The organism is Micrococcales bacterium, assembly GCA_016703125.1.
Lineage (GTDB): Bacteria > Actinomycetota > Actinomycetes > S36-B12 > UBA10799 > JADKAV01.
Window position 1 is genome coordinate 1 of record JADJCR010000007.1, and the last position, 57413, is coordinate 57413.

Sequence of the window (57413 nt, forward strand, 5' to 3'; positions counted from 1 at the left end):
CCCCGAAGACCACCCGCAGGATCACCGGATCGACGTTCCAGTAGCGGCCCAGGCCCCCGCACACCCCGCCGAAGATGCGGTCGGAGGAACTGCGCCGCAACAGGTGGGGAGCCACCGGCGGCGGTGTCATATACATCGTTGTTTCACTCATGGCTCCACTGTGTGCCGACCCCCGACCCTCCCACATCCGGTGACGACCCTGATCTTCTCCTCAGGGTTTCACCCCGATCCCAACGCCGGCCGACTGCGGGACAATGGGACGGTGAGCACCCAGACGGCCGCGCCGCGCGCCTACCGGGAGACCCGCGGCCGGTGGATCGGCAGGGGTGGCGGCCGGGCTGTCCAGATCACCTGGGGTGGCCGGTGGGGGCGGTGCGGGCGGCGTTCGTGGTGCTGAGCTTCGTCGGTGGTATCGGGGTGATCGCGTACGCCGCGTACTGGGCGGTCCTGCCTGCGCGGCACGAGGACGACTCCGACACCGCGCGCCTGCTCGCGTTCGCCGCGGTGGTGGTGGGTGGCTTCCTGATCCTGCCCACGACCAGTACCTGGATGCAGGTGGGCTTGCCGTTGGCTGTGATCGTGCTGGGCGCCACGCTGGTGTGGAGCAGGGTCGTGCCGGGACGCAGGTTGCGCCGCGATGGCCTGCAATGGACCGCGCTGGGCCTCGGGGGTGCTGCTGGTGGGCCTCGGCATCGTCGGGTGGCGGCCACCGGGCTGGCCCTGCGGTCGTTCCTGAACCTGGCCGCGGTCGCGGTCCTGCTGGTCGCCGGGGTCGGCCTGATCGCCATGCCGTGGATCGCCGGGCTCTACCGGGAACTGACCGCCGAGCGCCAGGAGCGGGTCCGCTCGCAGACCCGCGCCGAACTGGCCACCCAGGTCCACGACTCGGTGCTGCAGACCCTGACCCTGATCCGCCAGCACGCCGACGACCCGGACCAGGTCGCCCGGCTGGCGCGGTCCGAGGAACGGCACCTGCGGTCCTGGTTGTACGAACCGGCCGGAGACCCGGAGCACACACTCGCAGCAGCACTCGCTGCGGCCGCGGCGAAGGTCGAGCAGCAGTACGCCACGGCGGTGGAGGTCGTTTGTGTGGGGGACCGGGCCCTCGACGACGGCGGCCGGGCGGTGGTGGCGGCCGCGAGTGAGGCGGTGCTGAATGCGGCCAAGCATGCCGGCGGGTCGATCAGTGTCTACGCTGAGGCCGATGCCGCCCACATCGCGGTGTTCGTGCGCGACCGGGGCCGCGGCTTCGACCTGGCGGCCATCCCGGAGGACCGCAAGGGGGTCTCGGAGTCCATGATCGGTCGTATGGAACGTGCTGGTGGCTCCTGCCGGATCCGCTCCGACCAGCGGGGGACCGAAGTGGCCCTGAGCCTGGGGCCGGCATGATCCGGCTGGTCATCGTCGACGACCACGAGATGGTGCGGGCCGGCATCCGGGGTGGCATGCCCGAGGACATCGACGTGGTCGGGGAGGCCGCCGACGTCGAGCAGGCCGTGAAGGTGATCACGGCCACCTCTCCCGATGTGGTGCTGCTGGACGTGCACCTGCCCGGCGGGAACGCGCAGGCGGTGCTGCAGCAGTGTGTGGGCAGTTCCCGGTTCCTCGCACTGTCCGTGTCGGATGCCTCCGAGGACGTGGTGGGTGTGGTGCGGTTCGGAGCCCGTGGCTACGTCACGAAGGACATCACCGCGCCTGCTCTGGCCGCGGCCATCCGCCAGGTCGCCGGCGGGGATGCGGTGTTCAGCCCCCGACTCGCCGGGTTCGTGCTCGATGCGTTCACCGGTGCCGCGGCCCAGAGCGATGACGAACTCGACCGGCTCACGGCCCGGGAGCGCGACGTCATGCGCCTGATCGCGCGCGGCTACACCTACCGGGAGGTCGCCGAGGAGTTGTTCGTCAGCATCAAGACCGTCGAGACCCACATGTCGGCGGTCTTGCGCAAACTGCAGCTGAGCAATCGCCGCGAGCTCGCGCGCTGGGCACAGGTCCGTCACCTCTGAACACGGATCCCGGCGTTTCGCCCCCGCAGCCCCCCGCCCTCGCTAGTCTCGCGGCATGGCGCCGCTCCCGTCCGGGCTACGAAGAGGGTACGCACTCGGCGGCATCGCCACCGGCACCTACGGGACGGTCCCTGGCCTGCTGCTGATGCCCTACCTCACCGAGGTGATCGGGATCAAGGCCGCCCTCGCCGGGCTCGTGGTCTTCCTGCCCAAGGCCTGGGACTTCGTGCTCAACCCCGTGGCCGGCCGGATCAGCGACCGTTCGACGAACCCGCGCGGGCGGCGCCGGCCGATCATCAGGCGGGCGGGCATGCTGATGGCCCTGGGGTTCCTGCTGATCTTCATCGGTCCCACCGCTCCGGCCGGGCTTGCTACGGCGTGGGTGGTCGCCGCGTTCCTGGGCGCCGCGACGGCCTATGCGTTCTTCCAGGTGCCTTACCTGGCGATGTCGGCGGAGATCACTGAGGACTACGGAGAACGCACGCGGCTGATGATGTGGCGGGTCATCGTCATCACCGGGGGGATCATGGTGGCCGGTGCCAGTGCGCCGCTGCTGGTCGAAGCGTTCGGCGGGGCGCAGGGGTACCGCGTGATGGCGCTGGTGATGGCGGTACTGATCGTGGCGGGCACCTGGGGCCTCTGGTTCGGTACCCGCAAGGCCACCCTGACGCGTCACGAGACCACGAGCGGGACGCTGCGGGAGCAACTGCTGCTGGTGGTGCGCAGCCCGCACGTGCGCACGTTGCTGTTGGCCTTCGTGCTGCAAGCGGTGGCGATGACGATGGTGCTGGCGGGGATCAACTACACCGCCCGGCACGTGATGGGCGATCCGGCCGTCGCGACCTACGCCTTCGTCGCCTTCGTCGGGCCGGCGATCGTGGTCAGCCCGTTGTGGGAGAGGTTCGGCTTGCGCTGGGGCAAGAAGGCCGGGTTCGCCGCCACCTCGGTGGTGCTCGTGGTCGGCCTGCTGGCCCTGACCGCGGCCGGTGGTGGCGATCTGGGCGTCCTGCTCGCAGCGTCGGCGGTGGTCGGCGTCGGTTACGCCGGCAGCCAGCTGTTCCCGCTGGCGATGCTGCCCGACCTGGCCGCGCACGACGCCGTGGAGTCGGGCCAGAACCGGATCGGACTGCTCACCGGCACGTGGTCGGCCTTCGAGCTCCTGGGCTTCGCATTGGGTCCCGCGGTCTACGGGTTCGTGCTGTCGCTGGGCGGCTACGTCTCGGGGGCCGAGTCGCAGAGTGACGGGGCCCAGTGGGCCATCCTTGCCGGCATCTCGATCGTGCCAGCGGTGCTCGTGGTGCTGAGCCTGGTCGCGTTGAGCCGCTACCGGCTGGATCGCGTGTTGCGCGAGGAAGGGGTGGACAGTGCAGTCCACTGACCTGCTGGCCACGATCGACGACCTGGTGGCGATGGCGCCGCGCGCCACCGGAACCCCGGGTGGGGAGGCCGCGGCCGAGTACGTGGCCGCGCGCTTCCGCGCAGCCGGCCTGCACGACGTCCACTTCCTGGAGGTCCCGTCCTACGCCTGGCGCGCGACCACCTGCAGCCTGCGCGTGGCGGGCCGCGACCTGCAGTGCGGTCCCGTCCTGCACAGCGCGCTGCCGGACCACGAGGCGACCGGCGCCCTGGGGGGCACGGTCAGCGCGCCCGTTGTCGACATCGGCGACGGGAAGGTCGCAGACCACGACGTGCGGGGCCGGATCGTGTTGTTCGACCTGACTTTCGACATGTCCCTGTACTCCCTGCTGATGATCAGCGAGTACGTGCACGACCCTGGGCGCAGGATGCTGCGCCGCGACGTCATGGGTTCGCGCAACCCGTACGTCACCTCGCTGACCTCAGTGATGACCTCGGCGGCCGAGGCGGGGGCGGTCGCGGTGATCGGCGTGCTGCGCGACTACCCGGAGTCGGTGCGCTACCACAACGAGTACTACCGCCGCACCCTGCTCGAGTTGCCGGGTGTGTGGGTCACCAGGGCCACGGGGCAGGCGATACGCGACCTGCTGGGCGCCGGCGTTGAGGCCGAGATCGTGCTGGAGGTGCAGCGCGACCGGGTCACGTCCAGGACCGTGCTCGGGGTACTGCCCGGGCGCAGCCGCGAGACCGTCATGGTGCAATCGCACCACGACTCGGTCGGACCCGGCGCGGTCGAGGACGCCTCGGGCAGCGCGGAGGTGATCGCGCTGGCCGAGCACTACGGGCGCCTCGCACATGACGGCGCGGTGCGCGACAAGACGCTGCTCTTCGTGACGTTCGACAGTCACTTCACCGGCTATCAGGCCCACCGGGAGTTCGCCCGGCGCTATGCCCTCGACCCGGAAAGCCCGTACGACCTGGTGATGAACGCGACGATCGAGCACGTCGGCCTGCGGGCCGTCCGCGGCCCGGACGGCGGCTTCGCGCATACCGGCCAGACCGAACCACGTGGTGTCTTCGAGAACCTCAACCCGCGGCTCAAGTGGGAACTGGGACGGGCGATCCGCCGGCACGGCCTGCACAGCACGTGCCTGCTCAACGCCTCGCTGCTGGAGTACACGCGCAGCGGCATCCCCACCGACGCCTCGTTCACGTTGCTGTGCGGGGTGCCGACGGTGAGCCTGGTGTCCGGCCCCCTGTACCTGTACGACGACGCCGACACCCCCGAGTGGGTGGACGCCGACCAACTGGTGCCGGTGGCGCAGTTCTTCGTCGACGTGATCGACACTGCCGACGGGGCCAGTAGCGACCGGATCGGTCTGGTCCCCCGCCCGCTGCGCCGGCGACTGCCGCGCGGCCGCTGGTGATGCGGCACGGTGCGACCCAGCGGGTGACCTACCCCTCCACCTCGGTGTCCGGCGCGCCGGTGGAACTCACCGGCCTGGTGCACCTGCCGCACACGCCACCGCCGGCGGACGGCTGGCCGCTGATCAGCTACGGGCACATGACGACCGGCGGCGCGGCGAGCGGGGCGCCGAGCACAGCGGCGCCCGGCCACCCCGAGTGGCGGCGGATCTCGCAGGGCGACGCGCTGTGCGACAGGCTGCTGGCCCGGGGGGTGGCGGTGCTGCGTCCGGACTACGAGGGCCTGGGCAGCCCTGGCGTGCACCCGTACCTCATAGGGGAGCCGCTGGCTCGCTCGGTGCTCGACATGGTGGCGGCACGGACCACGTTCGACGCCCGGATCGGGGACCGCTGGGTGAGCGCCGGGCATTCCGAGGGATCGATGGCCGCGCTGTTCACCGCCCGTGCGGATGTTGCCCGCCCGCTGCCGCTGCTCGGGGTCGCGGCGTTCACCCCGGTCACCCGCATGGACGTCACCATCGGTGCGGCGCGGCGGCTGCCTGTCGTCCTGCCCGGGTGCGCGATCTTCTCACCGCTGATCGCACTGATGATCCGCGGCGCGGCGACTGTCTCGCCCCGGATGGCGGAACTTGTCGCCGGGGACGGCCTGAGTCCCGCCGCCCGCGGCTTGTGGCCGCACCTGGACCAACGTTGTGCCGAGGATCTCGCCCGGCCCGATTCGTGGGGTGGTTTACCGCCGGCGCGGATCGGCGGGGTGCGCGGGGAGGAACTGTTCGCAGAACTCTGGGCCGTGATGCGGGACAACGAGGTGCGCGGCCTGGAGTTGGCCGAGGTGCCGGTGCGCATCGATGCCGGCCTGTTCGACGAGGTCGCCCCCGCCCCACTGACCCGCCGACTGCTGGCCGCCTACCGCGCCCGCGGGGTCGACCTCACGACCCGCTGGTGGCCCAGCCACCACTCCGGCACGATGCGTGCCCAGTACGCCCCGAGCGAGGCCGCCGATTGGATCGTGCGACGCCTCGCCACCTGATGCCGCAGTGGCCCGCAACTACGTCCCGGCAAGCTCCCCGGGTTGTGCATCCAGTGCGCTGCGGGCGATCTGGCGCATGCGCTGAGCGGATCGGTCCATGTGCGCGGGTTCGGTGGCGGAAAGGAACTCCAGCAGGACCCGGGAGAACCGGGCGGGCTCGTCCCTGTGGGGGAAGTGCCTCGACTGCTCGAAGATCTCCAGTTGACTGCCCGCGATGATCTGGTGTGCGGCGTAGGCGTGCGCCACGGGAATGACCGTGTCGAGAGCGCCCCAGATGATCAGCGTGGGCAGTCCTTCGGTGAGGTACAGCCGGTCGTTGGCGCTGACCCGCTGACCGCCCGGTTCCACGACGCTGCGCAGGGTGTAGATGAAGGCCGCCCGGGTTGTGGTCTCCGCCAGCGATGCGTACCCGCGGGCGAACTCGGCGACCGACGGGCGCGGGCGCACCGGCAGGATGCTCAGGAACCGGCCGATGGTCGCCCCGCTTCCCGCACGCGTTCGTTGGCGATGACGGGAAGGATGAACTCGGCCCCCGGCAGGGTGGCGGCGCGCAGCACCAGGCTCACCTCGCGGCCCAGTCCGCCGCTGTCGACGAGCACAATGCGTTCGCAGTACTGGGAGTACTGGTAGGAGAACTGCATGGCCACCCCGCCGCCGAGGGAGTGGCCGACGACGGTCACGGTTTCGATCTCCAAGTGATCCAACAGGTCGCGCAGGATGCTCGCCATCGCCCCGAGGGAGTAGTCGGTACGGGGCTTGTCCGACTCGCCGTGACCCATCAGATCCGGGGCGATCACATATGCGTGCGCGGCCAGCGCCGGGATGACCGGCTCCCACGTAGCACTGCTGCTGGTGACCCCGTGAATGAGCAGGATGACCGGGAGGCCGGGGTCTCCTGCCGACAGGTAGTTGATGCGGTGGCCGTGCAAGGTCACCTGATTGTTCTGCATACCCGGCTCCTCACCCCTGTGATTCCAGCACACCACGATCGGCGGAGGTGTCCGGACGTGGGGTCGCTTGGGCCGCGTGAGCGCGACTGCCGCAGGTACGCTGCGGACAATCGAAGGAGCCCCATGCGCTACCGGCGAATGCCGATCGAAGTCGAATCCCCCGAGCAGGTGGGTTACGCCACCATCACCAACAACCTTTCGGAGAGTTCGGTCGCCGATCGGCGACTGGGTGACCTTGGCCTGGATCTCGACCTCGACGACCTGGTGCTGTGCTACGGGGATCATCTGGGTGATCCCGTGCTGCGACAGGCCGTTGCCGGACTCGGGCAAGGCATCGACGCGGACGACGTGCTTGTCACCCCCGGCGCGGCAGCTGCTCTGTTCTGCACGGCGACCGCCATGCTCGATACCGGCGACCACATGGTCGTGGTGCGGACCAACTATGCGACCAACTTGGAGACCCCGCGGGCCATCGGGGCGGACGTCGACATCGTGGACCTTCGCTATGACGACCGGTGGGCCCTCGACCTCGACCGCTTGGAGTCGCGTGTGCGGCCGGGTCAGACGCGGTTGATCAGCGTGACCTGCCCGCACAATCCCACGGGCACGATGCTGCGCGAGGCGGATCTGCATCGGCTGGTGGGAATCGCCGAGAACTCCGGTGCCGTGCTGATGGTCGACGAGACCTATCGTGACCTCACACAGGGTCCGCGACTGCCGATGGCCGCAAGCCTGTCGCCGTGTGCGGTTAGTGTCGGATCGATGTCCAAGGCGTACGGCCTTCCGGGTATCCGCATCGGGTGGGCGGTGACCACCGGCCCGGACGTGCAGCAGTCGCTGCTGGCGGCGAAGGAGCAGATCGTGATCTGCGGTTCCACGATCGATGAGCACATCGCCGGCCGGGTGCTCACCGATCGGGAGCGGATCCTGCCGGCGATCCTTGCGGACGTGCGTGAAAGGGCAGCTGTGGTCGGGTCGTGGATGCAGGGTCAGGACACCTTCGAGTGGGTGCCGCCGACAGGCGGTGTGGTGGGGCTGGTCCGCTTCAGAGAGGATCTCGTGGTGGACGAAGAGGCCTTCTACCGCCATCTGCTCGCGGATCACGGAACCTACGTCGGTCCGGGTCACTGGTTCGAGGTCGACGATCGCCATTTCCGGCTCGGCTTCGGCTGGCCCACCTTTGAACAACTGCACGCCGGGCTTGCCGGACTGACGGCGGCCGCCTCGGATGCGATGCGCTAGGTGTTGTGGTCTCAGGTGCGCCGACCTTCCTGCGGGGGTGGGCGCCTCATGCGCTGGGCTCTTCCAGCAGGCAGTCGGGCACTCGGATGGCTTGGGTCCTCTGAGCGTCTTGCCTACAGCGGCAGTCCGATCCCACACCCAGGTGTCGTCGTGAGCCAACCCCTGGGGGTCCCACAGGTGATCGACCACGTGCTCTGCCCGGGTTCTCCAGATGAGCAGGGGCCAGGAGCAGCTCGTTCTTGGTCGGACTCTCTTCGTCGCAACCCATGGAGGTGCGTGATCCAAAGACCACCTCCCTGAGACCGGGCGAATCGAAACTCGATCACCTCCCCCAGCAATGGCCCATAGACGATCGGGGTTTGCAGAGCTTCGGGCCCGTGACGGTCGCAAGGCCGCCGGCGACTGCGGCTCGAACAGTGAGATCGGCGTGTCTGTGGATGCCGTTTGGCACGTGTCCACAGATGGGTTTCGGTGTCTGTTTCGTGTCGTACCTCTGTTCTAACGTGGGTGCTGTGTGAGGAGGTGGGGGTCGGGTGACAGCAGTGGTGGAGGAGCCGGTTGGTGAGTTGCTCGCGGGGCTTGCACAGCTGCCTTCAGGGCATCCGTCGACGTGGGATCTGGAGGAGTTGCGCACCGGGATCCCGACGCTGTTCGCTCTCAGCAACCAGCTCGCCTCGCTGCAGTACGAGGCGCTCGCGTCCTACGACACCCGCGGTGGGGCGCAGATCGATGGGCACCGCACGACCGGGGACTGGCTGCAGAAGCGGACGCGGATCTCCGATGGTGGCGCGCGGGTGCACACGGCCCGCGACCTGCGCGATCATTTGCCGGCGACCGCGCAGGCGCTGCACGCCGGGACGATCACGAACGAGCATGTGCGGGTGATCCGGCGGGCCTTCCGGATGTTCGGGGAGAAGTTCTCGCTCATTGAGGAGCGGGTGGTGGACTTCGCGCTCACTCACACGGTCAAGCAGTTGCGGGCCTACGTGGACCTGATCATCCAGCAGTACCAGCCGCAGGACCACGACGATGAGGCGGAGATGAGGCGGGACGACCGCAAGGTGTTCCTCTCGCAGTCGCTCGACGGTTGGTGGGTGCTGGACGGGATGTTGGATCCGGCGACCGGTGAGATCGTGAAGGCGGCCCTCGACCGCTATGCGCAGCCGACGGACCAGAACGACCGGCGCAGCGCACCGATGCGCAACGCCGACGCCCTCGCGGAGATCGCCGATCGGGCGATGGACGGCGCCGATCGTGCCACCGGCTACGGGCACCTCGCCGTGATGATGACGGTGGACCAGCTGGAGACCGGGCTGGGGGTGACGTGGCCGAGCGGTCTGCTGATGTCTCGCACGGATCTGCGCACCTTGTCGTGCAGCGCCTCGGTGTCGTACGTAGTGGGGGTGCCCACCGACGATCCCGTACGGTGGCAGCCGCTGGCCGTCGGGTTCGCCGCCCGGTACGCCACGAAGGCCCAGCGTGCGGCGTTGGCGGTACGGGACGGCGACGGCTGTGTGCATCCGGGGTGCACGGTTCCGGCCTGGCGGTGCGTGGCCCACCACATCCGGCCCTGGGATCAGGGTGGGAGCACCGACCTGCAGAATCTCGTCCTGGTGTGCAGATACCACCATCGGCGCATCCACCTCGGGCGCCTGCGCATCATCTGGGTCGACCGACACGCCACCACCGCCGAGGCTGATCGCGCGCCACCCTGAGATACCGGTGGTAAGGACTCGGGACCGTTCCGGACATTTCCGCTAGGTTCGCCCCATGGATGCGTGGGTGCTGGCGCTGGCGGCGATCGCCGGTGCCATCGTGCTCGCCGTCCTCATCGCCCGCTGGGTGCGCGGGCGCAGCCAGATGGGCACGGAGAGCCAAATGGCCACATACCGCACGCTGCACATCGCCAGCCTTGCGGCGCCGGCGCTGCGGGGTGGGCTGACCGAGGCCGCTGCGACCCGGTCGGTGAAGTACCTGCGGGGGCTGCTGGGCGTGGAGGCGCTGGCGGTCACCGACCGGTTCAGCACGCTGGCCTTCGACGGCACCGGCGACAAGCAGCGCGAACTCGCGGTGGAGCACGCGGAACCCGCGCTGGACTCGGGCACCGCGGTGGTCATCGGGAGCGACCAGGCACGCGCGGTCTCGGAGATGTTCCGCTCCGGCATCGCCGCCCCGCTGACCTCCGACGAGGTGGTCATCGGGGCGCTCGTGGCGTACTCGGCCACCCCCGCCGGCCCGGCGATGATGCGCGCGGTGGAGGAGGTGGCGACGTTCACCTCCGGCCAGCTCGACCTCGCCGAACTCGACCGCACGCGGGCGCGCACCGCCGAGGCCGAGGTGCGAGTCCTGCGCGCGCAGATCTCCCCGCACTTCATCTTCAACTCGCTGACCGCCATCGCGTCCTTCGTGCGCACCGACCCCGACCGCGCCCGCGACCTGCTGCTCGACTTCGCGGCGTTCACCCGGTACAGCTTCCGGGCGCACGGCCGCTTCACGACCCTGGCCGAGGAACTGCGATCCGTCGAGCAGTACCTGCTGCTGGAACAGGCCCGGTTCGGCGACCGCCTGCAGGTGAAACTGCGTGTCGATCCGGAGGTCCTGGGGGTGCGCATCCCCTTCCTGTGCATACAGCCGCTGGTCGAGAACGCGGTGCGCCACGGCCTTGAGGACCGCGACACCCCCGGGCTGGTGAGCATCACCGCGCTGGAGCGGGGCCCGGACTGCTGGATCAGCGTGGAGGACGACGGGGTGGGCAACGACCCGGCCGTCATCCGGCGCAGCCTCTCCGGCGAACCCGGGGACCACGTCGGCCTGGCCAATGTCGACGAGCGGCTGCGGCAGGCCTTCGGCGACGACCGGGGGCTGGTCGTGGAGACCGCTCCGATGGCTGGCACGAAGGTCACGATGCGCATCCCGAAATACGCCGAGGCGGTGGCCCATGACTGACACCGAGGGGCTGGTGGTGGTGGCGGTGGACGACGAGCAACCGGCGCTGGCTGAACTCACCTACCTGCTCGGCCGGACCGCGGGTGTCGCGCAGGTCAGGCCCGCCAGCACCGCGACGGACGCGTTGGAACTGCTGCAGGCCGACGACGTGGACGCCGTCTTCCTCGACATCCGCATGCCGGGGATGGACGGTCTGGCGCTGGCGCGGGTGATCGGCCGGTTCGCCGCGCCGCCGCCGGTGGTGTTCGTCACGGCCTACGACTCCCACGCCGTGGACGCCTTCGACATCGCCGCGGTGGACTACCTGCTCAAGCCCATCCGCGCCGAACGCCTGGCGCAGGCGGTAGGCCGGGTGCAGCGCCACCTCGAGAGCGAACTCGGTCCCGGGACGGCCGCGCCCGATGCAGCGGCACCCGACGAGACGATCGCCGTCGAGCTCGGCGGCGTCACGCGTTACGTCAAGCGCTCGGACATCGTCTACGTGGAGGCCCAGCGCGACTACGTGCGCCTGCACACCCGCGAGGGCGGGCACCTCGTGCGCGTGCCGCTGGCCACCCTCGAGGAGCGCTGGGAGGCCGCGGGTTTCCTGCGCGTCCACCGCCGGTACCTGGTCAACGCGGCCTGCGTGGTCGGCCTGCGCAACGCCGCGGGGCGGCTCACCGTCGACCTCGGACAGGGCCAGGCCGTCCCGGTCAGCCGCCGGCACGCGGCCGCGGTCAAGGAGGCGCTGGTGGCCGGCCACCGTCTGGAGCGGGACTCGTGAGCTGCGAGTGCCGGGTTGCTGCGCGAGCCGGACGTCGGGCGCAGTGAAGCCGGAGCAGCGGCCCAAGCGCCAGGTCATTACCGGGCCCCGCCGCGATGTGCGGCGCCGGGTGCCGCGGTCGGTGACCGCGGAGATCGACGATGCGACCGAGGTAGGTCAGGTGTACGTGCGGGCGTTGATCCGCACGCAGTTGCTGCTCGGGCTGTCCACGGTGGCGTTGGTGGTGGTTCCCCTGATCGCGATGCCTCTGTTGTTCGGCTTCGTCCCGCAGGTGCGCGAACTGCAAGTGGGTCCGATGCCGTTGTGGTGGGTGCTGCTGGGGGTCCTGGTGTACCCCGCGATCCTCGGGGTCGGCTGGTGGTACGTGCGCCAGGCCGACCGCAACGAAGCGCAGTTCACCGACCTGGTGGAGGGCCGATGAACCCCACGCTGGCCGCGGCCGGCATGGCGCTCACGGTGCTCATCACCATCGGGCTGGCCGCGTACAGTTCGCGACTGGCGCGCACGACTGGTGACTTCTACGTGGCCTCGCGTTCGGTGCCCGCGTGGTGGAACGCCTCGGCGATCTCGGGGGAGTACCTCTCGGCGGCGTCGTTCCTCGGCGTGGCGGGCCTGATCATGGCCGGCGGCGCGGATGCGGTCTGGTTCCCGGTCGGGTACGCGGTGGGCTACGTGCTGGTGCTGGCACTCGTAGCGGCACCCCTGCGCCGGTCCGGGGCCTACACGCTGCCCGACTTCTGCGAGGCACGACTTCGATCGTCGAAGGTCCGGCTGATCGCGAGCGCGCTCGTGGTGCTCATCGGCTGGCTCTACGTCCTGCCGCAGTTGCAGGGCGCTGGGCTCGCGCTGCAGATCCTGCTCGACACCCCGACGTGGGTCGGTGGTCTGCTCGTGTCGATCACTGTGCTCGTCGTCATCGTCGGGGGTGGGATGCGCAGCGTCACCCTCGTGCAGGGTTTCCAGTATTGGCTCAAGGTCGTGGCGATCATGGTGCCGGTGCTTTTCCTGCTCGCCGCGTGGCGCGCCGACGCCGCCCCGAGCGCGCTGACCGAAGCGCCACCGGTGTTCGACGAGCAGACGACGGTGCGCATCGAGAACCCGATCACCGTCAATGTCGCCGCGCCGATCGCGATCCAGGCGGAGGGCACGATCGATGACATCGCCGTCGACGGCCCCCTCACGTGGCAAGTGGGCGAGCACACCGTGGCCGCCGGGAGCGCGCTGGTGTTCCCGCAGGGCGCACACGTTCCGCACCTGAGCGGCGTGCCGCAACTGACCGGAGTCGCGTGGGGGCAGCCACTGCAGAGCGGGCAGGAACACCCGCTGTACCGCACGTTCGCGCTGATGTTCGCGCTGTTCCTGGGGACGATGGGGCTGCCCCACGTGCTGGTCCGCTTCTACACCAATCCCGACGGCCGCGCCGCGCGCCGGACCGCGCTGGTGGTGATCGGGCTGGTCGGCCTGTTCTACCTCGCGCCCTCGGTCTACGGGATGCTCGGTCGTCTCTATGCCCCGGAGTTACTGCTCACCGGGCGCACCGACGCGGTAGTGCTTCTGTTGCCGCAGGCTGCAGTCGGTGGGGTGACCGGGCAGTGGCTCACCGCCCTCGTCGCGGCCGGCGCTGCAGCCGCGTTCCTGGCCACCGCCACGGGATTAACCGTCACGGTCGCCGGCGTCCTGTCGCAGGACGTCGTGGGCAAGAGGGTGCGCAACCCCATCATGTCCTTCCGGATCGCTGCGGCCGCGGCGGTGCTGGTCCCGCTGCTGCTGGGGCTTGTGGCCGAGTCGCTGCCGCTGGCCCGAGCGGTATCGCTGGCATTCGCCGTGGCGGCCGCCACCTTCTCGCCGCTGTTGCTGCTGGGGATCTGGTGGCCACGGCTCACCGATGCCGGTGCGGCGGCCGGGCTTCTTCTCGGCGGCGTGATGGCGACCGCGGCGATCGCTGTGTCCACCCTTGTTCCCGAGTTGGCCGGGTGGCCGGGGGCGTTGCTCTCGCAGCCCGCAGCGTGGGCCATGCCGGCGGCCCTGTTCACCATGGTGGCGGTGTCCCTGCGCACGGCCCATAGGATCACACCGGGGGTGGATCGGATCATGATCCGCCTGCACACACCGGAGACCGTCGGGGTGCAGCGGACCTGGACGGCGAGAGGAGCGCGATGAGCGGCCAGGTCGTGCCGGCCTCGGCGTTGGTCGACGTCGCCCTCACGATTGACTGGTCCGCGCCCTCGAGTACCGTGATGTCGGATGCCGCCGATGCCCGCACGCGTCTTCTGATCGACGGGTTCGTCCACCAGGCCGGACCGCCGCCGGCTCGTTTCGCCTGGGTGGTGCTCGGCTCGCACGCCCGCCGGGAGTTGCACTGTGCCAGCGACCAGGACAACGCCTTGTTCTGGTCGACCGAACAGGCGGCGCGGACGAGCTACGCCGAGGACCTGGCGGCCACCGTGATCACGGGTCTGGCCGAGTTCGGCCTGCGTCGGTGTGATGGCGGATACATGGCCGACAGGTGGTCGCACTCGGTGGACGAAGGGCAGCAGATCCTGCGGGAGCGGGTGGAGGCGCCGACCCCGGAGGCTGTGCTGGACGCCGACGTCTTCCTCGATCTGCGTCCCCTCGCCGGGGGTCTGGACGTCAGCGCGGCGCGAGCGGAACTGCAGCGCGGCGCCGACTCGCCGCGTCTCATGCACGGATTGGCCACGGCGGCCAATTCGTTCCCCCCACCGTTGCACGCGTTCGGCCGGCTTCCCCGGGGGGCAGTGGACCTGAAGAAGACCGGCCTCGCGCCGATCGTCCTGCTGGCCCGGCTGTACGGACTCAAAGCCCACTCCTCGGCGGTGGGCACCGACGAGCGGCTGGCCGACGCGACCAAGGACGGCGTGCTCAGCGACGAGCTCACGGGCCGGCTGCGCGAGGCCTACGAGCTGCTCACGCGGCTGCGCCTGCAGAACCAGTTGCGGCAGATCGAAGCCCGCGAGTACGTGACCGACTCCATCCTGATGGAGGACCTCGACGACGACGATCACGACCATCTACGTGACGCGTTCAAAGCCATCAAGAGCGCCCAGTCCGTCACGTCGATCACGTTCCGGACCGACCTATGACCAAGTGGCGGGTGTTGGCCCTGATCGCCGTGGCGACCTTGGTCCCAGCGTTGACCGTCGCGGTGGTCCTCGCGGATCTGCCGGAGGCTTCCCGGACCTCTGTGTTGGAGTCGCTGGGCGGGGAGGCGGTGGTCCTTGGTCTGGGGCTCGTGGTGCTCGTCGGGCTCATCGGGTGGATCGCCTGGAGCACGTGGCGCGCCGAGCAGCGCGAGGATGAGCGGACCGCGTCGGCGGTGCAGATGATCGCCGACGTGAACCCCGACCACCGCCTCGCGGGTGACTCGGCAACCGCCCGCGCGATCAATGCATTGGCGCAGCGCCACGCCGGCGCGGAGGCACGGCTGCAGGCGCAACTGGCTGCCGCGCACGACGAACTGCGACTCGAGCGTGACGGGCTGCTCGCGGTGCTCTCCGGGCTCGACGTCCCGGTGGGCGTGGTCGATGATCGTGGCCGGGTGCTGCTGGTCAACCCCGCGGCCCGTCAGGCGCTGAGCGGCAGGACCCCTGTCGCCGCGGGACGCAGCATCTTCGGGGTCTTCGACGCGGAGGACTTCCTGCCGCTGCTCACCCGCGCGCTGGCCGGTGAGCGGCCGCGGGCGGTGGTGGGGGAGACCGCCATCCGGCTGGTGCGGCTGACCGGCCCCGACGAACCGGCGATGGTGCTGGTGGTCGGCAACCCGGCCGCCGAACATGCCGAAGGTCCGGTGGTGGGGCTGAGTGTGGACCTGTCGCGGCCCTCCCGGCCGGTCCCCACCCGCGAGGAGTGGCTGCAGACCCCCCTTGCCGACATCGTGTTCACGGTCGTGGACTGCGAGACGACGGGGCTTCATGTCGATGCCGGTGATCGCCTGGTCGCCATCGGTGCGGTGCGTGTGGACGGCGGGGTGGTGCGTGCCGACGACACGTTCGATGCCCTGATCAACCCGGGCATGCGGATCCCGGAGCTGTCCACAAGTTTCCACGGGATCACCGACGACATGGTCGCCGATGCCGATGGACCCGCCGAGGTGGTCACGGCGTTCGCCACGTACGCGGCGGACTCCGTGCTGGTGGCGCATCACACCGGCTTCGACTTCGGGTTCCTGCGGCCGGCCGCCGACTCCGCGGGGGTGCACCTCGAGCCCTTGGCGCTGGACACGATGTTGTTGTCAGCCGTGATTGAGACCCATCCGGAGTCCCGGCACGGGCTGACTACGTGTGAGCGCTACGGAGTCGAGGTCTTCGGCCGCCATACCGCGCTCGGGGATGCACTGGCCACGGCGGAGGTGCTGGTGCGGATGATCCCGCAACTGGCCGAACGGGGAATCCTCACGCTGGGACAGGCGCGTGACGCCATGGCCCGCACGGATCTGGCCAAACGGATAGAGGCGGGGTCGTGAGGGTGCGACCCGCATTGTCGCGCGGTTACGGGTTTCGGGCCCCGAAACCGGTAACCGCGCAACAATCGAGCGTGGCGTGGCTGCACGCCCCGGGCTTAGCCTGGAAACGGAGGCAGTGATGAGAAGGATCATCCCCATCGTGCTCGCCGCGGCGATGCTCGCGCTGCCCGCGCCAGTTCCCGCAGTCATCGTCGTCACCGGCCATGCCCGCATCGCGGTCGACGACGGATGCCTTGCCCGTCTCGTGCAGAAGGGCTACAAGGTCGCGGTCAAGCCCGGCAAGAAGATGGAACTGCCGGTCGGCACCTACCGGATCACCGCACGACCCGCCACGTGCGAGCCCAGCAAGAAGAAGATCACCGTCCGTAAGGGCAAGACCGTACGTGCTTCGGTGATCGCTGACTCGCGTGCCTCCCAGGTCGTTCCGGTGCCCGCGCGACGGGCAGGTCAGGTGCGGTAGACGTCCCGGCGGTGGTCGATGCCCAGCACGATCACTTCGTGCCTCGATCCGTTGATGCGGTACAGGACACGGTAGGTGCCGCGGCGGGCTGAGTAGATCCCCGTGAGGTCCGCTCGCAAGGGCTTGCCGACCCGGGTAGGTGCAGCGATCAGCGAGCCGGTGACGAACTCGATCACGGCAGACACCACCGATTCTGGAAGCCCAACTCTGATCGCCCGGATCGCCGGGGGTGTCAGGACCAGTTCGTAGGCGTTCGCATCATTCACGGGCGCAATCCGCGAACCGCATCCGTTCCACGCACAACGTCTCCGATGCCGTACGCCGCGTCGGCCTCGCGGATGTCGGCGAGGGCATCGGGGTCACTGAGCACATCCAAGGTTTCTTCGAGTTCGGCGAGGTCGTCGGGGCTCAGGATCACAGCTGCAGCCTGGCCGTTGCGGGTGACCGTGACCCGTTCGTGCTCCCGCTCGACCCGGTCAACGACCTCACTGAACCGATCGCGGACTTCTCGTAACGAGTGGATGCTCATGGACGCAATTGTGGCGCCTACTCGCGGTCGCGGGCAGGGTGGTCCTGTTCGTCGCGCGTGCTCGTATCTCTCGTGGGGCTGGCCTGCATCTCGGCGTGTCATGCCCTGCGCCCGTCGGCCGCCGCGCAGCGAACGTCCGGCCCGCCCGCGTAGCCTTACCGCGGAGGACGCATGAACGGCAAAGACCCCCGTCGCTGGTGGGCGCTGTCGGCGATGAGCCTGGCGGTCTTCCTCGTCGCCGTCGACGGAACGGTGCTGAGTCTGGCCACGCCGAGCATCGTCGAGGACCTCAAGCCCACTGCCTCCCAGGTCCTGTGGATCGGTGACATCTACTCCTTCGTGCTGGCGGGGCTGCTCATCACGATGGGTAATCTCGGCGACCGCTTCGGCCGCAAGTTCCTCCTCCTCGTGGGTGGTTCGTTGTTCGCGGCGATGTCCGTCGTCGCGGCGTATTCGGCCACGCCGGAGATGCTCATCCTGAGCCGCGCACTGCTTGGTGTGGCCGGCGCCACGCTGATGCCGTCGACGCTGGCTCTCATGCGCTCGACGTTCACCGACGACACCGAACGCAGTTTCGCCATCGGTGTGTGGAGCGCGATGGGCGCTGCGGGCGCGGCGGCCGGCCCGCTGTTCGGCGGGGCGCTGCTGCAGCACTTCTGGTGGGGGGCGGTCTTCCTCGTCAACGTCCCGATCATGGCGCTGGTCCTGATCATCGGCCTGCCCACCCTGCGCGAGTCGCGCGACCCCAACCCCGGTCCGCTCGATGTGCTCTCGGTGGTGCTGTCGATGGTGGGGATCCTCGGCGTCGTCTATGCGATCAAGGAGATGGCGATCCGCGGATTCGAGGTCCAGTACCTGATCGCGGGTATCCTCGGGGCGGCCGCGCTGACCTGGTTCGTCCGGCGCCAGCGGCGTCTCGAGCACCCACTGGTGGACGTGCGGCTGTTCTCCTCCGGGCCGTTTACGGGAGCCGTGCTGGGCATGCTGCTGTCGGTGTTCGGCCTGGCCGGCGCGCTGTTCTTCTTCTCCCAGTACCTGCAGTTCATCAAGGGCCTCGAACCGTTGCAGGCGGGCCTCTTCGAACTCCCCGCCACGTTGTCGGCCCTGATCGCAGCTCTGCTCGCGGGCAACATCATGCGCCGCTTCGGTCGCGGGCCCGTGACAGCGGTGGGTCTACTGGCGATCGGTGTCGGGATGGCGGCGATCGCCTTCATCCTCGACTCCGAGGAGTACCTGGTGTTTGCCGTGCCGCTGATCCTCATCGGTGCCGGTGACGGTGTGGCGTTGACGATCGCCTCGGACACCGTCCTCGCGGTGGCTCCCAAGGACCGTGCCGGTGCCGCGTCTGCGGTGTAGGTGGCCGCTGCGGCCACCGAATCGCCGGGGGAGGGTTTCGAGGCGATGAAGGGGCTCGGTCCCGAGGTCACAGATCCGCTCGTCGATGCGATCCACGTGGCCTTCACGCAGGCACTTCAGGTCACCACCTGGGTCGGTGCCGCCGTGCTGATCTTCGGGGCCTTCATCACGTGGCGGCTGCTGCCGGGGCGCAAGGAAGCCGTCAACGAGATGGTGGCCCATTAGCCCGTGATGGGCCAGCCGCAGCCGTAGGCGTTGCTAGCCCGTGATGGGCCAGCCGCAGCCGTAGGCGTTGTTCGGCCAGTCATCGGACCGGGACTCCCGGGCGTAATCCTGTGGATCGAGGCCGAGTCCGTCCTTGTCCCTGTCGACCTGCAGCGATGCCGGCGGCTCCACGAACATCTGCTTGAGTACGTCGTCGTCGAGGTTCGTCACCGAGTACCGCGAGTAGACGTCCGCGATGGTGAACGTGTCGTACTGGCTGGGCGTCGACCCGTCGGGATAGATCTCCTGCAGCGCCGCTATTCGTGCGGCCTTCTGCACGTCATCGAAGGGCGTCACAGACCCGAAGTAGCAGTAGAAGTTGATCGAGTCGTCCCACTTGCTGCGCCGGATCGTCCAGACCGGGAACTGGATCGGGATGAGCTCGGAGTAGATCTCGCGCTGGGCCGACCGTTCCGCTGCAGCAGCCGTGGCCTTGATGGCGTTCTTGTTCCACTGGTACTCGGCAGGACACGACGTCTCGTCGCCATCAGCGCCGTTGCACTCCGCGATGGGGCCGACCGTGGACAGTTTGGCGTAGTCGCTGACGAGGATGTCGCCCATGACGTCGAAGGATGCCGCGGTGTCGTCGGCTTGGTCCCGCAGTTTGTCCGACAGGTGATCCGCCTCGATCTGCAACTCCTCGTCGGGGGACTCCCCGTCCTCCTGCGCGTCGAGGTGCATGGCCCCGAAGTCCAGTGCTGTGGCGGCCACCGCCAGCAGCTTCTCGAGGTCCTTGCCGTAGGTCTCGACCTCCTCGGCGAACGGATCGAAGAAGTCCACGATCGTGAACAGGACGTCCAAGGGGTTGGCCTTCAGCGGATCCGGCTTGGCACGGAACTTCGTGTACGCGTCGGTCTGGGTGTCCTCCCAGTCCTTGGTGGCCGCCTTCTCGTAGGGTGCCGCGAAGTTGTTCATGTAGTTGACGATGTTGCTCACCCAGGATGTCTCGTCGCTCAGAGCTTCTTGTGCCCTGTTGAACTGCTCCTCGGTGAACGTCACCGTCGTGCCGGGCACCTGTACACACCTCTTGGGCTTGTCCACGCCCTTCGGGCAGTCCCATGTGAGGTCATTGATGGAGTCGCTGACCGACGCCCAGTCGTAGTCCTGGGTCCAGTACGCGGTGCGGGGCTGGGAACCCAGCCTGGGGGTCGTGTGGTTCCCGATCCAGGCGATCGCCGGGTTGCCCGCCTCGGGCCACGCCGAGGCGCCCGGTGCTGCGAGCAGGACCTTCTGCAAGGTGTCGTTGGGTGTCAGTTCCTCACTGCTGGCAGCGGGTCTGAACGTCGACGTGGTGTCGGGGTTCAATCGACCCTGGATCACGGGGTTCGTGCCGCGTGCCTCCTCGCCCTCGCCCTCGTCGGCGCCTCCCCACCCGATCAGGGTGTACTGCTGACCCTTGGTGACCGCGGCCGTGTTGAACGTGTGCTTCGTCCCGCCCACCGCGGCGATCGCCTCAGCCAGGCGTTTGGCCACATCGCCGGTCGCCTGGGGTCCGATCAGCAGTTCCTGTCCATCGGTGGCGGAGTTGATCATCACGATGTCGCCCGACCCGAAATGTGTCTGCAGGAAGGCGATCATCGCGTTCGCCTGCGCGGTGGCGTCCGGACCGTTGGTCACGAAGGCGTCGTGGTCCTTGCGTGTCAGGTCATGGCCTTCGAACACGTCGACGGTGTAGCCGGCAGCGCCTGTGAACGCACTGCCGTACTGCTTTCCGTCCATCTCGACGGTGGTGCCACACCCAGCCGCCGAGCAACCCCTTCCGACCCGCGTCGAGAAGGTCGTGCTGCGCGGGTCCAGGTACTGGTAGTCGTCCCAGCGGTTCTTGATGAGGTAGCCGTCGAGGCGTCCGGTGCCCGACGGGCGGTAGTTGTAGGTGGCGCCGCCCTTCTGCATCCCCGGCACGCCGATCATCGACACCTCGCCGGAGCAGACGAGGGCCTTGGGCGGTGTCGGGCCGCCGATGGCGACGAGATCCCGGAAGATGCCGCCGTCGCTTTCGCCGCTTCCGTAGAACGGGTGGGCTGAGACGATGACGAGGTTGTCCGGCGTCAGCTTCGCGACGATGTCCTGGATGTACTCGATCTTCGGGGCGCTGTCGCCCGGTGCGATGGTGCAGTCGGAGTTGACGCAGACCCCGAGAAGCTTGTTCCCCCGGGGCGCGAGCTCCAGGCTCTTGCGGTCCAGTACGAGTACCTGCGCGGTCTGGTCGCGCATGTCACCGGCCGCGCGCGGGCTGGCGTAGAAGGTGTCGCCGACCTGGATCCCCGGGTATCCGTCCTTGTCTGTCGCCATGGTGTTGATCGGGACCATCGGCGCATCGACGGCGGCGACCTCCATGACGTCAGAGGTGGTGCGACCGGCCTGCCGGGTGGTGAGGCGGACCCGGTACGTGCCGGCGACGTCCGTCTTCAGCCGTGGGGCGCGCAGGCGGGCCGGTCCCTTGCGCGCGGTGCTGCCCTTGGGTGCACGAAGCACGGTCCAGGTGCGCCTGATCCGGGTGCCCTTCGCGCTGGGGTGGGACTTCGCCACCGCCTTGAGACGCACCGTCGACCCGGCCTCCGTCGTGCGGTCGCGTCCGGCGCCTGCCAGTGGGCGTTTGTGGGTGACACGGAATGTCGAGGTCGCCGTGCGCATCTTCCCATTGGCGGCAAGGACCCTGACCCGTAGCGTGTTCTTGCCGTGGCGCAGACCGTGGCTGGCCGACGCCGTCAAAGAGAACGTCTTCGGGCTGGCGGTTCGCAGGTACTTCTTGATCGGGGAGCCGTTGAGACGGGCCGCTTCGACGGTGGTGCGCTTGCCGGTCCGCACCGTGACACGCACAGGGTGTGCAGTGACGCGGGCTGCGTTCTTGGGGGACAGGGAGAGGCGCGCCTTGAGTTTCTTGCGCTTGGGTCGCTGGGTCTCACGGGCGTCCCGCGCGGCCCCGGGTTTCTTCGCCGTCACGCTGCTGTCCGGGGCAGGTTGCGTGGCAATGGCCCCGGGCGCGACGACGAGAGCGGTCAACGGCACGGCGACCGCCACCATGCTTGCCACGAAGCGTGCACGCATTGCTGAACCTCCATGAGGATTCCCGGGAGTGTTCACGGTAACCGTGCAGCGTCGATACGTGCCGCCATGTCACACAACCGTTACGTCTGCTCGGTCAAGGGTGCCGGTCGCGCGCAAGCCTCTACAGTGACCACGAGGAGGTGCGCCCTTGATCGAGATCACCTGGCAGTACGACCCGGACGCCGACATGGTCGAGCGCGTTCCGGAGACGGCTGAAGAAGCCATGCTCATGCTGCACATGGGGAACTCCGCCTTCGCCGAGATGGGTCGCGCGCGCGGCGATCACCGATACGTCATCCCGATCACCGCCGAGGAGCTCGGACTGGGGGACCGGCCGGGTGAGGCTCCTTCGCAGGAGCCGATGGCCGTGGTGCTGGGGTGTGCCGACGCCCGCGTGCCGCTCGAACTGGTCTTCTCGCAGTCCGCCAACGACCTGTTCGCCGTCCGGGTTGCCGGCAACATCCTCGGCTCCGACTGCGTCGGGAGTATGGACTACGCGGTCTCACAGTTGCCGAGCGTCCGGCTGCTCGCGGTGGTCGGGCACACCGGGTGCGGCGCGGTGCAGGCAGCCGTGGACGCATACGTCGCGCCCAACACCTACCTGGGTCTGTCGGCCAACCTGCCGTTGCGGCGGATCGTCGACACCGTGGTGCCGGCGGTGCACGGCGCGGACGTCGCACTGCGCGAACACTACGGGGCCGACGTGGTGTTCCGGACCGGGTACCGCGCGGCGCTGGTCGACGCTGCCGTTGTGGTCAACGCGGCGATCGCGGCCGATGCGATGCAGCGGATCTTCGCCGAGCACCTCGGGGAGCGGCTCGGTGCGGCGTTCGGCGTGTACGACCTGGCGAGTCGGCTGGTGGGGCTGCCGGACCTGCAGATGGACTGGCGCCACGGGCTCTTTCCACCACCGCCGGCCGAGCAGATGCCCGACTTCGTCGATGCGGTGGTGCGGTCTTTGCACATCCGGGCGCTGCTCGGCTGAGGTGCTGCGGTCGCGACTTGGCTGGGGAGCAGATTGCGTACAGGACCACTAGGTGGTCGGAAGTGCAATCTGCTGGCGAGGGCGGCCGGCGTGTCGGTCAAACCACCTGCAGGCTGCGTTTCGACAAGCCGAAGGCGTAGCCGTCGATCTCGGTGGCGACCTCGCCGTCCGCCGCACCTAGAGTCACGAACAGCGGTGTGAAGTGTTCGACCGTGGGATGGGCGTAAGGCAGGCCCGGTGCATGCGTTTGGAAAGCGGCGAGTTCGTCGAGATCACGTCGGGCCAGCGCCTCGGCGGCCCAGTGGTCGAATTCCCTCGACCAGCCCGGGACCGCGTTGCCGTAGAACATCTCCGGTGTCAGGAATGGCAGCCCGTGGGTCATGAAGCCGGAGCCGATCACGAGGATGCCGCGCTCGCGCAGCGACTTCAACGCCGCGCCCAGCCGCAGGAGCTCGGCCGGGCGTTGCGTGGGCAGTGACAGCTGCAGAACGGGGACGTTCGCCCCTGGGTACATGACCTTGAGCGGGACCCAGGCGCCGTGGTCGAGGCCACGACTGGCGTGCTGGTGCACCGGCCACTCGTCCGGCAGTGTGGCGAGCACCTCTGTGGCCAGCGCGCTGGCCTCTGGGGTGTCGTAGCGCATCCGGTAGTAGCGGGGGTCGAACCCGCCGAAGTCGTACACGACGTCGCGCGGTGTCACGGCGCTGAGGCTCAGCGGAGCAGCTTCCCAGTGCGCGGACACGATCAGGATCCCCTTGGGCACGGGCAGTTCGTCCGCCCACTTCGACAACTGCTCGATCCATACGGCGTCTTCGAACAACGGCGGCGCGCCGTGGCCGATGTAGAGGGCCGGGAGGGCCTGGTCACCCTCCGCCCACGCCGTACGCGAGGCCTCGCGGCGCAGCAGGTCGGGCAGCTTCTGCTCGTACGCGATCTCGGGGGACATGATTGAAGCTTAAACTAGTCTATGGCCGGTGTACAGGCTGCCACCCGCTCCTCCTAGGCATCCGTGAGCACTTAACAGGTCCGGGAGCGGTTCGGAGGCGCACAACCGCTAACCAATCTGCCAAGTGCTCACGGATCGCAAGGCCGTCGGTGAGCGGGTCAACAAGGTGGCTGTGCCGGGGGCGGAGACCCGCCGAGCCAACCTCGTGTGCGTTCTCCAACCTCAAGCGCCACTCAAGGTCGAACGCGGTACTTCTTCACCCGCTTGAACGGTTCGTAGTCCCGCGTGCCCTTCGCGAACTGCGTCACGATGACCAGGACCGGACGGTTGCCGAATACCTTGACCCGGATCGTCCCGCTCTTGGCCTTGCGGACCTTGCAGTAGCTGGCCTCACCGGCCGCCGAGGACTGCAGCGGACGGCAGCGCACCTTCGTGCGGATCTTCTGACCCTGCTTGGTCTTCGTCGCGGGCAGCACGCTCGGGTCGGGTGGCAGTTTGTCGGCCGTCTGCGGCGCACGCTCGACGCGCACGGAATCGGTGGCCTTGTTGTTCGACGGGTCGGTGTCCTCGATGGGTGAGGTGACCTCCGCCGGGTTCACGACCTGCGGGAAGGCGCCGCTGACCACGTCCACCCGGATGCTGAACTGCGCACTCTGACCGACGAGCAAGCCGGCCGGCAACTCGCAGACCACCGTCTGGCCACTGGCGGTGCACGCCCACCCGTCGCCGGTGGCGGACACGAACGCGTTGCCCTTGGGTAGCGTGTCCGTCACACGGATCGGGCCGGGATTGTCCGACGGGCCGTTGTTGGCGACGAGCACGTTCCACGTGCCCTGCCTGCCGATCTTCCACGGCCCGCCGGTGTGGGTCTTCGTGATCGCGAGGTCCGCCTTGGCGACCACGTCAACGGTCGACGTCGCGGGCTCCGGCTGCACCTCTTGGGGGGAAGTCGTCGTCACAGTGGCGGTGTTCTTCAGGGTCGTGCCACCGGGTACCGACTTGTCGACATCCGCGGTGATCACGATGTCGGAGGGGGACGCCGAAACCGGGAAGTTGGCGCGGGTGCAGGTCACGACGCTGCCCGCCCCGACGTCGCAGGTCCAGCCCGGTCCGGTGGCAGACGTGGCGCGCAGACCGGCTTCGAGCTGGTCGACCACTTGGACGTTCTTGGCCTTGGCCGGTCCGGCGTTGGTGACGGTGATCGTGAATTCGGTGCTACGTCCGGCCGTGACCGGGTTCGCGCCGGTGGTCTTCTTGCTGATCCCGAGCTGGACGTCGGCCACCACCGGATCCTCGACGGTCGACGTGTTGTTCCCCGGGTTCGGGTCCTCCGTGGTCGGCGTCACCGTCGCGCTGTTGACCGCGGTGTCGCCGGGGCTCTCGAGGACGTCGACGGTGACATTGATGAGCGGCGCCTGCTCGTTGGGCGCGAGATCCGTCTCGAGGACGCAGGTCAGCGTGTCGGTCTCGCCACTGGTCGGGCTGCAGTCCCATGCTCCGGCGTCGATGGCGGCGATCGACAAACCGGCCGGCAGCGTGTCCACCACAGTGATGTCCTTCACCGACACCGACGGCCCGAGGTTCGTCACGGTGAGCGTGTAGGTGACCTGACCGCCGACCACGTAGGGCTGTGTCCGTGTCTTGACGATCGACACGTCGGCCAGCGGTCGGGCCGTGACCTCGTCGGTGGCGGTGTTGTTCTCGGGGTCGGGGTCGTACGTGCTGCCCCCGACCTCGGCGGTGTTCTCAAGAAGCCCGGTGGTGGCCGGGTCCACCCAGACCGTCAGTACCAGGTCCTCGAGGCTGGCGTCCTTGGCCAGCGTCGCCGCGGGGTTGGTGCAGGTGACGACCTGTCCGACGGCGTTGCAGGACCAGTCCCCGGCGTCGTGTCCGCGGTACTCCACGCCGGTGGGCAGCGTGTCGGTGATCGTGAACGGTCCAACGCTGGTGTCGGGGCCGTTGTTCGTGGCCTTGAGGATCCACTCGAACTCGGTGCCCGGCACGACCTCGTCGGGATCGATCCCCGGGTTCAGGTTGTCGTGGGTCTTCGTCAACGCCAGATCCGCCGACGCGATCTGCGTGTACGCGTCGTCCGGCTCGGAAGTCCCGGTTCCCCAGCCCTGTCCGGCGGGGCCCAGCGTCCATGTGGTCAGCGCCGAGTTGGTGTGACGGGTGCCGATACCCACCCCGGGATCGTCGACCACGCCCTGCCCGGGGATCGCTTGGAAGGTCAGGGTCAGGGTCTTGCCGGTCGGCAGGTCCGCGATGTCGTTCCACGCGATGTTCGGCGCTGTCCCAGTGGGTTCCTTGCCGGCGGGGGTCCCGCCGGTGACGACCCATTGCGCCGAGTCGGCCTTGTACGACCAGTTCGGTGGCAAGGTGTCGGCCACGTCGACCCCGTAGGCGGTCGTGCCCGAGGCGTTCGTGACCACGATGGTCCAGGTGTACGGCTCGCTGATGTAGGCCAGCGGGGCCGAGGCGTCCTTGGCGATCGTCAGGGACGGCAGGACCGGCGTGACCCTGGCGGTGTCGCTGATCGGCCCGTACTTGCGCCCCTGCTCGTCCGGCAGGCTGAAGTACTCGGTGACGGTCGCGGTGTTCGTCTGGTCGCCGCTCGCGGGTGCCTTGAGCCGCGCGGTGAACGACAGTGTCTTGTCGGCACCCGGTGCCAGTGACGTGATCGACCACGTGATCGTGCTGCCGCTGACCTGGCCGCCGTCGGACGGGCTGCCGACGACCTCGATGCCGGCGGGGATGTCGTCGGTGACAGTGATGCTGTTCGCGGTGCTCACGTTCTCGCCGGAGGCGTTGGAGACCTTGAGCGTGTAGGTGAACTCCTGGCCTGGGGTTGCCGTGATGGCGTCCTCGGCATCGACCTTCTTCACGATCGACAGCGACGGCTCGATGATCCCGACGGTGTCGGACACCGGAACGGTCTTGTTGGGCAACGCCTCGAAGCCGGCGATCGTGGTGGGCTGGGGGTCCACCGCTGTCGAGCTCCAGTACGGCGTGGCGCTGTTGGTCAACGTCGCGCCCGCGATGTTGCCGGGCAGGTCGGCGACGACCGCGGTGTAGGTGATGGTCAGCAGACGGTCACGGGCGTCCGAGGGCACGTCGCCGAAGGACCATCCGATCTTCTGGCCCGACGGGGTCAGGGCGCTGCCGCCCACCGGGGGCGCGCACGGCGAGTCATCGGGGTACGAGCACGTGACGCTGACCTCCTGCGCCGAGGTTGGATCCACACCGGTGGGCAGGGTGTCGATGATGCCCAGCGAGTAGTAGTCCACGTCGGCGTACAAGGTCCCACTCAGCACAGAGGTGAACGTCTGCCCGATGGTGGCCTTGTCGGGCGTGGTGTCCTTGTCCGGCGCGAGTCGCGGGCTGGTGATGGTGGCGGTGTCGGAGGTCGTGTAGGTCCGCTCGCCTGCGACGGTGCCGGGCATGCTTGTTCCGGTCAGGGTGGCCGTGTTCTCGTAGTCCTGCGCCGAGGGAACACTGCCGACGAGTTTGGCCGTGTACTCCAGGGTGAAGGTCTCGTCGGCATCGATCTTGGAATCGTCCACGGTCAGCCGGATCCCTGTGTTGGCGCATGTCGGGCTGCCTACTTCAGTCGCGGTGGTACCGGCGGGCGCGGTGATGCCGGTGATGTCCAGCGGGGCAGGCAGACAGTCGATCAACTCGGGGTTGTGCAGTTTCGACCACCCGGCGGCATTGCCGATCACCACGGTGTAGGTGACCTCTTCACCTGCGCTCTGCAGTTGCGTCGGGCTGGCGGCCTTCGTCACCGACGGGTTCGGCTGGACGATACTGACGTTCTTGCTGCCCGACTTCGTGATCGCCGTTCCGGTGTCGACCGCTGGGTAGCTGGTGAACCTGGCGGTGTTCGATTTGGGCACACCGGTTCCGGGCGCGGGCGGCACGAGGCAAGGAGCCGCGGCACAGGTCACGGCGCTCGGCTGAACCTTGGCGGTCACCTTGACGTTGACGAGCTGGTCGGTCGTGGTGTCGTTCTCGTAGGTCTGGGGAAAGACCAGCTCCCCCTTGGGATTGGTGGCCAGGTCCGTGTCGAACGTGAACCCGCCCGGTAGTGCCCCGCCATCGAGGTCGGCGCTGTCGATCGAGATGAGCGCGACCCCGGATGGGATGACGTCGTCCCTCAGGACACCGCGGTACACGGTGGTTCCGGCGGGAATCTTGGCCGTGTAGGTGTACTGGATCGTCTCACCGATCGTGGCCTGTCCGGTCAGGTTGTTTCCGGTCTCGTTGACCGAGGTTGAGGCAACCTTCGTGACGGTCACATCCTGCGTGATCACCCACGACGGGTCTTTCGCCTCGGGTGCGTCCCAGTCGGCCTCGGGAACGGTGGTGTCGATGTTGTTCTCGGGGTAATACGTCGCCACCACGTCCGTGACATCCGTGAAGGCATCCATGCTGCGCACGTACGCGGTGTTGTCGAACCGCGCGCTCACGCTCGTGGGATCGGGGATGTCCATGTCGTACAGGACCGACAGGGTCTCGTCGGGCGCGATCGCGTAGACGGCGGTGTTGTCCGGCGTCGGGAAGGTCCACTTGATGTAGGCGCTGGCGCTCTGGCCGTTGACCGGTGGGGTGACGCACTGCGCGATGCCGCCCGGCAGGGGCTGCGCTGCACCGCCACTGGTCGGGATGTAGCGGAAGTTGTCGACGGCCGTGCATGCGATCCCGGGGGGAAGCACGTCCCAGGTCTGCACCCCTCGCACCGAGTACTCGATGTCGGGATCGTCGGGGAAGCCGTCGTTCTTGATGTCCACCTGGAAGGTCGCGGTCGAGCCCTGCCGCACGACTTTTCCGTCAGCAGGTGGGTTGAACGTGGCGGCCGGGTTCGAGGTGGCGGCGACCCCCTTCTTGATGGTGAGGTTCGGCGGCGGGGCGAGGCTGAAGTTCTCCTCGTCACGGAACGACTGCGCCTCACCGGCCGTATTGACCGTGCGCATCTTCATGAGGTTGCCGGTGAGCTCCGGGGCGTCGTCGCCGGCCGGCTGCAGCACCCGTGCGGCGAAGACCACTTCGAAGGTCTCATCCGGGTCGACGAATCCGCCGGTGCCCAGGGTCCACTTCAGGGGTCCGGAGTCGTCGAAGGTGAACGGGGTGGTGTTGTTGCCGGTTGCCGTTGCGCTGCCCGCGACGTACTCGGTTCCCGTCGGCACGAAGTCTCCGACGATGGCGTCCTTGGTCGAGATCGACGGGAAGTCCACCCGCAGTTTGAAGCAGAGGATGTCGCCCTTGCGGAAGGTGCTCTGGGCGTCGGTGAAGTCGGCCGACTGCCCGTACGCGTCGCCGACAGCGGGGTCGCAGTCCATGCCTTGCACACCCGGGTTCGCAGGCCGCGGTTTCATCTGCTTGTCGAGGCTCGGCTGGGCGCTGGTGAGCCCGTCCTGCGAGGCGTCGGTGACCTGCTGGGTGCCGGACTCGATCGGCACGACGTCCGGGACGGGGGTGGTGTCGCCGATCAGGGTGGCGGTGTTCTCGAAACTGTCGCCAGCGACTGTCGGTGCGCCGGTCGCACGGTAGGTGGTGAGCATGCGTGCGGGGAGGGTCACGGTGGTCCGTTTGTTGTTCGAGACCGTTACCGGGTCCAGGTCGATGTCATAGCGCTTCTCGGCGGCGTTCCAGGTCACCGAGGCGTAGTCGAGCGGGCCGGCCGTCCCGCCGTCCGTGCTGACAGTCGGCCCGGCTGTTCCTGCTGCGCACCCGGCCTGGCCGGAGTAGCTGTCCGTGAGGCTCAGCGGGCAGAAGCCGTCCGGCAACCGGTCGGTGAGGACGATTCCGGATCCGTCCATGTACTCACTGGCGTCGATCTCGAAGTTGAAGGTGACGATGTCGCCGGGCACGAACGTGCTCTTGTTCGCACGCTTGCGCATGCGGATGTCCTCGATCTGCACCGACTCCGTGTCGGTGACCGTGACCTGCTGCTCCGGGGAACCGGTGAAGTAGCCGGTGCCCTCGACGTGGTTGGTCAGACTGCGCTCGATCAGGCCCTCACGCGTAGAGGCGCCGGTGGTGTTGTTGTCGAGGTTCGAGCCCTGCTCGCCGGTCGTCGGCGGGGTCTGGCCCTCCCACGTCATGGTGTTCTCCTGCAGCGGGATTCCAGCCACGTACTTGATCTCGTAGTCCTCGTCAGGAGCAAGGGTTCCGACGGTCCAGGTGACGGCTGTGTAGACGCCGGTGAGGCTGCCGGGGTTCTCGACGGTCTCCACGCTGTCCGGGGTGGGGCAGGGGATGGGGTCGATGGCGGGCACACCCAGAGGTCCGGAGTTCGGGTACTCCTCGGTGACCACCTGCGAGTTGTCCACGTTGCCGCACCCCAGGAACTCCAGGCCGGCGGGGATGTAGTCGGTGATCGTGATGTCCTCGGTAGCGACGACCTTGTTGTTTCGTACGCGCAACGTGTAGACGGTGCGCTGGTCGTGGACACCACGCAGGAGCTCGCCCTCTAGGCTGGGCTCCTCCTTCTCGATCACGAAGGGATCGCGCGTGGTGGTGGCAGTGTCGCTGGCCTGGCTGGTCGCGTTGATGGGCGCGCCGTTCGCATCGAACTTCGGCACGGTGCGTTCGTTGCTCTGGCCCGCGACCGTGGCGGAGTTGGTGTCGACCGGCACGATGGTGTCCGGTAGAGGTGTCACCCGCTTGGCGGTGAAGGAAAGGGTGAAGTCGGAGTTCGCCTGCAGGTCGGTGACGTTGGTCCATGCCAGTACCTGCTGGCCACTGCCGTTGGTCGTGATCGTCGGCTCGCCGGCTGACGCGGGGCTGGTTGGGGCCTTGTACTCGAACCCCGGCGGAAGGACGTCGGAGAACCCGACGTTGTACAGCGGGTCCGGACCGGCGTTGGCGGCGGTCAGTTCGTAGGGGATGTCGTCGCCGAGCAGGACGGATGCCGGTGCCGTCTTGTTCAATGTGAGGGTGGAGTCAGCGGCCGCCGGGGTCGTCGCCACCGCCGTGAGGCCACCGACAAGTACTGCCAGCGCGCCGAACGCGCCCAACCATCTCTTCGCCATTCGAGTCCCCAGGCCTTCCGATACGAGCGCCCTCATTATTCCGGGTCGCGCTGTCCCGCGTCAAGTAGTTGGCAGGATCTTGTTGGTTTCGAATGTGGGGATGGTGGGGTCGGCCAGGCCCAGGTGCACCTCCTGTGGCCGGTTCCAGGCGATGGCTTCGTGGGGTCTGACGGTGTTGTACTCGGTCCTGTAGTCCTCAGCCCGTTCAGCGAGCATGACCGCGTCGGTGATCTCGTCGAGGTACAGCCGTTCGTATTTCAAGGTCCCGAAACCACGCTCGCGGGAGCCGTTCTGCCCCGGTGACTTCACGCGGGTCCGGACGTGGGCCAGTTCGGGGTGGGTCGCGATGAACGACTCGAAAGCGAATGATCGGAACGGCCCGCCGTTGTCGGTCACGATGGTGAGCACCGGCTTGAGTGCACCGGTGTTCGGGTCGACCGGGCAGGTATCGACCAGCCGGTGGCCGAACAGCCTTTCGTAGTCGGCCAGCGCGATCTGGACAGCCTCGATCGCGTCGTACTTGTTCGCGGTCGGCGACACATGAAACGGGTACTCGAACTTGGAGAAGTAGTCCCGGCAGCCAGCCAGCCGCCAGGTGCCACCGGTGGTGGTCTCGAACTCCGAGAAGTCCAGCTGCCACACCTGATTCGGTCCGGTCGGGTCGTGCGCGAACGCGGCCTTGCGCCGTTGCGCCAGGTCGCGGCGTTCCTTCTGATAGGCCACCGGCAGGATCAAGGCCTCATCGCGCAGCAACCGCAGCACGGTGGCCTGAGACACGACGTGACCGTCGTGACGGGTCATCGCCCAGATCTTGCGATGACCCCACCCGGGATGGGCCAGGGCATGCTTGATCACCGGTTGGCGTGCTGCCTCCCGGGCAGGGCGCGGCCAGGGCCCCTTCCCACAGGCCCCGCAACGGGCTTTGGCCTGCCAGCGCCGCCAGGTGCGTTCGGGCATGTCGAACAGTTCGCAGAACCTCGCGGTCGACATGCCCGCCTGCACGCGGATCACCTCGAGGTCCTCGAAGGGCCCAACCGGCCCTCCGCGGACTTCTTCCACACCCGGATCTCCACCGCGGCCTCACCGAGCGCCTGGGTCAGCTCGGCCACCTCGGCCTCCAGCTGGGCCTCCCGGCTCGACGGGCCAGACTTGCCCGCTGCCAGCGCGGTCTTACCGGCCTCCAGGAACTCGGCCTTCCACCGGCCAATCGACTGCTCCGACACCTTCTCCCGCCGGGCGGCCTCGGCAATACTCATCTCCCCGGCCAGCACGCTCAACACGATCCGGGTCTTCTTCTCAACAGGAATCGATGGGGGTCTTCCCATGCTCAGAACACTCCTTCAGGACTGACATAAACGTCCTGCCACTAAGTCTGACGCGCGACAGCGGTCGGCCTTTGCCGCCTGAATGAGTCGAGTGGTCTCGATCTCAGTTGCGCCTGACCCCCAGGGATGGATCGCCCGGTGTGCACCCCGGGGGCTGGGAATTCCCGCTGATCGTGAAGTCGCCGCAGGTGAAGATGAGTTCCTGCGCGCTGCCGATCCCGTAGGCGACCACGACGACCACCGCCACCGCCGTGATCACTGCGCCACGCTCGCGCCAGGTCGCATCCTCGGCGAGGTCGGGGGCGGCGAACCGGATCAGGATGGCGGCCATGGCGGGGGCCCCGACGAGGGTGACCAGCGTGCCGAACCAGGCCAACTCCGGGCGTGAACCGGGGGCGAACTCGATCGCGAGCAGCAGCCACAGGGTCGGGGTCAGCAACCCGAGCGCCCACCAGCCGACGCTTCGGCGCACGGCCCCTGAGACCACCACGAGCACGAAGGCCGCCGTCGCGACGGCCCACAGGCTGAGCAGTTGCGGGAAGAAGACCGTGCCCCAGGCGCCGAGCGTGAACGCGGGCCACCAGGCGATCGAGCTGAACGCGACGACGCCGACACCGGCCAGACGCAGGCTCGGTGTGGTGGGCATCGAGGTCTCATCCATCACGGTGAGACTACCCGGGTCGCAACGGCGCCGGGCTCGTGCCGACGTTGATCGTCGAGCCCTTACCGGTTTCGGGGTCAGGAACGCATAGCCCCGCAAGAACCGATGCGGCGATGGTGGATGGGTCAGCCGGAAAGGCCTTCCCCGCGCCAGTGGCCTGCCCATAGACTCCCCGTCCATGGGAGGAAAACTGATCATCGTCGGGGTGGCCGCTGGACTGGTGCTTTCGGGCCTGGCTAGCGCGGCGCACGCAAGTGATGACGTGACTGTTTCGGACACGCGCGTGATCGCCGCCAGGGCCGACTTGGACGCCAGCCCGTCGCCGGCGGTGTACCTCGACGCGCACGGGCAGTTGTTCGGGCTCCCAGGCATCCGCATCGACGACCCGAACGCGAACCTCGACAGCACGTTTCAGGGCCAGTTCTTCGAATCCCAGTCCGGGACCTGGCTCTCGGTCGTGGCCCTGAACCGCTCGACCCTGAAGCCGGTCTACGCGAAGAACTACTCCTGTCCCCAGGTGGTGGGGCAGAAGCGTTACGACGCCGGTGAGAAGGCCGCCGCGCCCTGCATCGCTGCGGTGCAGAAGGACTTCACAGACAACAAGCTCAACGAGAAACACCTTGTGGTCGCGACGAACTTCGGTGAGTACGGCAACGAGCAGGCGCCCTACGGGGTCGTCAAGGCGCTCAAGCCCATCGGCGTGGACCGTGCGTGGTGGTGGGCTGACGAAACCGGGTTGACGCCGGGCACCTTCAGCGCTGTCGGGGTGCCGGGCTCGAAGCCCGGAGACGCACACCAGGTGAACGGCAATCCGTGGGAGAAGGACACCCTGGCGGTCCGGACGATGCTGGTCCGCAACACCCGTGGCCTGTACGACGTGATGCCCAACGACCGCATCTCCTTCGTGACAGACGCCAAGGCGTCGGATGCAGACACACATGTCGTCCGCATCGATGAGAAGCCCTACAAACAGAAGGTCTCGGGCGGCGGTTATCACGTCGTGTGGATGAACCGGGCTGCTGCCGGACCGGCGCAGTTCGACGTCCAGCAGGACTTCTTCGCCACGCAGGACAAGGGCCGCTCGGAAGTGCAGCGCATGAACGACCGGATAAGGGACATCGCAGGCCATCAGGCGCTCGGCTTCGTGGTGTCGGTGGGGCAACCGCTGCCCAAGGACCTCGACTACCTCACTGCCATCGCCCTGGACGACCTGGTGGATGCTCTCGAGTGGCTCGGCGCCACGCGTAACGGTGCGTACGGCCCGTTGGACCGCAAGACCGCCCGCGGTCAGTCCTACTCCCTCGTCGGGTGGGGTGCCGGACCGGGCGTGGAGAGCACCCACCAGACCAAGCCGGCGCTGGCAGGCGCACCGAAGAGCAGCGCGTGCGCGAAGGCGAAGAAGCGCGCGAAGACGCCGAAGGCCAAGAAGCGCGCGCGCACACTCTGCAAGAAGGCTTCCTCTGTGCAGGGTGAGACCCGTCTGAAGGCACTGCCCCGTGCATTGCGCGAGGCAGAGAACAACGCCGGCATCGCTGGCTGGCTGAGCCGCGACAACCAGTGGCGGTACGCCCCGACCGTGACCCTCGACGGGGACGTCGACCCGGACATGCCGGCGGTGACGGTCCTGTACTCCGAGCCCGGAGCGTGGCCCGGTGATGACGACGATGCGTTCACCCGCGCCCTCGCCGATCTTGGCAGGAAGGCCAACCTCGGCCAGGATCCGCGGGCCCAGTACTGGACGCAGGCCTACAGTGCCGAGTACTGGAGCAACCGCCTCGATGATGTCCGGCAGGCCAAGTACCAGCAGACGCCGTTCTACTCGGCGAAGGTCTTCGAGTCGGCGCAGGACCAACTGGTCAAGGAGATCAAGTGGGTCCGCGAGACCTACGGTTACTACGCGCGTCTGGCCAAGCCCTACGAGTCCGCCGGACTGCAGACCTGGGCGAAGATGACCGCGGTCGCCGACAGCATCGACAAGAGCCTGGAGGTCCCGAACGCGCAGAAGGTCGCCGCGAACGTGCTGACCATCACCCGCGCCGCGGCCGAACTGGCGGGCGAGCTCCCGGGCGTAGGAAAGGCCGTGAGCGTGGCGATGGCCTCGTTCGACCTCGCGGCGGAGGTCGCCGAGGTGGGGGCGGGGGAGGGCCTCGACGACGACTACAGCGCGAAGGTCGCCGAGTTGGGGGAGAAGACCGCCGACCGGCTCGACGAGGCCACGACCACCGTCGGTACGACGTTCCCCCGCATCGTGGTGTCCGACTACGCGAAGCTCAAGCGCGTGGGGCAGTGCGCCGGCACGTCCGACGCCTGCAAGGACGTCAACGACTGGCAACTCACCCCGGAGGGGCTGAAGGAGACCAGCGAGCAGTTCCGCACGTCGATGTCGGTGATGTTCTACCAGTCCCTGATGCCGGCCAAGTACCGCGTGTTCTACATGGGCGCCGGCCCGCGCACGCAGGTCAACAGCGCGATCTGCGCGCTGAACCTCAAGGACATCGTGAACGGTTTCAAGCCGTGGAAGGATGCGCCGGCGCGGGCTTCTGTGCCGGTCCGCCGGTACGCGTCGAACCTCGCGAACGACGAGGGCCTCTACAACATCCTGGCCTTCGGGGAGACGAAGAACGACTACAAGTTGTTCAACGAGTTGTCCTACCCGTCAGCAGGTTCCCTGGCGCCGCTGTTCGGCACGGGCAAGGAGCAGCTGGGCGTCGATCCCGAGGGCTTCGTCCGCGCGGCCTGGAGCGAGTGGGCCAACGGGAACAGGTGGTGTGTGTGGGACAAGAACTCCGCATCAGCCACGCGGGACACTGTTGTGCCGCCCGCGCAGAAGGAGAGCCTCGGCCACGGCTTCTTCAAGGACGTCAAGGCGCGCGTCGTCAATGACACCGGTCACACGATCTGGGTGGCGAAGTACCTCGAGGTGGACGACAAACGCAACTGGCAGGAACTCGGCCATGGCGAGCACTTCGACGTCAGCAGTGACGGCTGGCTGCCCACGATGGTCCGGGTCGGGGTGATGTTCGAGAACCCGGCGATCAGGAATCCCGCGGAATGGCAGGACGAGTTGCAGTTCATCAATCCCATCGGTACCGCGTACGTGTGGCACGAGCGCACCGACGCGTGGTCGCACTTCTGGCCCATGGATGAGAAGGTCGCCCGCGGATCGAGTGGGTGGAAGGACTTCTCGTATCAGAGCAACGGGTATCCCTACAACCTGTGGATGAAGCGCGACAACGACGACCCGTACTACAAGTACTTCACCGTGGCGTTCAGCCTGCGGCCCAGCTCACCGCTGCCCCCACCGGGCCCGCCGTGGGAGTGACCCCTGGGTAGGCGTCGGGCCCGCGGGGCGGTGACCCCGTGGGTAGGCGTCGGGCCCGCCGGACGGTCGGTTCTCCGGTAGCCGTCGGGTAAACCGGCGGTGAATGGAGGATGATGCAGGCATGCGGGTGCCGGTGCTGGAGTGGATCAGGTCCTATCCGGCCCGCTGTCTCGGCGCCGACATCATGGCCGGTGTCGTGGTGGCCGCACTGGCGATGCCGCAGTCCCTGGGTTACGCGGGGATCGCAGGAGTGCCGGTCCTGGTCGGGCTCTATTCGATCCCGCTGGCGCTGATCGCGTACGCGGTTTTCGGTTCGTCGCCGCGCTTGGTGGTCGGGCCGGTGTCCACGGTGTCGGTGTTGTCAGGATCGCTGGTGGCCGATCTGTCCGGCGGAGATCCGGCCCAGGCGGTCGCGATGACCTCGGCCTTGGCACTGTCTGCCGGGGCCGTGCTCATACTCGGCGGCTTGCTCAAACTGGGCTGGGCCGCCGAGTTCATGTCGCGTCCGATCGTCACGGGTTTCGTGTTCGGGTTGGTTCTCTTGATCGTCGTGGGCGAGATCCCCAACCTGCTCGGGATGCCCGTGGAACAGGGGGACGTGTTCCGGCGGCTGTGGTCGATCGTCACATCGTTGGGCGAGATCGACCCGCTGACCGCCGCGGTGGGTCTGACCGCGCTGGCGATCCTGTTCCTCGGGGCGAGGTTCCTGCCGCGGGTCCCGTGGGGCCTGCTGGTGCTCATCGGGGCTATCGCCTTGTCCGGCCTGTGGGACCTCGCCGCGCGGGGCGTGCGGACCGTGGGTGAGGTGCCGACGGGCCTGCCGCCGATCGGACTTCCGGGGATCGCTATCAGTGACCTCGGTCCGGTCGTCACCGGCGGTATCGCCCTGGCGATGGTGGGGCTGGCCGAGGGCCTGTCGGCCGCGCGTCTGCTCGCGGCCAACGGTGGCTACCGCGTGGACACCGATCAGGAACTCGTCGCCACCGGCGCGGCGAACCTTGGGTCGGGTGTCTTCGGCGGGATGGGTGTGGCCGGTTCGCTGTCGAAGACCGCGGCGGCCGAGCGGGCCGGCTCGAAGACCCAGATCACGGGGGTCGCGGCGGCGGTCATCGTGCTGCTCGCGATCGTGTCCGTGGCCGGGGCTCTGGCCCCGCTGCCCAAGGCGGCTCTGTCGGCGATCGTCATCCAGGCGGTGTGGGGACTCATGGATGTCGGTGCGCTGCGTCGCTACCGGCAGGTCCGGCGCAATGACTTCACCTCGTCACTGGCCGCCCTGGTCGGGGTGCTGCTGTTCGGTCCGTTGTACGGCCTGCTGACCGCGATCGGTCTAGCGGTGCTCGGGCTGGTCTACCGGTCCAGCCAGATCGACATGGAGATCATGGGCAAGGTCCCAGATGAGAAGGCCGCCTGGGGGAGCATCCGCAACCACCCCGAGCGCAAGACCTACGACGGCGTGATCGTGATCCGGCTGGACGCGCCGCTGTTCTGGGCCAATGCGGCACCGATCACCGAGGGGGTCCTGGAGCAGGTCCGGCAGGCCGGCGGCATCACCGCGGTCCTGCTCGACCTCGAGGCCACCAGCCAACTGGACACGACGAGTGTGGACGCGCTCGAACTCATCCGCGACCGGCTGCTGGAACAGGGCATCGAGTTGTACCTCGTGCGCGTGTTCTACCAGGCCCGCCAGGTGCTGTCCCGCTCCGGGTTCATCGAGACCCTGGGCGAGGGCCGGATGTACCACTCCATCTCCGCGGGCGTGCGGGCAGCGCGCAAGGACCTGGGAATCGACGGCAAGTCGCACCCGCAGGTGACCGACGAGGATGAACTCGAGGAGCGCATCGCCACTGAGCGGGAGACCCCAGGTGGCTACTCCGACATCGTGCAGGAGCCACGCCACTGGTGGCAGTGACCGCTCAGGTGACCGGGGGCGTGCCCTTGAGGTGCGGGGTCGGGTCCTGATCGAACTCCGCCAGTTCGACGTCCGGCAGCAACTCGGCTTCGACGTCGTCGGCGTGGATCGTGTGGCGCATCGCCCAGATGACCCAACTGCCGAACACGATGACGATCACGCCGATGACGATCACGGCCAGCACGATCGGCAGTTGCGTCAGCCAGAACATCGCGAACGCGATGGTGGCGGCGAACGGGATCGTGATGATCCAGGCCAGCATCATCTCGCCGACAACCCTCCAGTTCGCCCCCTTGCCGGAAGAGACACCCGCACCCACGACCGACGAGGCGGCGGCGTGCGTGGTGGAGATGGGGGCACCGAGGGCGGTGGCTCCGAAGATCGCGGTGCTGGCGCCGATGTTGGCCGCGGCCCCGGAGTTGGCGTGCAGGGTGGTGATTCGCAGCCCCACGGTCTCGATGATCTTCCAGCCGCCCCAGAGGGTACCGAGTGCGATGGAGGTGTAGGCGGCGATCTCCACCCACAGGGGCAGCACGATGGCGCTGCCGTCCATCGTGGTGTAGCCGGCGCCGAGCAGAAGCGCACCGATGACACCCATCGTCTTCTGGGCGTCGTTCGCGCCGTGCCCGAAGGACAGCGCCGCCGCGGAGACCAGCTGCAGGCCCTTGAACGTGGGGTGGTCGTCGTGCAACTTGAAGATCTTCTGCAGCAGGTAGACGAAGTACATGAGCACGAACGCGATGGTGAAGGCGACCAGTGGGCTGGCGATGATGCCGATTGCGGCCTTCTGCACGCTGCTCCACGAGATCGCGTCGAGGCCACCGGCGGCGAGGCCCGCGCCCACCAGACCACCGATGATGGCGTGGCTCGATGACGACGGCATCCCGATGTACCAGGTGATGTAGTTCCACGCGATGGCCGCGAAGAGGGCCGCGAAGACCACAGCTTCGCTGGCGAAGCCCTCTTTGACCGTCTTGCCGACGGTGCTGGCAACGGCGGTGCCCACGATGAACAATGCGGAGAAGTTGAAGAACGCGGAGAAGGCCGGCGCCCATTTGGCCGGTAGCGCCCGTGTGGCCACCACGGTGCCCACGCTGTTGGCGGCGTCGTGGAACCCGTTGGTGAAGTCGAACAACAACGCCACGGCGACCAGCACGATGATCGCGAGTAGTGCAAGATCCACGGGTGTCCTCCTATATGACACTGGCCCAAACTCATGGTGACGCCTAGGTCACGGAGAGGTAAAGCCCAGACGCCTTGTTCATGGGTTGTTCATGTGATCTTCGCCGGGATGTCGCTGGGTGGCGCGCCCGCCGGGATGGGGGTCACACTGACCCATGAACAAATCCCAACTGGCGATCCTCACCGACGCCGAGCGCATGCTGGTCCTCGAGACGACGTCCGAGGCGATGGCCGACCTCGACGAGGATGCCGTGGCCGCCTTGCACGACCGCATCCGCCGGGCGCGCAGCAAGTACACAGGTCAGTACCGGCGGGGTGCTGCCGAGCGGGTGTCCAAAGCGGGGGGTCGCGGTAAGGCGTTCGGGAAGAACCAGCGCGCCCGGGACAAGGCCGAAGTGTTCGAGGACGCCCTCGCCCGCGTCAGTCGCCGCCTCTCAGTTCTCGCCAAGCAGAGCGCCGCGGACCTGAAGGCGGAGCGGCTCGCCGCGGCCGCCGCGGCGAAGTCCGGTCAGAAGCCCGCCGCCGAACCCGCCCCTTCGACCTCGGTCCCGAAGAAGCGCGGGGACGCCGCTGTCCGGTCGACCCGCACCACGAAGCGTCGTGCGGACACCCGCGCCCAAGGCACCCGTCGGCAGGCCAAGCGTGACGCCAAGAACTGATCGCCCTCCGGCGTAGGGTGGCGGCATGGCCAACAGGAAATGGGCGGAGCTCACGCCCGCTCAGAAGACGGTCATCCTGACGTTGGCAAGCATCGAGATGTCGTTGACGGCCACCGCGGCCGTCGACCTCGTGCGGCGCCCGGCGTCGAAGGTGCATGGCCGCAAGGGGCTGTGGGCCCTCGCACTGTTCGTGCAACCGGTGGGGCCTGTGGCGTACCTCTGGACACATCGCCGCTGAGCCGCTGCGGGGCAGTCCAGCTCCAGCGGTTGGTGGTTCGGGCAGGGGAGGTTCAACCGGTGTGTTTCGCTCCCCGATGTCCGTTTCACTAACCCCTTCGGCTGGAGCAGAGCCGGGCGAGCCCGGCCCGTGAACCGGTAGCGTGCACGCAGAACCCACGGGAGGGACGCCATGACGACAATGCCGCAGCAGCCCATCGACAGTGTGCAGGTGCCACAGGCGGTGGGCTTGAGTCCGGAGGTGGCGTTCAACCTCGTCGGCCAAGCCGGTCTGGCGCCCATGTTCCAGGCCCGGCAGGTGCCCGGGCAGCCGCTGCCCGGTGTGGCCACCCAGTGGGGTCAGGCGCCCGCCTCGTCCGCCGGCCGGGCTCGCCTGCCCGGGGCTCCCGCCGCCCAGGTCATCGCGCAGAACCCCATGGCCGGCTCCTGGGTCCCTCGCGGGTCGGTGGTCTACATGGAGTGGTCCGAGGTGGAGTCCGCGCCGGAGAAGGGGTCCCCGGTGGGCTGGATCATCGCCGGCGTGCTCGCGGCACTGCTGGTCCTCGGTGGGCTGATCTGGTTCCTGGTCAACGGCGGCGACTCCGGTCCCGAACCGTCCGGCTCCCCGACCGCCACCCAGACCGTCACCGAGAGCCCGAGTCCGCGCCCGACACGGACCGTGACCGAGACCGCCACCGCAACGGCCACGGAGACGTCGACCCAGACGGCCACCTCGACCGCCACGGCCACCGAGACGCAGACAGCGACCGCGGAACCCCCGACCACGCCGTAGCGCGAACGCCCCGCGCGCCGGTAGCCTGGCAACCCTCGCGAGGAGGTGCCGATGGTTGAGATGTCACAAGCCGTCCACTGGGTCGATGCGGCCGGTGCCCAGCAGGGCCCGCAGCCGCTGGAAGCCGTGGTGCAGCAGGTCAGAGCCGGGACACTGCCGCCGGGGACGAACGTCTGGTGGGAAGGTGCCCCCGGCTGGACCCCGCTGAACCAACTCGGACTGGACCTCGGACAACCGCCCCCGCCTGCCAGCGCTTCCGCGGCCCTGATGAGCGGGATGGCCGACCAGGAACTCGACGACGAGTTCATCGATCTGGTCGGACGCAGTTGGGAGATGTACAAGGAGACCGAGTACGCCACCTCCATCGACGAGGCGATGCTGGGCGGCGTCATCACCGCGCTGGTGGACTGCGGGTTCGTGCTCATCGACCTTGAGACGGCCAACGCCTGGGCCGGTACTGCCGGGACCCACCGGTTGCGCTTCGAGGAGCCGGCCGACCACTCCCGCGTGAACGTGTCGCTGCAGCACCTCACGCCCGACCCGGCCGTGGCCAAGATGATCGGCCACCGGGCCTCGGCGGTCATCGGTTACGGCCAGCGGGTACCGCAGTTCAGCAAGGTCGGGCAGGCCGTCAAGCAGGAGGTGCAGAGCGGTTTCATCGCCTCCCCCGAGCCCGGCACGGTGACGTTCGACGCGGACCTCTCATCGGGTTACGTCTACGCCCAGATCGACCTGCTGCTGGAGATAGAGCGCTACGTGGACGAGCACCTCGACGTCGACCACGAACTGCTGCGCAAGCACATCGCCAGCGTCGTGTACACCATGAAGACGTTCATCCAAGCCCGGTTCGGGGAGGTGTCCTGATGGGCCTGTTCAACGCCATGACCAACTACGCGCACAAGTCCGAGTTGCGCGAGTCGAAGGACGAGATCGTCTGCGGCCAGATCGTGGCCGGGTTGTCGCACCACGGCTGGCGGCCGTACCGGATCGTGGCCGACTCCGACAAGCAGACGCTGGGCTTCAAGCTGCCCGGCGACGAGGTGCTCTCGGCGGCGTACGTGATGGTGGACCGCAAGTCCGGGTCGGGTGCGATCAGCCAGAGCATGGGCAGTCGCACGGTCATCGGGTTCACCGCGGAGATGCGCAACAAGGTCACCGACCCCGACGACCTCGCGACCATGTGGCGCACTGACTTCGCCAACCTGTTCAAGATCCCGGTGGCCGGAGAGGTCCGGGTCAACCACCAGCTCAACACCGTCAACGCGCGCACGTTCCACCTGGTGAACCTCGACGACTACGTGACCGGGTCGTCGGTGAACACCGACGCGCTCATCGGCTGGATCGTGCAGCAGTTCGACGCGCTCCGGGACAGGCTGCGGCCGCTCAAGAAGTGAGCTGGAAGCCCGTCACGACCCCACGATGCCGAGTGCGTCGACGATGGCGTCGACCACGGCGTCCAGGGAGATGCGACTGGTGTTGAGCACCATGTCGTAACGCTCCGGCAGCCGCGGGTCCCAGCCGTACATCACCATGGAGATGTCGGAACGGATCTGGTCCTCGCGCTCCTGGCGGGCCGCGGCTTCCTGCGGCGAGATGCCCTCCTGCTGCGCCGCTCGGGCGACCCGGTCCTCCACCGTGCCAGTTGAGCTGGGCGAGATCTACGCGCTCGCCTCCGCGGCCGGCGCGATCCTCCTGGTGAGCCTCGTCAGCCTCGGTGTCTCCGGGGAACTCAGCGGCTGGGCAGCGATCGCGCTCACGCTAGCCCTGCGCCTGCTGGCCATCCGACACCACTGGTCCCTGCGCCGCATCGCGGCCCGGCCGGCAGGGTGAGGTTCAGCCGCGGCCGCCCGGCTCCGGCACGACGAAGCCATCCCGGTCGGCGCCCAGGCTGAGCAGCGTCCGCTTGGTGGTCCGGTAGGCCTCGAGCAGTCGCGGATCACCGCCGGTCCGTGGCAATGCGCTCACCAGGTCGACGACCCGGGTCGGATGAGCCGCGTTGAAGGTGGGGTATCCGACGGCGTCCGTGATCACGTAGGTGCCGTCGCCCTGCCGGCTGAAGGTGAACGACGTCGTGACGCCTTCACGGTTGCGGGGCCACGACTCGTACTGCCCGCTGATCAGATTCCCGTGGCCGTACGCGATCCACATCCCGTGGATCTTCTCGACCGGCTGCACGACGTGGACATGATTCCCGATGACCAGATCCACCGTCCCACTGGCGGCCAGCCGCTGGGCTATGCGGCGTTGGCGAGCGCTCGGGCGGGCCACATTCTCGTCCCCGGCGTGCATCGAGACGATCACCACACGCGCACCGGAGACCCGGGCCGACTCGGCGTCGGCGATGACCTTGGCGGCAGACAGCGTGTTGCAGCACCAGGGCTTGTCCGGTGGGACCGAGTAGCCGTTGAAGTCACTGGTGTAGGCCAAGTGCGCGACCTTCACGCCGTGGACGTCGTAGATCATCGGCTTGCGCGACTCCGCCCGCGTCCTGGCCGTCCCGGCGTGCCCCAGCTCTGCAGCGGTCATGCCGTCGATGGTGCGCTCGACGCCGGCGAAGCCCTGGTCAAGAGTGTGGTTGCTCACCGTGGAACACCCGTCGTAGCCGGTGGCCTCGATCGCGTCGACGATCTCCGGCGGGGTGGCGAACACCGGGTATCCGCCGAACGGCCCGGCGGGTGGGGCCAGGGTGGTCTCCAGATGGCAGATCGCCAGGTCCGCCGGCGCGATCCGCTTCCGGATCCCCGCGAGCTGTGGCCGGAAATCCATTTCGCCGCCGCCGGTCTGGGCGGCCTCGAGCCACTGTGTGTTGTGGATCAGTACGTCGCCGTTGGCCATCACCGTGAAGGAAGCCGGTCCTCGCGCAGACGCTGTGACCTGGCTTGGAGTTGGTGCGGCATCAACGCTGACCTCGGACGCGCAGCCGCAGATGGACAGTGCGACTGCCGCCGCGAGGCCAACCGAAATGGCAGGAACACGGCAAGGCGCCTGCCTCATACCTGGAGCCTACGCGGCGCCGGTTCAGTCTCGTCGTGGGTGCTGTGGGGGTTTGGTGGTGCGGGTGGTGCCCAGGGGGGCGGTGATGTGCAGGTCGAGGGCGTAGGTGGACTTGGTGTGGATCTTCCAGTGTCCGAAGGTTTTGAGGCGGTGGTGGTACCGGCATAGGCAGACGAGCCCGTCGGCGCTGGTGTGCCCGGACAGTCGGTGGGGGATGACGTGGTCGGTGTCGGTGTATTCGGCCTTGCGGGTGCAGCCGGGCCACCGGCAGGTGAGGTCGCGGGCCCGGATGGCGTGGCGTAGTTTCTTCGGGATCTCGTAGCGGGTGCTGCCGGGGTCCAGGAGGACCCCGGTGAGCGGGTCGGTGACCAGCCGGGTCCAGCGGGCGTCGGGGGACCAGGCCAGATGCAGGGCCAGGGCGTGGGTGACCGGGGAGCCGTTGAGGTCCGCGCCGGCGGTTTCCACGCCCATCAGCATGTCGGCGGGGATGCTGATGGCCACGTGCACGTCCCAGGTGGTGCGGTCGGTGATCAGCCCGACCAGGGCGTCGGCGCGGCGCTGCTCCACGCTGCGGTTCGGGCCTTGGTCGTAGGGGTCCGGGTGGTGGTTGTTCGCGTAGTGGTCGAGGCCTTGGATGAACGCGTCGGCCTGTTCGGCGGAGATGTCGATGCAGATGCTGGACATGCCGTGCCCGCGCCGGATCAGGGCGACCCCGCGGCGGTCCAAGGCCTGTTTGCGCAGGGTTTCGTCGGGGTCGTGGTCGCAGGTCATGCGCAGCAGGTACCGGTGCAACTGGGCGGTGGTGTGCTCGGCGCCGTAGGCGATGGCCCGGGCTTCCAGGTGTTCGCGGGCCGGGTCGGGGACCTCGGCCAGCAGGTGCACGATCTTCAGGGCGCGGGTGCGGTCGATCAGCCCCTGGTGCAACCCGTCGAACACCAGCGGGCGGGACACCAGGTCCTCACAGCTGCCGACCAGGTGGGCAGCGGCCCGGCTGGACAGCCCGAGCAGCCACCCGATCTCCTCGGTGCCGGCCCCCCCGATGCCACGGCTGGCGGCCTGCGACCGGGCGGCCAGCTCGGCGACCCGCACCGCGTGGACCGCGTCGGCGCGCCTGCGGGCCTGCTCCGCGTCGTGCAGGTCGTCGAGGTGCCCCTGATCGTCGAGTGCCCGGAACACGGCCCTGAGCTGGTCCAGGGCCGCGGAGGGGGTAGGTCCGGTTCCGGGCATACCCCAGTATAGAACACATGTTCGATACGGCGCGGGAGGATGTGGACAGCGTCGTGCCGGCTGCCCCTCGGTCACTTCGCGCCGTCGTCCTCAACCCGGAGTCAGCGCATCGCAACACGTGGCACGTTGGGGTGCTGCGACTCTCGCCCTGCTGGACCGGGGAGGACGGCAGCCTGTTCAGCAGAGAGGTGATCCGAAAGGAACTGCGCCAGGATGCCCGGTGGAGTCTGGTCGTACCCACATCGATGGGGGTACGCATCACCCCGGAGGACCGGCAGCCCGTGCACATCGGTTAGCGCTTCATGCTGCAGGCGACGAGCGCGGAGACGCCTGGGGCCTGCGGTTCAACAGCATGGTCTCGTCGTGCCGATGGGTGGCGTAGTTCAGGGACACCATGAACGTCGGGAACTCCCAGACGTACCACGGGCACTTGTTGCTCGTGGCTGTCTTCCACCGGATGCGGTAGTTATTCTCTGCGCCGTAGCCGAAGACGCTGGCGTCGATGTGGGGGCGGTACACGCGGCCGAACGAGTCGTCCCACTCCTGCGGGGTAAGTTCGTTGACCCCGAGGACCAGATGCTGGTCGCGCTCCTCGGGGAGGGTCGCCGACCGGGCGTGGCCGGCGCTCCCTGCCAGTCCAGCGGTCAGGTGGCCGCGGCGGCAAGCGGTTGCCGCAGGTTGCCGCCGGTGTGGCGCGGCTGGCAGGGTGGCGGGCATGACGCAACTGAACGGGGCACGGGTTCTCATCACCGGGGCCGCATCGGGGATCGGCCGGTTGATGGCGCTGGAAGCGGTCCGGCGCGGGGCGAGTGTGGTGGCGTGGGACCGGGATGCAGCCGCCCTGGCCGAACTGCCCGGCATGGAGACGGCGGTGGTGTATGTCACCGACCGGGAGGCGGTCTACGCGCAGGCCGCCCGCACCGGTGACGTGGACGTCCTCATCCTCAACGCCGGTGTCGTCAGCGGACGGCGGATCCTCGACCTGCCGGACGAGGCCATTGAGCGCACGATGGATGTCAACGTGCTGGCGCTGTTCTGGTGCACGAAGGCCTTCCTGCCCGGCATGGTCGAACGCGACCGCGGCCACATCGTCACCATCGCCTCCCTCGTCGGGGCCACGCCCGTGCCGGGGCTGACCGATTATGTGGCGAGCAAGCACGCGGCCTACGGGTTCGCGGAGTCGCTGCGGACGGAGCTGGCGCAGGACGCACCGGGGGTGCGCACGACGGTGGTGCTGCCGCAGGTCATCGGCACCGGTATGTTCGCCGGCGCCAAGTCGCCGTGGTTCTTCCCGGAGTTGACGCCGGAGTACGCGGCCGCATCCGTTCTCACCGCAGTGGAGCGCAACCGGCAGCGGCTGCTGCTCAACCGGCCCGCGGTGTTGACCGCCTACCTCGTTCGGCCGCTGCCCCCAGGGATCTCGGACCGGATCTCGCGCTGGGCAGGTGCGTTCGACGGCATGGACACGTTCCACGGCCGCTCGGTCATTGAGCAGTCCGAGGAACGCCGCCCGGGATGAGCTCGGCAGTGAACGTCGATCTGCTTCTCTTCGAAGGCATGGACCTGATGGACTTCGCAGGGCCGTGGGAGGTGTTCCTGACCGCCAACCGGCTGTTGGCGCGGCAGGGGGAGGCGCCGGCGTTCTCGCCGGTGGCCTTCAGTGCCGACGGCATTCCGGTGGGCACCTATGGCGGGGTGCAGGTCTCGCCCACCGGAGCACCGCGCACCAACGGGATCCTCCTCGTCCCCGGGACTGTGGACGTGGCCACCGCGACCGCCGATGGCGACCTGGTGGGCCTCGTCAGTACGAGCGCGCAGGGCCGGGAGATCGTCGCCAGCGTGTGCACCGGGGCGTTCCTGCTCTCAGCGGCCGGGCTGCTGCCCAACGCCTGGACCACGCACTGGGAGGATCTCGCGCAGCTCGGGCGACCCGGTGGCAGGCGGGCGCGGGTGGTGGACGCCGGTGCCCTCGTGACTGGCGGCGGGTTGGCCTGCGGGATCGATGTCGCCCTGCACCTCGTGGCCCGCAGTACCGACTCCGCGCTGGCCCGTCTCGTGGCCCGCCAACTGGACTATCCGTGGGACTACTACGGCGATGACACCGGCGGCAGCGATCCGGTGGTGATCGAGCGGGAGGTCGCGGCCGGGCCCGCCGAGGTCTACCGACTATGGACCACGCAGACCGGCATCGAGCAGTTCCTCGGGGTGACCGCCGTGGTGGATGCCCGCGTCGGCGGGCCCTACGAGTACCAGTTCCTCGCCGACGCCCCGGAGGGGCTGCGCGGTGGTGAGGGCTGCCGGATCCTGGCGCTGGAACCGGACCGTTTGGTCGCCTTCACCTGGAACTCGCCGCCCGGGTTCCCGACCCGTGGCCAGCACACGTGGGTGGTCCTGACTCTGACCCCTTCCCCCGGCGGCACACACGTGCGCCTCGCGCAGTGGGGACACGGGCAGGGACCGGAGTGGGACGCCAACCGGGAGTACTTCGCAGCGGCCTGGAGCCGCGTGCTGGACGCGTTGGCCGAGCACTGCGCGCTCACATGAGGCGTTTCGGGATGGCCAGCAGCACCCGGTAGGACCCCGCGACCGGAACCGCGGTGAAGTCCGCGCCGGCGGGGTTGTCGGAGGTGGCGTCCATCGAGCCGCCACGCACCCGCGCCACCCGCTTCACGAGCCAGAAACCGGGGCGGTCGGGGTGCTCGAAACAGCGCACCTGCCCGGCTTTCGGGCGTCCATACGGCGTGGCCAGCAGCCCCTGACCTTCGACCAGGGTGGGCTCCATCGAACGGTCGGCGACGACGAAACGGCGCAGGGGCTGCGCTCTTCCGGGGGGCACCGCATGATTGTAGGGTCGAGAGGAATCCAACGAAGGAGTTGCACATGCTCGGCAGGCTGTTCGCATCCGCCACCATCGCCCACGCCCACTGCGACCTGTACTGCGGCGTCTACGACCCGGCGCAGGCCAAGATCGAGGCGCTGTCGGTGGTGAAGACCGCCAAGAAGTACCAGGACTCCGACGACGAGGCCTTCCGTACCCGCTGCATCTTCATCAAGGAGCAGCGCGCCGAGGAGGCCAAGCACCACCTGATGGTGCTGTGGGCGGACTTCTTCACCCCGGAGCACTTCGCGCAGTTCCCCGACCTGCACGAACTCTTCTGGAAGGCCATCCACCAAGCCGGTGAGGCCAAGAAGTCCATGGATCCCGCCGTGGGCGAGCAGTTGGTCGCCTACATCGACGAGATCGCCGACATCTTCTGGCAGACCGCGAAGGCCAAGGACATGGGCGTGTACCCGCCTGCGTAACCCCCGCACAGCAGAGGACCCCCGCACCGGCAATGGCGGGGGTCCTCTGCTGCACGTCTCGGCGGTCAGTGCCTGCGGGGTGCCCGGCGACGGCGGCCGCCCGGAGGGTGCCGGCTGCGCTGCCACCACGCGCTCGGAGCGCGGCGCCGGGGGGCCGACCAGTTCCCGGATGGCGGAGTGGCCTGGGGTGACGCTGATCGTCGTGGGGAAGACCTCGGCCTGGCGCATCATCCGCTGCACGGGCCGGCGCTGATCGTGCGTGCCCACCGTGACGGCCATCCCGTCGGCTCCGGCGCGGGCCGTCCGGCCGCAGCGGTGCAGGTACGTCTTGTGCTCGGCCGGCGGGTCCACGTGCACCACCAGATCGATCCCGTCGACGTGGATCCCGCGGGCGGCGATGTCCGTGGCCACGAGGACCCGCACCGAGCCGTCGCTGAACGCCGCAAGGTTGCGCTGCCGGGCCGCCTGCGACAGGTTGCCGTGCAGGTCGACCGCGGGGATGCCGGCGGCAGACAGTTGCCGGGCCAGCTTCTTCGCCGCGTGCTTGGTGCGTGTGAAGGCCAGCGCGCGTCGATGGCCGGAGACGAGTTCGCGCACCACCGCGTGCTTGTCCGCATCGTCGACGGTCAGCATGTGGTGGGTCATGGTCGGCACCGGGGCGCTGGCGGCGTCGACGTGGTGGGTCACCGGGTCGACGAGGTAGTGGCGCACGAGCACGCCGACAGCCCCGTCGAGGGTGGCGGAGAACAGCAGTCGCTGGCCGCGGGGGGTCGCGTTGAGCAGGCGCCGCGTGGCCGGCAGGAATCCGAGGTCGGCCAAGTGGTCGGCTTCGTCGAGCACGGAGATCTGGACGGCATCCAGACGGCAGTGACCCTGCTGGATGAGGTCCTCCAGGCGCCCCGGGGTCGCCACGACCACGTCCACGCCGTTGCGCAACGCGGTGACCTGGCGGCCCTGCGGCACGCCGCCGACGATCGTGGTCACTGTCAGCCCCGAGGCATCAGCCAGCGGCTGCAACGTGGCGGTGACCTGGGTGGCCAGTTCCCGCGTGGGGACGAGGATCATGGCCCGCGGGGCACCGGCACGACTGCGTCCGCCTTGCAGGCGCACGGCCACCGGCAGGCTGAACGCGAGGGTCTTTCCGCTGCCGGTGCGGCCGCGGCCGAGGACGTCTTTGCCGGCCAGTGCGTCGGGCAGGGTGTGGGTCTGGATGGGGAAGGGCTCGGTGATGCCCTGCGCGGCCATGGCCTTGCACAGGGCGGCGGGCACGCCGAGATCGGCGAACGAACGTGACATGGTGGTTCCAATCGGATATGTGGCCGTGGATGCATGAGGCCGATATCAATCGGAACAGACAGGCGCCCGTCAAAGGGGTGCCGCTCACGACCGCAGCCGGGCAGGTTGCCCGGCTGGTCTGCTCCCACAGTAGCCCACGGGAGCATTGGGTGGGTCGTGAGGTGCGCCACACCCTCAGATGAACAGGATCTGTGCCCCGTCGGTCATCTCGATGAAGTCGGAGGCGTTGATGATCGCCTCGACGTCGTCGCGCAGGTCGGACTCGGTCAGCTTGTTCATGTCCGCCGACATCCGGCACGCCCACAGGTGGCCGCCCGCGGCGACGATCTGATCGAGGAAGTCCGGCACCTCGGGGATGCCGAGGTCCGCGATCTGCTTCTTCATCATCTTCGTCGCCATCCCGGTCATGCCCGGCATGGGCGACAGCGCCTGCGGCATCTTCGTGTCGCGGCCCGGAAGGTGCATGGCGGTGTTCCCGACCGGCGAGAACTGCAGGTCCCACATCCGCGACTTCGTGATCATGTCGAAGCCCCAGAACGTGAAGAAGATGTGCGTCTCGATGCCCTCGCCGAGGGCGGCGTTGGCCAGGACCAGGCCGGGGTAGGCCATGTCCAGGTTGCCCTTGGAACAGATGAGGACGAACTTGCGATCGGTCTCTTCGTCGTCGCCGAAGTTCGGAATGATTGCGTCAGCCATGGTCAGCTCCTCACACGCAGCCGTGCGGCTTGGGGACACCGGCGATGTAAGCCATCTTCTTCGCCGGCTTCTTCGGGAACAACTGGAACTGCTCTTTGGTGGGGAAGCCGCCGACGGTCTGCACGCGGCGGGTCGTGGCGGTCTCGCCCTTCTCCTTGTAGTCCTCGCGCAGCCACTTGATGACCTCCCAGTGGCGCGGCGTCATCTCGACACCGATGTTCGTGGCGAGTTCCTCAGCGATGTCCTCACTCCACTGGTCGTACTCGGTGAGGAACCCTTCGTCGTTGATCTGGACCTCGTGGCCCGCAATCGTCGCGGTGGGCATTTCTTACTTCCTTCCTTGGGTGGGGGTCGGCGGGTGCTCCTCGCCGACCGTGTGCAGCATTGCCATGACCTTGCCGAGGCCGCGGCGGGTCTGCGGGTCGCGCATCGACTTCAGCAGCGCGAACAGCGACGGTGGTTCCATGGGGGTGTCCTCGACGTCCTGGACCGAACCGGCGGTGCGCTGGACGAGGCCCATCACCTCGGGCTGGGTCATCTCCTTGACCGCGTTGAGGATGGTCACCACGTTGTCGCCGAGAGCCTGCACGTCCTCCTCGGTGAACTCCGTGACCACCCGGTCGGCGATCCGGCTGCCCTCGCGGGCGAACACGAAGTAGCCCTTGTCGTCGGCGGCGGCCAGGACGTCGGTGACCTTGGCCAGCCCGGCGCCACTGAGCGAATTGACCGTGTGCATCAACTCCGAGAGGCTGTCCAACTGCGCCATCATCGCCTCCAGTTTCGGCAGGCTGCGGGCGGCGGTGCGGGCGAACCGCACCAGGTCGTCAGCTGTCACGTCGTCGCTGAGGTCGTCGAGTTCCCGGGTGGCGACGTCCATCGCCCCGCGGGTGACCGGCACCAGCGTCTCGCTGAGTTCGGTCCACGTCTCCCGGGCGCGCCGCTGGGCGAGCATCTCGGCGGCGATGAAGTCCATCTGCTCGCTCATGCGGTCGATCCGCTCGGCCAACTCCACGGTGGTGGGCTCGGCGGTCATCGCAGGTCTCCTGTCTCCTTGCCCGCCATCGACATGAGCGCGGGCAGCGGCAGTTCCTTGCCGGGCAGCAGGATGTTCCAGTACATCCAGCGGAACATCACCTTGCCCCAGTGGTTCAACTCCGTCTCCTTCAGCAGCGAGAACGGCCCCACACCCGGCAGTGGGTACTTGCCCGGCAGCGGCTCGGTCTCGTAGTTGAAGTCGATGAGCAGGCCCTTGCCGTGCCCGGTCTCGATGAAGCAGTTGGCGTGGCCGTCGAAGAACTCCGTCATCTTCAGGCCCTGGATGTGGTTCATGAAGTTGGCCGGGAAGAGGTCCATCGCGAAGTGGGCGACGGAGCCGGCCTTGGACGCGGGGATGTCGGAGGCGTCGCCGACGGCGAAGATGTTGTCGTGCTTCTTGCTCAGCAGCGTCTGCTGGTCGACGGGTACGTAGTTCAGGTCGTCGCCGAGGTCGGAGCGCGCGATGTAGTCCGCACCCATGTTCAGCGGGATCGTGACCAGCAGGTCGTAGTCGACCTCCCGCTCGTCGAAGGAGACCAGCTTCTTGGCCTCGGTGTCGATGGACTCGATCATGAAGTCCGGCTCGAGGTGCACGTTGCGCTTGTCGAGCATGTCACCGAGGTACTTCGAGGCCACCGGCTTGGTGAACGCCCCCTCCAGCGGGGTCACATAGGTGATCTTGACGTTGTCCCGGATGCCCTGCTCGGTGAAGAACGCGTCGGCGAGGAAGGTGAACTCCAGCGGTGCCACCGGGCACTTGATGGGCATCTCGGTGATGTGCACGACCAGGTGTCCGCCCTCCCACGTGCGCAGCTTGTCGGCCAGCGCGGTGGCGCCCTTGTACGTGTAGAACTCGTGGACCGATCCGCCGAGGTCGTCGGCCATGCCCGGGGTCTCGTCCGGCCGCGGGGTCGTGCCGGTGGCGATGATGAGGTAGTCGTAGGGCAGTTCGCGGCCGTCGTCGAGCAGGACCTTGTTCTCGTCGGCGACCACGCGGTCGATCGCCCCGGTCACGAGGTCCACGCCGCTGGGGATGAACCGCTTGATGGGCTTGGTCACCTCGTCCGGGCGGTAGATCCCGAAGGGGATGAACAGGTACCCCGGCTGGTAGTAGTGGGTCTCGTTCTGGTCCACGATCGTGACTGACCACTCGTCGCGCGGCAACTGCGGACGCAACTTGGTCGCGGCCATGGTTCCGGCGGTGCCGGCGCCCAGGATCACGAGTTTCCTCATCTTCTCTCCTCTTTCGGTGCGCCGGGTGCCGACGCGGTACGGGACAGTGCGGCGGCGACCTTGGGCAGTGCGTCGAGCACACGTCGCCGGTCGTCGGGCTCGAGGTCGTAGAGATCCGTGCGGTGCGCGCCCTGCGGGGTCACGCCACCGGCGAGGACCATGCCGACGAGTTCGCGGCCGGAGCGCACGAACGCCCGAGCGCATTCGAATCCGTGCTCGCCCTCGCTGAACTGCGGCTCGAAGGTGTGGTCATCGGCCATCCGGTGCCACTGCGCGATGCACGTCTGCAGGACCTCGGGGTCCTCGGCGTGCTCCACCATCCACGGGCAGGGGTTGGCGATCGGCGTGATCGGGTGGCCCTCCATGTCGGTGACCACCACCATGACGCCGAGCAGTTCGGCGGCGACGTCGGCGGACGCGGCGGCCACCTGCGGGTCCATGGGCGAGGTGTTGATGACCGGATCCGAGGACACCAGCCGGTAGATCTCGTCGGCGGGGAAGCGCCACTGCTTACCCACCCGCATCGCGGGGAGGCGGCCGTCCTCGGCCATGCGGTAGACGGTGGAGCGGTCGACGTGGAGGATGTCCTGAACCTGTCGCGCACTGAGCAGACGCTGCATTGAAGGAGATTCCGTCTGCATTGCCTGCATGTAATGCAGCATACGCCGCATATGCAGATGCTTGCGAGGCAGGGGTGCCTCTTGGGCCCGGCACTTTCGTCGCAATCGCGGCCGCGGGGTCCCGCGCCTAGGCTGGGGGCGTGGACCTCACCACCGGCACCGTCTTCATCCGCACCGGTGTGGCTGGTTCCGCTGCGCGCATGGGACACCGGCTCGTCATCGCTGTGGATGACTGGTCGGCCACGGTCGACCTGCGCCGCGGCAAGCCCACCGCGGTGCGCTTACGGGCCTCGCTGCGCAGCCTGCGGGTGGAGTCCGGGCGGGGCGGGATCACGCCACTGACACCGGTGGACAAGCAGGTGATCGTGCGCAACGCAGCCAAGGTCCTGGATGCTGCGCACCACCCGGAGGTCACGTTCTCGGGGGAGGTGACGGGCGGTTATGAGGTCAGCGGGGACCTCACGATCCACGGGGTGACCCGGCCGCTGACAGCCGCGGTCGACGTGGCCGACGGCCGCGCGCAGGCCCACATACCCGTGCTGCAGACGGACTTCGGGGTCAAGCCCTACTCGTTGATGCTCGGCCAGCTCAAGGTCGAGGACGAGGTGACCGTGGACCTCGACGTCGAACTGCCCTGAGCCTCCCCCCGCAGGACGACCAGGCCGTTGAGGGTCCCGACGTACAGGTCGCCGGTGTCCCCGAGATAGGCCGCCGCGTAGTGGTTGTTGAACGGGGTGCCGGCCCCGGCGCGGCGGGTCCATACGACCTCCCCGGTGCGGGCGTCGACGGCCGTGAAGTACCAGGCATCCGTGCCTAGCGCCGAGGGCGGCTTGGAGTAGGTCAGCACCAGCCCGCCGGTACTAGTGGCCTTGGAGACCAGCGACGGGATGTGGATCGTGTCGTTCGACCAGCGCAGCGAGCAGTCCGCGCCGTCGACCGCGGCCAGTCCCGGCTGTGTGGTGCCACCGGCGGTCGTCGACATCACGGCCGGCTTGTAGCCGTAGTTGTTCTCCACGACGAGCATGCCGTCGATCGCGATCAGCGAGTTCTCCGTGGCGGAGGCGGTGGGGCTGAAGACCGGCGCCCGGCAGCGCTCGCGGCCATCGGCGCGATCGAACACCACGACGTGCATCTGGGGGTCCGCGTTGTCGGTGATGGCCACAGCGTCGCCGAACAACGTGGGGGTCGTGCCGGTGGCGCGGCTGGTCTGGCCGGGCTTCTGCCGGGTGCCCGCGTCGTACGCGGCGCGCCAGACGATCTCCGGCGGTCCGTCGGGCCCGGCCCGCAGCCGGTACATGGCCGCGCCGGTGGCCACGTACGCACCTTCGCGGCCGACCGCGAACGAGTTCTCGATGTCCTCGCCGCCCAGGTTGCGCGCGGTTGCCTGCCCGTCACGCACGACACCGACGGTTCCCAGCGCCCCGACGTACCAGTAGCGGCCCTGCCAGTCGGGCAGCACGGAGGTCACTTGCTCATCGGGCTGCAGGGTGGCGGACACGTCGATGCTGTCCTGCTCGGGCAGGCCGGGTCCGGTGCCGAGGATGCGCAGCACCCCGCCGCGCGCCGGGAACACGATCCGGTCGGCCGCGTCCAGGATGAAGTACCCGCCGCCGGAGAAGTCGGTGAGGCTCGGGCGGCGCTGCCCGACGATCCGCGAGTCGATGACCGCCAGCGACGAGGGGTCGACGACGTACGCCACGACCCGCGTCAGCGTCGAGCACAGAGTGATGAGCCGGCCGCGGGAGTCGAAGGTGATCGTCGCGCAGTCCCCGCCGGTGAACAGCGAGGCCACCGGTGCCCGCAGCGGGTCGGCCGGCGACGGCAGGTCGTAGGCGTCGCTGGCCCACGTGTCGTTGTGGATGCTGTTGAACGGGTTGCGGGCCACTGACGGGTTCTGCGGCACGTCAGGTGCGGACAGGTCGGCCAGCGTGCGAGGCTCCCCTCCGCCCGCCGAGGTGAGCAGCGCCGTGGGATCGAAGGGCAGTGCGCGGGAGGTGGCGTTGATGCCCGCGATCATCGCCACCGCGCCGGTGAAGCCCGCCAGCCACCACCAGCGGCGGCGGCCAGTGCGGTCCGGTGAACCCTTCACGATCAGCGCGATCAACACCACGGTGGTGCTGGCAGCGATCACTGCCAGCGTGGGCGCCGGCACCGTCATCGGCCGGAGCAGGGGCAGTCCGGCGTACACCGCCACCATTGGCTGGAGTAGCAGTGCGCCGGTGCCGCGGGCGCTGTGGGCAACCCCCCACGCCGCGAGCAGCAGGAGCACGACGAGCAGCGGGCTCAGCACGAGCACCAGACCCTGCCCCACCACGTCCCCGATGCGCACGTACGCGAGGGCCTTGCCCAGCACACCGGACCCGACGAAGAGGTTGGAGACCGCCAGCACGGGGTGGACGACGAGAAGCGCTTCGGCCACGAGCAGCACGGCTGTGGCCAGGCGCAGAGCGCGGGGCGGCACGGCGGTCAGCGTAGCGGGTTGTCACCGATCGTGGTCGCCGGTCCGGTGGAGGGGACAGATCGGGCAACCCGGGGGGTCGTGGCGCTACGGTCGGCGCATGCGTAATCGATGGATGCTCACGGCCGTCTCCTTGTTCGTCGCGCCAGCCCTGGTGTTCTCGTCGGCACCGGCCAATGCCGCCAACCCCGGGATCCGCAGCACGGTGCAGTATCAGGCGCTGAAGAGTTACGTCTCAGAGCTCAACACCGAGAAGGGCCAGCAGCAGACCCCGGCCCAGATCAGCAAGTACCGCAGCGAGTTGTCCAAGAAGCGCGCGCGGGCCGCCGCGAAGGTGCGGGTGCTGTACCAGAACCGCATGAGCCAGGCGAAGGACCGCCGCAACCAGCGCAAGGCAAAGGTGGTCGCGCTCAAGCAGCGGCGCAACAACCAGGTGGCGCAGTTGAAGAACGCGCGGCAGTCCCGGCTCAACGAGATCGCCGCCGAGCGCAGGGCCGCCATCGCGCGCATCAACGGCAAGTACGCCGCTCAGCAGGACAGACTCAACAAGCAGCTGAACAAGGCCCGCAAGAAGTTGGCCAAGGCCACCAACCCGGTGGTCAAGCAGAATCTCCGGGAGGAGATCAGCGCCATCCAGGACAACCTGGACAGCCTGGCACAGGAGAAGCGGGCCGACCTGAACGTCGCGGACAACAAGTACGACACCAGGACCGAGAACGCCAGGGAGAGTTACGCGCAGCGGATCGAGAACGTCATCGAGCAGGCCAATGCGACGATCTCGAACCTGCAGACCCGACTGCGTGAGGACTACCAGCGGTCCAAGCAACTGGCGCAGCAGCGCCGTGCCGACGAGTTCGGCCTCGTGCGCAGCAAGTACACCGAAGGCGTCGGGTACATCAACCAGATGCCGGTCGAGAACAACGGGCAGTAGGCCCGGCTACAGCACGCGCCCCACCCCGGGGATGTGAAGCAGGAGCCAGGCCAGGCCGTAGGACCCGGCCACCCCGCCGGCGGCCACGACCAGCGCCTTGACCTCGGCGGGCGCCGCGACAGCCCGCAGTGCATAGGCCAGGCCGATGAGCACGAAGCCCTGCACGATGAACGCTGCGTAGCAGGTCCGGTTGAGCAATTCGTCGCCCCGGTAGCGCCGGTCGAGGCGCAGTTGGGCCACCCCCAGCAACCAGATCGGGCCACAGATGGTCAACGGCGCCTCGATCAGGGCGAAGAGCAGCGCCAGCGGGTTCCATCCTCCGAAGAGGTCGTCGACCCGGTCTGTCAGGCCTGCCCCGGCCAGTAGCGCGACCATCGCCAGCAGCGCGACCAGCGTCACCGAGCGGCATCGCCGTCGTAGACCGCCCGGCACCCGGTCCAGCCATCCCTGCTGCCATGCGACAACACCCAGCCCGAAGGCTGCCATGCAGGCCGGCCACTCCCAGAACTGGAGGTCGGAGCGTCCTGCCTCGCTACCGTACGGGTAGATCAGCCTGACGAGGAAGGACGCGGCCGCGACGCTGCCCATGACGGCCACCAGCAGGCGCATGGTGATGGGCGGGTGGCTGCGCGGTCGGCCCCGCCGTACGGCGACCCACGCGGCGTACGCCAACGAGTAGATGAGCAGCACTCCCACGAACCACAGGGGACCGGTGTCGAGGCTCTTCTCCGCCCCG

51 protein-coding genes and 3 pseudogenes (1 of these 54 running past the window's edge) are annotated in these 57413 nt (G+C 68.4%); 30 read left to right on the plus strand and 24 right to left on the minus strand.

Translation table 11 applies throughout. The features are described from left to right. Positions 1 to 151, minus strand: a 151-nt coding sequence (locus tag IPG68_11780; protein ID MBK6763892.1) for a PspC domain-containing protein, incomplete at its 3' end; no start/stop codon positions are given. A 212-nt stretch (positions 152 to 363) separates the two neighbouring features. Between IPG68_11780 and IPG68_11785 the strand changes: the two genes are divergently transcribed. Genes IPG68_11785 through IPG68_11805 form a run of 5 tightly spaced genes read left to right on the plus strand, consistent with a single transcriptional unit; the run spans position 364 to position 5814 of the window. Continuing rightward, positions 364 to 1389: a histidine kinase gene (locus IPG68_11785; protein ID MBK6763893.1), complete on the plus strand. Its 1026-nt coding sequence runs from the start codon at positions 364 to 366 to the stop codon at positions 1387 to 1389. Next, the gene (locus IPG68_11790) at positions 1386 to 2003 is read left to right on the plus strand and encodes a response regulator transcription factor (protein MBK6763894.1); all 618 of its coding nucleotides are present in this window, start codon (positions 1386 to 1388) and stop codon (positions 2001 to 2003) included. The genes IPG68_11785 and IPG68_11790 overlap by 4 nt, the downstream gene beginning before the upstream one ends. Positions 2004 to 2058: 55 nt before the next feature. Next, positions 2059 to 3381, plus strand: coding sequence for an MFS transporter (locus IPG68_11795; GenBank protein MBK6763895.1), 1323 nt, complete (start codon positions 2059 to 2061; stop codon positions 3379 to 3381). Further along, a complete protein-coding gene (locus IPG68_11800; protein MBK6763896.1) occupies positions 3368 to 4786 on the plus strand; it encodes a M28 family peptidase in 1419 nt (472 codons plus the stop codon). Before IPG68_11795 ends, IPG68_11800 begins: the two co-directional genes overlap by 14 nt. A 23-nt stretch (positions 4787 to 4809) precedes the next feature. Next, positions 4810 to 5814, plus strand: coding sequence for a lipase (locus IPG68_11805; GenBank protein MBK6763897.1), 1005 nt, complete (start codon positions 4810 to 4812; stop codon positions 5812 to 5814). Between the two features lie 18 nt (positions 5815 to 5832). Here IPG68_11805 and IPG68_11810 read toward each other — a convergent pair. After that, positions 5833 to 6764: pseudogene (locus tag IPG68_11810) on the minus strand (alpha/beta fold hydrolase). A gap of 123 nt (positions 6765 to 6887) precedes the next feature. On the opposite strand from IPG68_11810, the gene IPG68_11815 reads away from it, so the two are divergent. The 9 genes from IPG68_11815 (at position 6888) to IPG68_11855 (ending at position 16655) form a co-directional block, all read left to right on the plus strand. Beyond that, positions 6888 to 8006: an aminotransferase class I/II-fold pyridoxal phosphate-dependent enzyme gene (locus IPG68_11815; protein ID MBK6763898.1), complete on the plus strand. Its 1119-nt coding sequence runs from the start codon at positions 6888 to 6890 to the stop codon at positions 8004 to 8006. Positions 8007 to 8539: 533 nt separating this feature from the next. Next, on the plus strand, positions 8540 to 9721 hold the full coding sequence (locus IPG68_11820) for a DUF222 domain-containing protein (GenBank protein ID MBK6763899.1): 1182 nt from the start codon (positions 8540 to 8542) through the stop codon (positions 9719 to 9721). A gap of 55 nt (positions 9722 to 9776) precedes the next feature. Beyond that, entirely contained in the window at positions 9777 to 10952 is a 1176-nt protein-coding gene (locus IPG68_11825) for a histidine kinase (GenBank protein MBK6763900.1), read from the plus strand. After that, on the plus strand, positions 10945 to 11715 hold the full coding sequence (locus tag IPG68_11830; GenBank protein MBK6763901.1) for a response regulator transcription factor: 771 nt from the start codon (positions 10945 to 10947) through the stop codon (positions 11713 to 11715). Before IPG68_11825 ends, IPG68_11830 begins: the two co-directional genes overlap by 8 nt. A gap of 43 nt (positions 11716 to 11758) precedes the next feature. After that, the gene (locus tag IPG68_11835; protein ID MBK6763902.1) at positions 11759 to 12136 is read left to right on the plus strand and encodes a hypothetical protein; all 378 of its coding nucleotides are present in this window, start codon (positions 11759 to 11761) and stop codon (positions 12134 to 12136) included. Next, entirely contained in the window at positions 12133 to 13875 is a 1743-nt protein-coding gene (locus tag IPG68_11840) for a cation acetate symporter (protein ID MBK6763903.1), read from the plus strand. The genes IPG68_11835 and IPG68_11840 overlap by 4 nt, the downstream gene beginning before the upstream one ends. Beyond that, a complete protein-coding gene (locus IPG68_11845; protein MBK6763904.1) occupies positions 13872 to 14816 on the plus strand; it encodes a hypothetical protein in 945 nt (314 codons plus the stop codon). Before IPG68_11840 ends, IPG68_11845 begins: the two co-directional genes overlap by 4 nt. Beyond that, positions 14813 to 16195, plus strand: coding sequence for a PAS domain-containing protein (locus tag IPG68_11850; protein ID MBK6763905.1), 1383 nt, complete (start codon positions 14813 to 14815; stop codon positions 16193 to 16195). Before IPG68_11845 ends, IPG68_11850 begins: the two co-directional genes overlap by 4 nt. Positions 16196 to 16313: 118 nt before the next feature. Continuing rightward, positions 16314 to 16655: a hypothetical protein gene (locus tag IPG68_11855; protein ID MBK6763906.1), complete on the plus strand. Its 342-nt coding sequence runs from the start codon at positions 16314 to 16316 to the stop codon at positions 16653 to 16655. On the opposite strand, the gene IPG68_11860 is transcribed toward IPG68_11855, so the two are convergent. Together IPG68_11860 and IPG68_11865 are read right to left on the minus strand one after the other, a co-directional pair. Next, a complete protein-coding gene (locus IPG68_11860) occupies positions 16643 to 16891 on the minus strand; it encodes a type II toxin-antitoxin system RelE/ParE family toxin (protein ID MBK6763907.1) in 249 nt (82 codons plus the stop codon). The genes IPG68_11855 and IPG68_11860 overlap by 13 nt on opposite strands. A 26-nt stretch (positions 16892 to 16917) precedes the next feature. Next, the gene (locus IPG68_11865; GenBank protein ID MBK6763908.1) at positions 16918 to 17184 is read right to left on the minus strand and encodes a type II toxin-antitoxin system Phd/YefM family antitoxin; all 267 of its coding nucleotides are present in this window, start codon (positions 17182 to 17184) and stop codon (positions 16918 to 16920) included. Positions 17185 to 17355: 171 nt separating this feature from the next. On the opposite strand from IPG68_11865, the pseudogene IPG68_11870 reads away from it, so the two are divergent. Then, a pseudogene (locus IPG68_11870) lies at positions 17356 to 18765 on the plus strand (MFS transporter). A gap of 33 nt (positions 18766 to 18798) precedes the next feature. Here IPG68_11870 and IPG68_11875 read toward each other — a convergent pair. Beyond that, the gene (locus IPG68_11875; GenBank protein MBK6763909.1) at positions 18799 to 21852 is read right to left on the minus strand and encodes a hypothetical protein; all 3054 of its coding nucleotides are present in this window, start codon (positions 21850 to 21852) and stop codon (positions 18799 to 18801) included. A gap of 148 nt (positions 21853 to 22000) precedes the next feature. On the opposite strand from IPG68_11875, the gene IPG68_11880 reads away from it, so the two are divergent. Then, positions 22001 to 22837, plus strand: a complete 837-nt coding sequence (locus tag IPG68_11880) for a hypothetical protein (protein ID MBK6763910.1) — start codon at positions 22001 to 22003, stop codon at positions 22835 to 22837. A 97-nt stretch (positions 22838 to 22934) separates the two neighbouring features. Here the strand turns inward: IPG68_11880 and IPG68_11885 are convergent, their stop codons facing one another. The 5 genes from IPG68_11885 to IPG68_11905 all read right to left on the minus strand — a co-directional run bounded on the left by IPG68_11885 (position 22935) and on the right by IPG68_11905 (position 32803). Next, positions 22935 to 23783 carry a dioxygenase gene (locus IPG68_11885; protein MBK6763911.1) on the minus strand — a complete coding sequence of 283 codons (849 nt, stop codon included), beginning with the start codon at positions 23781 to 23783 and terminating at the stop codon, positions 22935 to 22937. A gap of 233 nt (positions 23784 to 24016) precedes the next feature. After that, positions 24017 to 30817 (minus strand): DUF11 domain-containing protein, encoded by a 6801-nt coding sequence (locus IPG68_11890; GenBank protein MBK6763912.1) that lies wholly within the window; start codon positions 30815 to 30817, stop codon positions 24017 to 24019. 60 nt (positions 30818 to 30877) lie between these two features. Then, positions 30878 to 31828, minus strand: coding sequence for a transposase (locus IPG68_11895; protein ID MBK6763913.1), 951 nt, complete (start codon positions 31826 to 31828; stop codon positions 30878 to 30880). Beyond that, a complete protein-coding gene (locus tag IPG68_11900; protein ID MBK6763914.1) occupies positions 31825 to 32142 on the minus strand; it encodes a helix-turn-helix domain-containing protein in 318 nt (105 codons plus the stop codon). Before IPG68_11900 ends, IPG68_11895 begins: the two co-directional genes overlap by 4 nt. A gap of 103 nt (positions 32143 to 32245) precedes the next feature. Then, positions 32246 to 32803: a hypothetical protein gene (locus tag IPG68_11905; GenBank protein ID MBK6763915.1), complete on the minus strand. Its 558-nt coding sequence runs from the start codon at positions 32801 to 32803 to the stop codon at positions 32246 to 32248. 178 nt (positions 32804 to 32981) lie between these two features. On the opposite strand from IPG68_11905, the gene IPG68_11910 reads away from it, so the two are divergent. Together IPG68_11910 and IPG68_11915 are read left to right on the plus strand one after the other, a co-directional pair. Next, a complete protein-coding gene (locus IPG68_11910) occupies positions 32982 to 36125 on the plus strand; it encodes a hypothetical protein (protein MBK6763916.1) in 3144 nt (1047 codons plus the stop codon). 103 nt (positions 36126 to 36228) lie between these two features. After that, positions 36229 to 38034 carry a SulP family inorganic anion transporter gene (locus tag IPG68_11915; GenBank protein MBK6763917.1) on the plus strand — a complete coding sequence of 602 codons (1806 nt, stop codon included), beginning with the start codon at positions 36229 to 36231 and terminating at the stop codon, positions 38032 to 38034. 4 nt (positions 38035 to 38038) lie between these two features. Here IPG68_11915 and IPG68_11920 read toward each other — a convergent pair whose 3' ends face one another. Then, positions 38039 to 39217 (minus strand): inorganic phosphate transporter, encoded by a 1179-nt coding sequence (locus tag IPG68_11920; protein MBK6763918.1) that lies wholly within the window; start codon positions 39215 to 39217, stop codon positions 38039 to 38041. 154 nt (positions 39218 to 39371) lie between these two features. Between IPG68_11920 and IPG68_11925 the strand changes: the two genes are divergently transcribed. The 5 genes from IPG68_11925 (at position 39372) to IPG68_11945 (ending at position 42278) form a co-directional block, all read left to right on the plus strand. After that, positions 39372 to 39875 carry a hypothetical protein gene (locus IPG68_11925; GenBank protein MBK6763919.1) on the plus strand — a complete coding sequence of 168 codons (504 nt, stop codon included), beginning with the start codon at positions 39372 to 39374 and terminating at the stop codon, positions 39873 to 39875. A 25-nt stretch (positions 39876 to 39900) separates the two neighbouring features. Beyond that, the gene (locus IPG68_11930; GenBank protein MBK6763920.1) at positions 39901 to 40113 is read left to right on the plus strand and encodes a PLDc N-terminal domain-containing protein; all 213 of its coding nucleotides are present in this window, start codon (positions 39901 to 39903) and stop codon (positions 40111 to 40113) included. Between the two features lie 171 nt (positions 40114 to 40284). Beyond that, entirely contained in the window at positions 40285 to 40884 is a 600-nt protein-coding gene (locus IPG68_11935; protein MBK6763921.1) for a hypothetical protein, read from the plus strand. A gap of 51 nt (positions 40885 to 40935) precedes the next feature. Next, positions 40936 to 41748, plus strand: coding sequence for a DUF4339 domain-containing protein (locus IPG68_11940; protein ID MBK6763922.1), 813 nt, complete (start codon positions 40936 to 40938; stop codon positions 41746 to 41748). Then, complete coding sequence (locus tag IPG68_11945) at positions 41748 to 42278, plus strand: hypothetical protein (GenBank protein ID MBK6763923.1); 531 nt, start codon at positions 41748 to 41750, stop codon at positions 42276 to 42278. Before IPG68_11940 ends, IPG68_11945 begins: the two co-directional genes overlap by 1 nt. A gap of 12 nt (positions 42279 to 42290) precedes the next feature. Here IPG68_11945 and IPG68_11950 read toward each other — a convergent pair whose 3' ends face one another. Next, entirely contained in the window at positions 42291 to 42518 is a 228-nt protein-coding gene (locus IPG68_11950; protein MBK6763924.1) for a cytidylate kinase family protein, read from the minus strand. 1 nt (position 42519) lies between these two features. On the opposite strand from IPG68_11950, the gene IPG68_11955 reads away from it, so the two are divergent. Continuing rightward, positions 42520 to 42714 (plus strand): hypothetical protein, encoded by a 195-nt coding sequence (locus IPG68_11955; protein ID MBK6763925.1) that lies wholly within the window; start codon positions 42520 to 42522, stop codon positions 42712 to 42714. A 3-nt stretch (positions 42715 to 42717) separates the two neighbouring features. Here the strand turns inward: IPG68_11955 and IPG68_11960 are convergent, their stop codons facing one another. Together IPG68_11960 and IPG68_11965 are read right to left on the minus strand one after the other, a co-directional pair. Then, positions 42718 to 43719, minus strand: a complete 1002-nt coding sequence (locus IPG68_11960) for a CapA family protein (protein ID MBK6763926.1) — start codon at positions 43717 to 43719, stop codon at positions 42718 to 42720. 183 nt (positions 43720 to 43902) lie between these two features. Then, complete coding sequence (locus IPG68_11965; protein MBK6763927.1) at positions 43903 to 45105, minus strand: DUF222 domain-containing protein; 1203 nt, start codon at positions 45103 to 45105, stop codon at positions 43903 to 43905. 17 nt (positions 45106 to 45122) lie between these two features. Between IPG68_11965 and IPG68_11970 the strand changes: the two genes are divergently transcribed. Beyond that, positions 45123 to 45401, plus strand: coding sequence for a hypothetical protein (locus tag IPG68_11970; protein MBK6763928.1), 279 nt, complete (start codon positions 45123 to 45125; stop codon positions 45399 to 45401). Between the two features lie 4 nt (positions 45402 to 45405). Here the strand turns inward: IPG68_11970 and IPG68_11975 are convergent, their stop codons facing one another. Further along, the gene (locus IPG68_11975; GenBank protein ID MBK6763929.1) at positions 45406 to 45822 is read right to left on the minus strand and encodes a hypothetical protein; all 417 of its coding nucleotides are present in this window, start codon (positions 45820 to 45822) and stop codon (positions 45406 to 45408) included. Here IPG68_11975 and IPG68_11980 point away from each other — a divergent pair. Then, positions 45821 to 46624, plus strand: a complete 804-nt coding sequence (locus IPG68_11980) for an SDR family oxidoreductase (protein MBK6763930.1) — start codon at positions 45821 to 45823, stop codon at positions 46622 to 46624. The two genes, IPG68_11975 and IPG68_11980, sit on opposite strands and share 2 nt — an antisense overlap. Next, a complete protein-coding gene (locus tag IPG68_11985) occupies positions 46621 to 47649 on the plus strand; it encodes an SRPBCC domain-containing protein (protein ID MBK6763931.1) in 1029 nt (342 codons plus the stop codon). The genes IPG68_11980 and IPG68_11985 overlap by 4 nt, the downstream gene beginning before the upstream one ends. On the opposite strand, the gene IPG68_11990 is transcribed toward IPG68_11985, so the two are convergent. After that, a complete protein-coding gene (locus tag IPG68_11990; protein ID MBK6763932.1) occupies positions 47642 to 47887 on the minus strand; it encodes a S26 family signal peptidase in 246 nt (81 codons plus the stop codon). The two genes, IPG68_11985 and IPG68_11990, sit on opposite strands and share 8 nt — an antisense overlap. A gap of 98 nt (positions 47888 to 47985) precedes the next feature. Between IPG68_11990 and sodN the strand changes: the two genes are divergently transcribed. Further along, on the plus strand, positions 47986 to 48408 hold the full coding sequence (gene sodN, locus IPG68_11995) for a superoxide dismutase, Ni (GenBank protein MBK6763933.1): 423 nt from the start codon (positions 47986 to 47988) through the stop codon (positions 48406 to 48408). Between the two features lie 180 nt (positions 48409 to 48588). Here the strand turns inward: sodN and IPG68_12000 are convergent. The 6 genes and pseudogenes from IPG68_12000 to IPG68_12025 all read right to left on the minus strand — a co-directional run bounded on the left by IPG68_12000 (position 48589) and on the right by IPG68_12025 (position 53288). Further along, a pseudogene (locus tag IPG68_12000) lies at positions 48589 to 49704 on the minus strand (DEAD/DEAH box helicase). Between the two features lie 174 nt (positions 49705 to 49878). Further along, entirely contained in the window at positions 49879 to 50400 is a 522-nt protein-coding gene (locus IPG68_12005; GenBank protein ID MBK6763934.1) for a DsrE/DsrF/DrsH-like family protein, read from the minus strand. Between the two features lie 10 nt (positions 50401 to 50410). Further along, positions 50411 to 50725, minus strand: coding sequence for a TusE/DsrC/DsvC family sulfur relay protein (locus tag IPG68_12010; GenBank protein ID MBK6763935.1), 315 nt, complete (start codon positions 50723 to 50725; stop codon positions 50411 to 50413). A 3-nt stretch (positions 50726 to 50728) separates the two neighbouring features. After that, positions 50729 to 51433, minus strand: coding sequence for a DUF1641 domain-containing protein (locus IPG68_12015; protein MBK6763936.1), 705 nt, complete (start codon positions 51431 to 51433; stop codon positions 50729 to 50731). Continuing rightward, the gene (locus tag IPG68_12020; protein ID MBK6763937.1) at positions 51430 to 52668 is read right to left on the minus strand and encodes an NAD(P)/FAD-dependent oxidoreductase; all 1239 of its coding nucleotides are present in this window, start codon (positions 52666 to 52668) and stop codon (positions 51430 to 51432) included. The genes IPG68_12015 and IPG68_12020 overlap by 4 nt, the downstream gene beginning before the upstream one ends. Beyond that, entirely contained in the window at positions 52665 to 53288 is a 624-nt protein-coding gene (locus tag IPG68_12025) for a helix-turn-helix domain-containing protein (GenBank protein ID MBK6763938.1), read from the minus strand. Before IPG68_12025 ends, IPG68_12020 begins: the two co-directional genes overlap by 4 nt. Positions 53289 to 53428: 140 nt before the next feature. Between IPG68_12025 and IPG68_12030 the strand changes: the two genes are divergently transcribed. Further along, complete coding sequence (locus IPG68_12030) at positions 53429 to 53926, plus strand: YceI family protein (protein ID MBK6763939.1); 498 nt, start codon at positions 53429 to 53431, stop codon at positions 53924 to 53926. Here IPG68_12030 and IPG68_12035 read toward each other — a convergent pair. Continuing rightward, positions 53854 to 55749, minus strand: coding sequence for a hypothetical protein (locus tag IPG68_12035; GenBank protein ID MBK6763940.1), 1896 nt, complete (start codon positions 55747 to 55749; stop codon positions 53854 to 53856). The genes IPG68_12030 and IPG68_12035 overlap by 73 nt on opposite strands. A gap of 97 nt (positions 55750 to 55846) precedes the next feature. Between IPG68_12035 and IPG68_12040 the strand changes: the two genes are divergently transcribed. Continuing rightward, positions 55847 to 56677 carry a hypothetical protein gene (locus IPG68_12040; protein ID MBK6763941.1) on the plus strand — a complete coding sequence of 277 codons (831 nt, stop codon included), beginning with the start codon at positions 55847 to 55849 and terminating at the stop codon, positions 56675 to 56677. Positions 56678 to 56683: 6 nt separating this feature from the next. Here the strand turns inward: IPG68_12040 and IPG68_12045 are convergent, their stop codons facing one another. Next, on the minus strand, positions 56684 to 57413 hold the 3' portion of the coding sequence (locus IPG68_12045; GenBank protein ID MBK6763942.1) for an acyltransferase. 440 nt of this gene lie beyond the right edge of the window; only the last 730 of its 1170 coding nucleotides appear in the window; the start codon falls outside the window, past its right edge — the gene reads right to left on this strand; it ends in the stop codon at positions 56684 to 56686.

Coding starts and splice junctions, on each gene's coding strand:
- IPG68_11790 (MBK6763894.1), top strand. CDS start 1,386: ATGATCCGGCTGGTCATCGTCGACGACCACGAGATGGTGCGGGCCGGC.
- IPG68_11795 (MBK6763895.1), top strand. CDS start 2,059: ATGGCGCCGCTCCCGTCCGGGCTACGAAGAGGGTACGCACTCGGCGGC.
- IPG68_11815 (MBK6763898.1), top strand. CDS start 6,888: ATGCGCTACCGGCGAATGCCGATCGAAGTCGAATCCCCCGAGCAGGTG.
- IPG68_11825 (MBK6763900.1), top strand. CDS start 9,777: ATGGATGCGTGGGTGCTGGCGCTGGCGGCGATCGCCGGTGCCATCGTG.
- IPG68_11830 (MBK6763901.1), top strand. CDS start 10,945: ATGACTGACACCGAGGGGCTGGTGGTGGTGGCGGTGGACGACGAGCAA.
- IPG68_11840 (MBK6763903.1), top strand. CDS start 12,133: ATGAACCCCACGCTGGCCGCGGCCGGCATGGCGCTCACGGTGCTCATC.
- IPG68_11845 (MBK6763904.1), top strand. CDS start 13,872: ATGAGCGGCCAGGTCGTGCCGGCCTCGGCGTTGGTCGACGTCGCCCTC.
- IPG68_11850 (MBK6763905.1), top strand. CDS start 14,813: ATGACCAAGTGGCGGGTGTTGGCCCTGATCGCCGTGGCGACCTTGGTC.
- IPG68_11855 (MBK6763906.1), top strand. CDS start 16,314: ATGAGAAGGATCATCCCCATCGTGCTCGCCGCGGCGATGCTCGCGCTG.
- IPG68_11865 (MBK6763908.1), bottom strand. CDS start 17,184: ATGAGCATCCACTCGTTACGAGAAGTCCGCGATCGGTTCAGTGAGGTC.
- IPG68_11875 (MBK6763909.1), bottom strand. CDS start 21,852: ATGCGTGCACGCTTCGTGGCAAGCATGGTGGCGGTCGCCGTGCCGTTG.
- IPG68_11885 (MBK6763911.1), bottom strand. CDS start 23,783: ATGTCCCCCGAGATCGCGTACGAGCAGAAGCTGCCCGACCTGCTGCGC.
- IPG68_11890 (MBK6763912.1), bottom strand. CDS start 30,817: ATGGCGAAGAGATGGTTGGGCGCGTTCGGCGCGCTGGCAGTACTTGTC.
- IPG68_11900 (MBK6763914.1), bottom strand. CDS start 32,142: ATGGGAAGACCCCCATCGATTCCTGTTGAGAAGAAGACCCGGATCGTG.
- IPG68_11905 (MBK6763915.1), bottom strand. CDS start 32,803: ATGGATGAGACCTCGATGCCCACCACACCGAGCCTGCGTCTGGCCGGT.
- IPG68_11910 (MBK6763916.1), top strand. CDS start 32,982: ATGGGAGGAAAACTGATCATCGTCGGGGTGGCCGCTGGACTGGTGCTT.
- IPG68_11915 (MBK6763917.1), top strand. CDS start 36,229: ATGGAGGATGATGCAGGCATGCGGGTGCCGGTGCTGGAGTGGATCAGG.
- IPG68_11925 (MBK6763919.1), top strand. CDS start 39,372: ATGAACAAATCCCAACTGGCGATCCTCACCGACGCCGAGCGCATGCTG.
- IPG68_11930 (MBK6763920.1), top strand. CDS start 39,901: ATGGCCAACAGGAAATGGGCGGAGCTCACGCCCGCTCAGAAGACGGTC.
- IPG68_11935 (MBK6763921.1), top strand. CDS start 40,285: ATGACGACAATGCCGCAGCAGCCCATCGACAGTGTGCAGGTGCCACAG.
- IPG68_11940 (MBK6763922.1), top strand. CDS start 40,936: ATGGTTGAGATGTCACAAGCCGTCCACTGGGTCGATGCGGCCGGTGCC.
- IPG68_11945 (MBK6763923.1), top strand. CDS start 41,748: ATGGGCCTGTTCAACGCCATGACCAACTACGCGCACAAGTCCGAGTTG.
- IPG68_11960 (MBK6763926.1), bottom strand. CDS start 43,719: ATGGCCAACGGCGACGTACTGATCCACAACACACAGTGGCTCGAGGCC.
- IPG68_11965 (MBK6763927.1), bottom strand. CDS start 45,105: ATGCCCGGAACCGGACCTACCCCCTCCGCGGCCCTGGACCAGCTCAGG.
- IPG68_11970 (MBK6763928.1), top strand. CDS start 45,123: ATGTTCGATACGGCGCGGGAGGATGTGGACAGCGTCGTGCCGGCTGCC.
- IPG68_11980 (MBK6763930.1), top strand. CDS start 45,821: ATGACGCAACTGAACGGGGCACGGGTTCTCATCACCGGGGCCGCATCG.
- IPG68_11975 (MBK6763929.1), bottom strand. CDS start 45,822: ATGCCCGCCACCCTGCCAGCCGCGCCACACCGGCGGCAACCTGCGGCA.
- IPG68_11985 (MBK6763931.1), top strand. CDS start 46,621: ATGAGCTCGGCAGTGAACGTCGATCTGCTTCTCTTCGAAGGCATGGAC.
- IPG68_11990 (MBK6763932.1), bottom strand. CDS start 47,887: ATGGAGCCCACCCTGGTCGAAGGTCAGGGGCTGCTGGCCACGCCGTAT.
- sodN (MBK6763933.1), top strand. CDS start 47,986: ATGCTCGGCAGGCTGTTCGCATCCGCCACCATCGCCCACGCCCACTGC.
- IPG68_12005 (MBK6763934.1), bottom strand. CDS start 50,400: ATGGCTGACGCAATCATTCCGAACTTCGGCGACGACGAAGAGACCGAT.
- IPG68_12010 (MBK6763935.1), bottom strand. CDS start 50,725: ATGCCCACCGCGACGATTGCGGGCCACGAGGTCCAGATCAACGACGAA.
- IPG68_12015 (MBK6763936.1), bottom strand. CDS start 51,433: ATGACCGCCGAGCCCACCACCGTGGAGTTGGCCGAGCGGATCGACCGC.
- IPG68_12020 (MBK6763937.1), bottom strand. CDS start 52,668: ATGAGGAAACTCGTGATCCTGGGCGCCGGCACCGCCGGAACCATGGCC.
- IPG68_12025 (MBK6763938.1), bottom strand. CDS start 53,288: ATGCAGCGTCTGCTCAGTGCGCGACAGGTTCAGGACATCCTCCACGTC.
- IPG68_12040 (MBK6763941.1), top strand. CDS start 55,847: ATGCGTAATCGATGGATGCTCACGGCCGTCTCCTTGTTCGTCGCGCCA.